This is a genomic window from Kitasatospora sp. NPDC056181, assembly GCF_042266225.1.
Classification (GTDB): Bacteria; Actinomycetota; Actinomycetes; order Streptomycetales; family Streptomycetaceae; genus Kitasatospora.
This window is the reverse complement of sequence record NZ_JBHJUK010000004.1, coordinates 1-54065: the sequence shown is the minus strand read 5'-3', so window position 1 is coordinate 54065 and position 54065 is coordinate 1. Positions and strand designations below refer to the sequence as shown.

The following is a 54065-nucleotide window of genomic DNA, read 5'->3' as shown; positions in this document are numbered from 1 at the left end:
ACAACCAGGCCCGGCCGTCACCGCGCGATGCCGTCGGGCGACGCCATCACCTGCCAGTCGTCACCTGCCGGTCGTCACCAGCCGGTCGTCTCCGGCCGGAGGGTGGCGGTCAGCAGGCGGCCGCCAGCTCGGCGGCCGGGCCGGGCGGGGGAGCCTCGCCGCGCTCGGCCGCCCGGAGCCGGGCTATCAGCTCCTCGCGGGCCCGTGCCACCCGGGAACGGACGGTGCCGACCGGGCAGCCGGCCACCTCGGCGGCCTCGGCGTAGCTGAGCCCGACCACCTGGGTGAGCACGAACGCCTCCCGGCGCTGCGCGGGCACCCGGTCGAGCAGGTCCCCGAGCGCGACCCCGTCCTCGAACCCGGAGGCGGGCGCGGTGCCCTGCCGCTCGGCGGCCTCCTGCCAGTCCGGCAGGGCGGCGCAGCGCGGCCGGGCGGCGGCCGTCCGGTAGCGGTCGATGACGGTCCGCCGGGCGATCGACAGCAGCCAGGTCCGGGCCGAGGAGCGGCCGGCGAACCCGGGCAGGCTGCGCAGGGCGCGCAGGAACGTCTCCTGTGCGAGGTCGTCGGCCGACTGCACGTCGGTGAGGTGGGCGACGAACCGCCACACGTCCCGCTGGGTGGCCCGGACGAAGGCCTCGACATCGGCCGCCCGGCCTTCCCGGGCGGACAGGGCCAGCGCCGTCAGCTGTTCGTCATCCACGTCGGCCTCCCCGGGCGGCGGCTGCGGTCGCGCCCACCCGGCCGGTCCGCCGCGCCGGGCGATGCGGGACGATGGTCGGATGAGATGCGTCCAGTTCCGCACCGCTCTTTCCGCCCGCATCGACGGTGAGCCGGCCGGTCTGCCGGACCGGCGGCTGGACAAGCACGTGGCCCGGTGCGGGGCCTGCCGGGAGTGGCTGGACCGCGCTGAACGGTTGCGCGGTGCGGTGACGGGAGCCGGGGCCGGAGGCCCGTCGGCGGACTGGTCGGCGAAGCTCCTCGCGAGCCTCGGCGGGCAGGGCCTCGGCGGGCAGGGCGTCGGAGCGGACGGGTCCGCGGCGGCCGGCCGTCCCGGGCAGGGGAGCGGCGGGCCGGTGCGGTAGGACGGTGGCGCCGGAGCAGGCCGGTGCGCCGTCGTGGTCAGGCATGGAAGGTCCTGAGGGGAGGGCTGGGAGCGGTGCCGCTGCGGGCGACACGCTCGGCGTCGGTGGGGCCGGCCCGTACGCGGTGGCGCCCCGGCGGGGGCGTCGGCGTACGCGGACCCGGGCCCTGGCGGCGTGGCCGATCGGCCACGGCACGGCGCAGGGCGACCTGCCCACCGCGCAGCGGACGCCGGTGTCGGCATCGGGTGTCGGACGGCGGGCGCGTCAGCAGACGGGGGCGGCGTACGGCGGGCCGCGGCGGATCAGGGCGTGCGAGAGCAGCACCAGCCGTGGCGGGCGCACCCGGTGGGCTGCGGGTCCGGGCGGGACCGGCGGCCGGTAGCCGTGCGGCCGGGACCAGAGGGCGAGCAGGGGAGCGAGGAGCACTCCCGCCAGCACGGCGCCGAGCGCGCCGAGCAGCTCGAACAGCCGGGCCAGCGCCGTCTCGCCGCGCCAGAGCAGCAGGGCGCAGGCGAGCGCGGCGAGCAGATGGGCGGCGATCATCCCGGCGGACATGCCGTGTGCCGCCATGTCGTGACCGGACATCCCCGAACCACCGGGCATCCCCGCCCCGCCCGACAGCCCCGTGCCGCCGGACCCGCCCGGCATCCCGGGCATGCCGGCCATCCCGGGGTCGGCGGCCCCGGCGGGACCGGCGGACGCGGTGCCACCGTGCGCGGCCAGGTGGTGCGCCCCGGCCGACGGCCGGAGGTCCCCGGTCGGCGGGACGTCGGGATCGATGCCGGCCATCCGGGCCAGGTCGGCCGGCGAGAGCCCGGCGGGCGCCCGGTCCGGGTTGCAGAGCAGGAGCGCCGCCCAGTCCGTCGGAGCGAGTCGCACGAGTCCGTTGCCGGAGGCGAGCGCCCCGGCCTGCTCGAACGTCAGGTGCAGCGCGGTCTGCGCCGCCACCATCCAGGCGCTGATCAGCCCCGGGCCGCGCCGCCGTCCGGCGAGCAGCCAGGTGAAGCCGAGGGTGACCGCGAACGCGCCCGCGAGCACCGGCGCGGAGACCCCGGAGCCGGCCATGGCGACGTGCGCCGTGGCGGCCAGCGCCACGCAGAGCGCGGCGAAGACCACGGCGCGCAGCGAGCGGATCCGGTCGGTCATCACGATGACACTCATCGTCGCACCCGCCTCGCCCGGTCCGTACCGCCCCCTCGGGTATTGGCCGGTTCCGCCCCGTGAGAGCATGCCCGGCCCCGAACGCGCCGGATGCCCCGCACACCCCTGACGTCCCGTCCGTTCCGCTCGCCCGCCCCTGCCGGACCGCGGACCGCGCCTTCACACCCTCCGGCGCCGGGCGGCCGGCCCGGTACCCCGCCCCGGTACCGCCCCGGCTCCTCCCCCCGGGCGGTGCTCTTCACGGTCCCCGGCGGTAGAGGCGGTTCGTACGGTTGCCGGGGCCCGGGTTGTCCGTTCCGGCACGGGACCGGCGTCCGGACCCGCCCGTACCGTTCGGGCACCGTGCGGCGCAGCGCCGCCGGTCGGGCGGCCGGCCCGGAGCCGGCGGGGAACGGAGAGGCGGGCCGGCCGGTGCACTGGCTCATTCACGACTACCGCGAGGACGACCTCGCGGCGGTGGTCCACTTGATCGACACCACGGCCGGGCTGGGCCAGGAGTCGGTGTTCTCCCTCGCGGAGTGCATCGGCGCGCTGACCTCCCGCCAGCCCGCCGTGGTCGCCGTCCACCAGGGCGAGCCGATCGGCGCCGCGCTCGCCACCGTGGCGGGCGAGCGCGCCTGGGTGATGCGCATCGCGATCGCCCCGGGCTGGCGAGGCCGCGGCCTGGCCAGCGCGCTGCTGCGCGAGCTGGAGCGCCGGCTGGTGGCCTGCCGGGTGCGCCGCATCGCGTACGTGCTGCCGGAGGAGGAGCTGCTCGGCGAGGGCCTGCACAACGCCGGCTACACCCGCCGCCCGGCGGCCGCCTACTTCGAGAAGGACGAGCCGCCGGCCGGCGCGGCCGGCGGGCTGCTGGAGGAGCTGGGCGGCCGGCTGCTGCCCGGCGACCTCTGGGCCAAGGTGGCCGGCATGGAGACCGAGAAGAACCTGATCGAGCGCCGGGTGGTCCTCCCGCTCGCCGAGCCGGAGCGGGCGGCCCGGCACGGCGTGCGCCCGCCGCGGGCGATCGCGCTGTTCGGGCCGCCCGGGACCGGCAAGACCACCTTCGCCCGGGCGATCGCCTCCCGGCTGGGCTGGCCGTTCGTCGAGCTGCTGCCGTCCCGGCTGGCCGACGAGGGCAACCTGGCGGCCGCGCTGCGCGACGCCTTCGCCCGGATCGGGCGACTGGAGCGGGCGCTGGTCTTCATCGACGAGGTGGAGGAGATCGCCCCGGTCCGCACCGAGGGTGCCCAGGGCGGCATGCACGGCGTCACCAACGAGTTGCTGAAGCTCATCCCCGGCTTCCGCGAGGGTGAGGAGCGGCTGCTGGTCTGCGCCACGAACTCGATCCGCTCGCTGGACCCGGCCTTCCTGCGCCCCGGCCGCTTCGACTACCTGATCCCGATCGGCACCCCCGACGCGGCCGCCCGGGCCGCGATCTGGTCCCGGTACGCCGCGGGCCGGGCGGACGTGGACCTCGATGCGCTGGTCGGCGCGAGCGAACTCTTCACTCCGGCCGACATCGAGCACGCCGCCCGGGTGGCCGCCCAGTCCGCGTTCGAGCGGGACCTCGTCGCACCGGACGGCGCCCCGGCGGGCGGCAGCGATTCGTACGGCGCCCCGGCGGGCGGTACGGACGGCGGCGCCTCCGGGGACGACGGCGCGAGCACCGCCGACTACCTGGCGGCCATCGCCCAGGCCCGGCCGACCGTCACCCCGGCGATGATCGAGGAGTTCGGCGCGGACATCACCTCGCACGCCAGGGTCTGAAAGTCCTTCCGTATGACGATAGTTGCGGTTTGACACGATCCCTGTCGGTGCTGACTAAATGTGGGAACCGACAGGACAGGAGGCCCCGGCATGGGCACAACGACCGCATCCGACGCCCCCGCCGCCGACCTCGCCGACCCCCGCTTCTGGCAACTGCCGGCCCCCGACCGTGCCGCCGCCTTCGCCGAACTGCGCCGGCTGCCCGGCCCGGTGTACTTCGGCGAGCGGGCGGCGGGCGGCCGGTCCGGCGGCCGGGGCTTCCACGCCCTCGTCCGCCACGCCGACGTGGTCGAGGCCAGCCGCACCCCCGCCGTCTTCCTTAGCGGTCCCGGCGTCACCACCCCCGAACCCGCCCGCTGGGTCCGGTTCCTGTTCGGCGACTCGATGGTCAACCTGGACGACCCACGCCACGCCCAGCTGCGCCGGATCGTCTCCCGCGCCTTCACCCCGCGCCTGATCGCCCGGGTCGAGGACGACATCCGCGAGGTGGCCGCCCGCCTGGTCGACCGGGTGGAGCGGGAGCGGCCCGAGGACTTCGTCACCTCGGTCGCCGCCGAGCTCCCGTTCCAGGTGATCTGCAACATGATGGGCATTCCCGAGGAGCCGCGGCGCGCCATCCTCGACCAGGTCAACCACGCCTCCGAGCACACCGGCGTGGCCCGCCCGCTGCGCAGCCGGCTCCGGATGCCCGGACGCGGGCTGCGGGCGCTCGCCCGGATGCAGGGCATGGTCGCCGACCTCGGCCGCGAACGCCGCCGCCGCCCCACCGACGATCTGGTGTCCGCCCTGGTCACCGCCGACGTCGACGGCCGTCGGCTGACCGGGCGGGAGCTCGGCGCCTTCTTCTCCCTGCTGCTGGTGGCCGGCGTCGAGACCACCCGCAACGCGCTCGCCCACGGTCTGCACCTGCTCACCGCCCACCCCGCGCAGCGCGCCCTGCTGGTCGGCGACCTCGACCGCCACCTCGGCGGCGCGGTGGACGAGATCGTCCGCCACGCCACCCCGATCATCCAGTTCCGCCGCACCCTGGCCGTCGACCACCGGCTCGGCGGCCCCGACGGGCCCCTGCTGCGCGCGGGGGAGAAGGTGGTGCTCTACTTCGGCTCCGCCAACCGCGACGAGGCCGTCTTCGCCGAACCGGACGCCTTCGACATCACCCGCAGCCCCAACCCGCACCTCGGCTTCGGCGGCGGCGGCCCGCACTACTGCCTCGGCGCGCACCTCGCCCGGCAGGAGATGAAGGTGCTCTACCGCGAGCTGTTCACCCGCCTGCCCGAGGCCCGCTCGGTCGGCGAACCGGAGCTGGTCCCGTCCAGCTTCGACAACCGCGTCCGCGCCCTGCGGTTCGCGTTCTGACACCGCGCCGGGATTCCTTCGATCCCGGGCCGGGGCCTCTCCGATCCCGGGCCGGGGTCCTTCGTCCCGGTGCAGGGAGGGGCAGAGCCACGAGCGCCCGCCGACACCGTCCCCCGGGCCTTCGCGCCGGTTCGCCGCGCCGGCGCGCTCACGGCTACTCGGCGGGCTCCCAGACCGCGTTGTCGTGCGCGAACAGCACCCGGCGCGGCGTGAACTGCGCCAGCCGGTCGACCCACGCCCGGTAGCCGGGCAGCGGCGGCGCGACGCCCTCGCGGGCCGCCCGCCGGGCCAGCACCGCCGAGCCGTACTCGGAGGCGAAGTCGTAGGCCTGGCCGGCCAGGACCACCGCGCCGCCGTCCGGTTGCTCGACCACCAGCGACTGGTGCCCGGCGGTGTGCCCGGGGGTCGGCACCACCCGTACGCCCGGCCAGACCTCCGCCTCGCCGTCCAGCTCGCGGTAGACCGCGCCCGGGAAGTCCACCAACGCGTCGAAGGTGTAGTCGCCGCGCCGGGCCGTCGCCAGCTCCACCGCCTGCACCAGCACCGGCGTGCCCGCCAGCAGCGGGTTGCCGCCGCAGTGGTCGAAATGGAGGTGGCAGTTGACGACCAGGTCGATGTCGGCGAGCGCGACCCCGGCAGCCGCGAGCGCCTCCGGCAGCGGCCGCCGGACCGGCCGGTAGTGGGCCTCCGTCTCCGGGTCGGCGGTCTCCGGGTCGCCACCGCCCATCCCGGTGTCGAAGAGCAGCAGCCCCTCCGGCCGCCGCACCAGGTAGGCGAGGACCGGCTCGACGCGCGGCTCGGGCCCGCCGGCGGTGGGTCCGCCCGCGTTCGGACAGCCCGTCTCGGACGCGGGACGGACGAAGTGGCCGAGGTCGAGACGGCGGACGGTGCTCTGCATGGCGTGGCCTCCCTGTGCCGGTCCGGGGGCTGCGGCCGGCCCCCGCCGTTCGCACCCTATCCGCCGCCCGGGAGGCCGCGGCCGGAAAGGCGTGCGCCCCCGGCCCGCCCGACGCACAGGCCCGCCCGACGCACAGGCCCGCCCGACGCACAGGCCCGCCGGACGCGCAGGCCCGCCGGACGCGCAGGCCCGCCCGACGCACGGGCCCGCGCCGCCCTGCACGGCCCGCGCCGTGGTGTACGGCCGGGCCGGGCCGGACCGCCCGCCGGCTGCGGCCTCGGCGGCCGTTCCGCCCCGACCCCGCGGGCCGTCCGGCGGATGACCGTCGCCGCCGCGACGCTGCCGGTTGCAGGTGGCGGGCGTCACGGCGAACTCCTGAGAAGCGGAGCAGAATGCGGACATGACAGAGCGTCCGATGCCCCCGTCCGACCAGCCCGCCCCGTCCGACCAGCCCGCTCCGGACGACGGGCCTGGCCCGCACGACGGGCCGACCGCGCACGCCTGGGCCGCCCTCGGCGGGTCGGCCGGGCTGCTGGAGCGGGTCTCCTTCCACGGGCCCGACGGCGTCCTGCCCGCCCGGCTCCCCGTCCGGCAGCTGGCCCGGGCCACCGTCGCGGCCTGCTCGCTGGCCGCCGCGGAGCTGTCCGCGCTGCGGGGCACCGGCGCCGTCCCCGAGGTGTCGATCGACCAGGGTGCCGTCGCCACCGCCTTCGTCAGCGAACGCCATCTCCGGATCGACGGTCGCACGCCGGTCAGCTTCGCGCCGCTCTCCGGTTTCTGGCCGGCCGCCGACGGGTGGGTGCGCACCCACGCCAACTACCCGCACCACCGGGCCCGCCTGCTCGGCGCCCTCGGGCTGCCCGCCGACACCGGACCCGAGCAGCTCGCCGGGACGCTGCGCGACCACCCGGCCTCCTGGATCCAGGAGCGCGCGTACGAGGCGGGGGCGCTTGCCGTCGCCGTCGTGCCGCCGGGTGACACCACCCACCCCCTGGTGGAGGTCCGGGTGGTCGGCGAGACGGCCGCCCGTCCGCTGGCCGCCGCACCGCTGCCCGCCGCCGGCGTCCGCGTCCTCGACCTCACCCGCGTGATCGCCGGCCCCGTCGCCACCCGCACCCTCGCGCTGCTCGGGGCCGACGTCCTGCGCATCGACCCGACCCGGCTGCCGGAGGCCGAGGACGCCCACGCCGACACCGGCTTCGGCAAGCGCTCCACCCGCCTCGACCTCGCCGACCCGGCCGGCCGCGCCGCCTTCGAGGAGCTGCTCGCCACCGCCGACGTCGTCGTCACCGGCTACCGTCCCGGTGCCCTCGACGCCCACGGCCTCGCCCCCGAGGCCCTGCTCGAACGCCGGCCCGGCCTGATCGTCGCCCAGCTCAACGCCTGGGGCTGGTCCGGGCCCTGGGTCGGGCGCCGCGGCTTCGACAGCCTGGTCCAGGCGGGCGTCGGCATCGCGGTCACCGAGGCCGGTGACGGTGACGACGCCGCTGACGGCGGTGCCGGCGTGCCAGGCGGCCGACCCCCCGGAGTGCTGCCCGCGCAGGCCCTCGACCACGGCACCGGCTACCTGATCGCCGCCGGCGTCCTGCGCGCGCTCACCGAGCAGCGCACCGGCCGCCCCGGCGGCCGCCACCTGCGCTACTCCCTGGCCGGCACCGCCTCCTGGCTCCAGCACGGCATCACGCCCGCCGCACCGCTGGACGACCGGCCGTACGAGCCCGAGCGGTGGATCACCGAGACCGGCTCGCCGTACGGCGTGCTGCGCCACGCCCTGTCCCCGGTCGCGTACGCGGGCGGCCCCACCGACTGGGCCCGCCCGCCGGGCCGCTGGGGGACGGACGCGCCGGCCTGGCTGTGACAGGCGGTGCAGCACCGGTGGCCAGGCGGACCAGCTCCGGTGGCCAGGCGCTGCAGCACCGGTGACCGGGCGGTGCAGCACCGAGGGACCGCCCGGCGCCGGCGCTGTCGGTGTGATCTGGCAGCATCCCTGACATGCCTGCACACGCCACCGACTTCACCTGGTTCGACGAGCGCTACCCCGAGCTCGCCGAGGCCTACTGCCTGACGCACGTCCAGGGGATCTCCGCCGACGAGCTGCTGCGCCGGTTCGACGCCGCCCCGGGCCGTTCGGTCACCGGCCTGGCGGCGGTGGTCCAGGCCTGGGAGACGTTCGACGACGGCGAGGACGAGCACGCCCCGGACGGCGACGAGGACCTGATGCTCGTCGCCGTCACCGAGTTCGACGGCTGGGCCGTCGCGGTCGAGGTCAACGGCTACCTGGGCTCGCTGTGGGACGCGCTGCCGCGGCTCGCCGAGGGCACCCGACTGGTCTCGCACTTCCGCAACTGCAACGCGGTGGACAGCTTCCACTGGCAGGAGGGGGCGGCGAACCGGCTGCACTTCGAGCCGCTCTTCCCCACCCAGCGCGACGGCGAGGACGCCGAGGCCCCGGGGATCGCTGAGCTGCTCGCGCACTGCGGCTTCGACCTCACCGACGACGAGCACGCGGACGCGGCGCCGGACCCGGCCCCGGATGCCGTCGGCGCCGGGCCCCGGCTGCACACCGAGGCGGCGTTCGCGCTCGCCGAGCGGCTGACCGACGTCCGCCTCACCCCGGAGCGCCTGGACGCGGCCGGCTTCCGGCTCGGCTACGCCCCCGTGCCGTAGTCCCCGGCTCCCCGGCTTCCCGACCCGGGCCCGGCGGTTCCCGGTGTCAGACGCCGGACGGGATCCGCTTGGCCTGGGAGTGGATCCGGAAGGCCGTGATGATCTCGATCAGGCCCAGGAACAGCAGCCAGCACCCGGCCAGTACGGTCAGCGCGGTGATCGACCCGACCGGCCAGACGATCAGCAGCACGCCCGCCAGGGTGTTGGCCGCGCCGGCGAAGGCCTGCCAGCCGCGGGCGGGCATGGCCTCGTCGGAGATCGCGGCGACGAGCTGGGTGATGCCCCGGAACAGCCAGCCGATGCCGATCCAGATCGCCAGCAGCAGCACCGACCGGGCGGCGTCGCGGAAGCAGAGCAGACCGAGCAGGACGCAGATCGCGCCGCTGATGAAGGCCAGCACCCGCATCGCGGTGGTGGCGTGCGTGCCGAAGGCGGCGACCAGCTGCACGATCCCGATGATCAGCAGGTAGAGGCCGAACAGCACGCCCACCACGAGGAGGGTCTGCTTGGGCCAGACGAAGACGACGATCCCGAGGGCGAGCGAGGCGAGCCCGGCGAACAGCAGCACCTGCCAGGCGGCCTTGGCGAGCTGTGCGAGCGGGCCCTGGACCGGGGAACCGTTGGGGGTGATGATCGGGGAGACCACGGTGGCGTACTCCTGACGGGTGACGGACGTGGGCCCGGGCGGGGGGCGGCCCTGGCCGGGCGTCGGCCTGAAGGGGCGTCGGCCCGCGGCGGGCGTGGGCCTCGGACAGGTGGCGCTCTCATGATCGTCACGGAAGGGTCGGGCCGCCCGCCGGGTACGCCCGTTCGAGTGGCGGGGTCGCAGGGGGAACTGATCTCCCCTCAGTCGCTCCGCGGACACCCTCTGCTCATGCGCTGTCGATATCATCCGGCGATATGACTTCTGAAGGGTGGGGGACCCCTCCGGTCGAGCCCATCGGCCAGCACTACATCGTCTGCGGCGGCAACGCGCTCGCCCACCGCCTGATCGTCGAACTCGTGGAGCACTACGAGGTCCCGGTGGTGGCGCTGGTACCGGACCGCACGCGCGAACACGCGCCGCAGATCGAACGGCTGCCCGGGGTGGCGGCCGTGGTCGAGTCCGGCAGCATCACGGAGGAGGCGCTGCGCGCCGTCCGGGTGGAGACCGCCCGCGGGATCGCCCTGGTCGACGGCAGCGACCAGGAGAACATCCACGCCGCGCTGACCGCCCAGGACCGCAACCCCGACATCCGCATCGTGCTGCGGATGTTCAACCAGCGGCTCGGCGAGAACATCGAACGGCTGCTGAGGAACGGCGCCGCGCTCTCCGGCTCCGCCACCGCCGCACCCGCCTTCGCCGCGGCCGCGCTCTCCCGCCCCAACTCCGTCCAGGTCGGGGACCGCTTCCTGCACATCGCCTACGACGACGACATCGACCCGGGCCGGATCTGCATCGTCGCCGACCAGATCGACCGGCAGGACGTCAGCCGGATCCGGCTGCTGCCCGAGCAGGAGGGCGACTCGGCCCCCTTCGTCCGGCTGGCCTCCGAGTTCGGCGACGACGGCCCGGTCCGGAGGGCCGACGGGGGAGTGCCCGCGCAGCGGGGGCAGGGGGCGGAGCCGGATCAGGGGGCGGGGCCCGGGCCGGAGCCGGATCCCGAGGAGGCCGGCGGGGTGGCCGCACTGCAGACCCTGCCCAGCGAACCACCGGTCCGGATCTCCTGGGCGCGCCGACTGCGCTGGCGGTTACTCGACACCCTGCGCTTCTTCACCAGCGCCCGGCTCCGGCTGGTGCTGATCACCGCGCTCGCGGCGGTGCTGATGGCCTTCGGAGTGCTCTGGTACCTCAACCGGGACTTCGGCTGGTCGCTCTACGTCGCGCTGCTCGACCTGGCGGGCGCGGCCCAGCCCGACCAGCCCTCCGACGCGGCCTCGGGCGCTGGCACCGGCGGCCTCTGGCAACGGGTCGCCCAGGTGGTGATCACCTTCTGCGGCATCACCTTCGCGCCGGTCGCCACCGCCATCATGGTCGAGGTGCTCGGCTCCGGCCGGCGCGGCCAGCCCCGCAACCCCGGGGCGGGCACCCGGGACCACGTCATCGTGGCCGGCCTGGGCAACGTCGGCACTCGCGTCGTCGCCCAGCTCCACGGCCTGGGCGTGCCGGTGGTGGGCCTGGAGCGGGACCCGCAGGCCCGCGGCATCTCCGCGGTCCGCGCACTCGGCGTGCCGGTGGTCGTCGACGACGGCCCGCTGGCGGAACAGCTGCGCCGGGCCCGGCTGAAGCACAGCCGGGCGGTGGTCGCGGTCAGCGGGGACGACGCCACCAACCTGGAGGCCGCGCTGGAGGCCCGCGCCGGCCGGCCCGACGTGCGGGTGGTGGTCCGCCTGTTCGACGACAACTTCGCCCGCCACGTGTACGCGACGCTGGACAACGCCGCCTCCCGGTCGACGTCCTACCTGGCCGCGCCGGCCTTCGCCGCCGCCCTGATGGGGCGCGAGGTGCTGGGCACGCTGTCGGTGTTCCGGCACGTGCTGCTGATCGCCGAACTGCGTGCCGACGAGGGAGGCGGCCTGGTCGGGATGAACCGGCACGACCTGGAGGACCCGGGCGGCGTCCGCGTGGTCGCCGTCCGCCTGGCCGCCAGCCCGCAGACCTACCGGTGGAGCTACCCCGACCGCACCCGTGCCCTCGCGCCCGGCGACCGGATCGTGGTGGCCGCGACCCGCAGCGGTCTGGCCCGGCTCAACACGGCGCTGGTGAGCGAGGAGTGACGGGCGGGGCCGGGGCGCGGCGGACCGAGGCGCGGCGGACCGGGAGCGGCCCCGGCCGTGGGACGGCCGGCGCCCGGTGGCTCCGGCTGCTCCGGGGAGCGGGCAGTCCGGGCGGGCGGCTCGCGGTCGTGAAGGCGCCCGGCGAACGGACGGCGCCCGGCGGACGGCAGCCGAGAAGCCTGCCGGCCGCCGTCCGCTACCCGTGACCGGTCAGCGGTGGGTGAAGGAGGCCGGCCGCTTCTCGGCGAAGGCGGCCATGCCCTCCTTCTGGTCGGCCGTCGCGAACGCCGCGTGGAACAGGCGGCGTTCGAAGCGGACGCCCTCGGCGAGGGTGGTCTCGAAGGAGCGGTTCACGCTCTCCTTCATCATGATGGCGGCCGGGGCCGACATCGCGGCGACCTTCTCGGCGACGGCCAGCGCCTCGGCGAGCAGCTGGTCGGCCGGGACGATCCGGGAGACCAGGCCGGCCCGCTCGGCCTCCTCGGCGCCCATCATCCGGCCGGTCAGGCAGAGCTCCATCGCCTTCGCCTTGCCGACCGCGCGGGTCAGTCGCTGCGAGCCGCCGATGCCCGGGATGACGCCGAGCTTGATCTCCGGCTGCCCGAACTTCGCGGTGTCCGCGGCGAGCAGGATGTCGCAGAGCATCGCCAGCTCGCAGCCGCCGCCCAGCGCGAAGCCGGCCACCGCCGCCACCACCGGCTTGCGCAGCTCGCCGAGCCGGTCCCACGGGCCCAGCCAGTCGTCCAGGTAGACGTCGGGGAAGCGGTTGCCCTGCATCTCCTTGATGTCGGCGCCGGCCGCGAAGGCCTTCTCCGAGCCGGTGATCACGAGACAGCCGATCTCCGGGTCGCGGTCGAAGGCGGTGGCGGCCGCGACGACCTCGTTCATCAGCCGGGTGTTCAGCGCGTTGAGCGCCTCCGGCCGGTTGAGGGTGATCAGCCCGACCCGGCCCTTGCGCTCGACCAGGATCGTCTCGTAGGTCTCGGTGGTCTCGGTCATCGCCGTTGACTCCCATTTCCGCTGCTCGGCACCGTGCACGGTGCGCCCTGACCGCCCAACAATCTCCGAAGCACCCCCGCTCGCGCCAGTCTTGCCATGCGAGACGGTCGTCACGGGCGGCACCGCCGCCGCGGTCCGGCACCGCCGCCGCGGTCCGGCGCCGCCGTGCGGGGCCGGACCGCCGGGCCCGGTCAGGCCAGGCCCAGCTCGTCGTCCCCGCGCGGCGCGAAGTGACGGGCGACCTCCGCCTCCGACACCCCGGCGAGGTCGGCGGGCGACCAGCGCGGGTTGCGGTCCTTGTCCACCACCTGGGCGCGGATCCCCTCGACCAGGTCGTGCCCGGCCAGGGCCGCGCAGGAGATGCGGTACTCCTGGTCCAGCACCGCCTCCAGCGACGGCAGCGTGCGGGCCCGGCGCAGCGCGGCGAGCGTGACCTTGACGGCCGTCGGCGAGTTCCCGAGCACCTGCTCGGCGGCCTCCTTGGCCTCCGGGAGCCCGGTGTCCAGCAGCCGCGCGACGATCTCCTCGGCGGTGTCGGCGCCGTAGCAGGCGTCGATCCACGCCCGCTGCGCGGCGAGCGCGGCGGGCGGCGCGGCCTCGGCGTGGGCGGTGACGGCGGCGGTGACCGCGGCCGCGGCCCCGACGGCCGGCCCGGCGAGCCGCGCGGTCAGGTCCGCGAGCAGCGCGGGGATCCGCGCCGAGTGGACGAAGTGGTCCGCGAAGCCGCAGAGCAGCGCGTCCCCGGGGCCCATCGAGGCGGACGTGAGGCCGAGGTGCGTGCCCAGCCCGCCCGGGGCGCGGGCCAGGAGCCGGCTGCCGCCGACGTCCGGCACCAGGCCGATCCGGGTCTCCGGCATCGCCACGGTGGAGCGCTCGGTGACGATCCGCACGGCGCCGTGGGCGGAGAGGCCGACGCCGCCGCCCATGGTGATGCCGTCCATCACCGCGACGTACGGCTTCGGGTAGCGGGCGATCAGCGCGTTGAGCCGGTACTCGTCGCGGAAGAACGCCCGCGAACCGGCCCCGCCGGCCTTGGCGTCCTCGTGGATCGCCCGGATGTCCGCGCCGGCGCAGAGCCCGCGCTCGCCGGCGCCGGTCAGCACCACGGCCCGCACGGTGTCGTCCGCCGCCCACTCCTCCAGCGCCGCGTGGACGGCCGTGATCATGCCGTGCGTCAGCGAGTTGAGCGCCCGCGGCCGGTCGAGCACGATCCGCCCGACGCCGCCGTCCTGGTGGACCAGCACCTCTGCACCCATCGGGCCCGCTCCCGTTCCTCGTCGCCGCTCGTTCCGAAGATCCTCGCCGCCCACCGTACTAGGACCCGTCCCGGACGGGCGGACCCGTCCCGGACGGGCGGAGGGGCGGCACCGGCCACCGGTACCGCCCCTGCGCCCAACGGGTTCTCCGTGTCCGGGCCCGCCGCCGCGCCGGCCGCTACGGCGCGACCCGGCCGGTGACCTCGCCGAAGCCGATCACCGCGCCGTCCGGGCCGGGGGCGGTGGCGGTGATGGTGACCTCGTCCCCGTCCTCCAGGAAGGTGCGGGTGGTGCCGTCGGGGAGCTTGACCGGCTCCTCGCCGTTCCAGGTGAGCTCGATCAGTGCGCCGCGGGTCTCCGGGGCGGGGCCGGAGACGGTGCCCGAGGCGAAGAGGTCGCCGGTGCGCAGGGAGGCGCCGTTCACCGTCATGTGGGTGAGCTGCTGCGCCGCCGTCCAGTACATCGAGGCGAACGGCGGGCGGGAGACCGGGTGCCCGTTCAGGCGGACCTCCATTGCCAGGTCCAGGCCCCAGGGTTCGCCGCCCCGGTCGTCCAGGTAGGGGAGCGGCTCGACGTCCCGGGCCGGCGGGGTGACCCGGGCGTGCTCCAGGGCGTCCAGCGGCACGATCCACGGCGAGACCGAGGTGGCGAAGGACTTGCCGAGGAACGGGCCGAGCGGCACGTACTCCCAGGCCTGGATGTCGCGCGCCGACCAGTCGTTGACCAGGCAGACGCCGAACACGTGCTCGCGGAAGTCGTCGAGGGCGACGGGAGTGCCGAGCGTGGACGGGGCGCCGACCACGAAGCCGACCTCCGCCTCGATGTCCAGCCGGCGGGTCGGGCCGAAGGACGGCACCGCGTCGGCGGGCGCCTTGCGCTGTCCGTGCGGTCGGACCACCGGGGTGCCGGAGACCACGACCGTCCCCGCCCGGCCGTGGTAACCGATCGGCAGGTGCTTCCAGTTGGGGGTGAGCGGGTCCGACCCGGGGCGGAAGATCCGGCCCAGGTTGGTGGCGTGGTGCTCGGAGGCGTAGAAGTCGACGTAGTCGGCGACCTCGAACGGCAGGTGCAGCTCCACCTCGGCCACCGGCAGCAGCAGCGGCGAGAGCGCGTCCCGGAACGACTCGTCGGTGAGCCAGTGCGTCAGTGCCGCGCGGGTCCGGGTCCAGACCGGACGGCCCGCGCCCAGCAGCGGGTTGAGGGTGTCGGCGTCCAGCAGGACGGACGGCTCCCCGGCGGCCCGGGCGGCGGCCCCGGCGTCGAGGACGAACTCCCCGATGCGCACGCCGATCCGCCGGTGGCCCGGCCGGTCGGCGGCCGTGAAGACGCCGTACGGCAGGTTGTGCACGCCGAACGGCGAGTCCTGGGCGCTGGCGAGCCAGCTGCGGGGCGTGGTCAACGGTCCTCCTGGGACGTGGGGCTGGGGCCGGTCCCGGGCGACAGCAGGCCGAGCGCGGCCAGGTCGTCCAGGGGCTCGGCGATGCTACAGGTGCCGAAGGCGGTGAACGAGTTGCGGATCACCGTGACCTGATGGTCGGTCAGTTCGCGGACGGCCTTGGCCAGCACCTCGCCCGAGCGCTCCGCCAGCACCTCGGCCGCGGCCCGGCGGTCGGTCTCCAGCGCGGCCAGCAGGACGTTCAGGAAGCCGTGGTGCTCGAAGCCGGTGACCGGGTCGGTGTGCCGGACGGCGTGGTGCAGCCCTGCCGTGCACTTGTACGGCAGGCCGCGCTGCGCGCAGCCGGTGAGGAACCCGGCGAGCTCGTCCTCGTCGGGGAAGGCGCCGGCCACCACCCCGCCGGTGCGGAACTTCGCCCGGTACGCGCTGTCGACCAGCACGTCCAGGACCTCGCCCAGGGCGTCGCCGTGCAGCAGCTCGCGCGGCAGCTCGACGGCGGCCGGGACGTCCGGCGGCAGCAGCAGGTCCAGTGCGGCCACCGCCTCGGCGGCGTCCCGGGTGGCCAGCTCGACGCCGGCCACCTCGAACGGCGCGGCGGCGGCGAGTGCCGGGCCGAGCTCGGCACTGCCCCCCGGCAGGACGAGCCCGACCCGGAGCGGGCCGCCCGCGCCGGCCGGGGCCGCGGCGGCCAGCTCGCCGAGCCGGCCCGCCCCGCACAGGAGCGGGCCGACCGCGGCGGAGTACCACGCGGAGCGGTGCGCGCGGTGCGCCGGTACCGCCTCGGCGACCGGCAGGTTCCCCGGCGGGAACACCGCCGCGTCGTCGAAGAGGCCCTGGAAGAGCGGGGGGATGCCGCCCCCGGCGGGCGCGGAGGTGCCGGTCACCGCTGCGGCCCCCGGCCGGCCCACGTCCAGGCGTAGTTGGCGTCCTCGCTGGCCCGGCCGCCCTCGCCCAGCTCCAGCGGGCGGAAGGTGTCCACCATGACGGCGAGCTCGTCGAAGAACTCCACGCCGATGCTGCGCTCGTAGGCGCCCGGCTGCGGGCCGTGGGTGTGGCCGCCCGGGTGCAGCGAGATCGAGCCCTGGCCGATGCCCGAGCCCTTGCGGGCCGCGTAGTCGCCGCCGCAGTAGAACATGACCTCGTCGCTGTCCACGTTGGCGTGGTAGTACGGGACGGGGATCGAGAGCGGGTGGTAGTCCACCTTGCGGGGCACGAAGTTGCAGATCACGAACCCGTTGCCCTCGAACACCTGGTGCGCGGGCGGCGGCTGGTGGATCCGGCCGGTGATCGGCTCGTAGTCCCGGATGTTGAACGCGTACGGGTAGAGGCAGCCGTCCCAGCCGACCACGTCGAACGGGTGGTGCGGCACCGTGTACCGGGTGCCCGCGATCCCGTTCGGGCCGCGGTGCTTGACCAGTACGTCGACGTCCGTGCCCTCGACCAGCAGCGGGCCGGACGGGCCGCGCAGGTCCCGCTCGCAGTACGGCGCGTGCTCCAGCAGCTGGCCGTACTTGGAGAGGAAGCGCTTCACCGGGGTGATGTGGCTGTTCGCCTCGATGCAGTAGGCGCGCAGCGGCTCGTCGCCGGAGGGCACCCAGCGGTGGGTGGTCGCCCGGGGGATGACCACGTAGTCGCCCTGGCCGACCTCCAGCGTGCCGAAGACCGTCTCGACCGTGCCCGCGCCGGACTCCACGTACACGCACTCGTCGCCGAGCCCGTTGCGGTACAGCTCGCTCGGGGCCCCGGCGGCGACGTACGAGATCCGCACGTCGCCGTTGCCGAGGACGAGACGGCGGCTGCCGACGACGTCCGCGGACTTCCACTCCTGGCCCGCGAACAGCTCGTGCAGCTTGAGGTGCCGGGGGAGCAGGGGATGGTTGGCCACCAGGGACTGGTCGGGCAGCTCCCACGGCACCGCGTCCACGACGGCCGAGGGGATGCCCCGGTGGTAGAGCAGCGAGGAGTCCGAGGAGAACCCCTCCTCGCCCATCAACTCCTCGTAGTACAGCCCGCCTTCGGGCGTGCGGTGCTGGGTGTGCCGCTTGGGCGGGATGCTGCCCAGCTGCCGGTAGTGCGCCATCGTCCTGCTCCTCCTCGGCCGGGCTCAGCCGGCCGTGCTCACCGTTCCCCGACGCTCACAGGTTGCCGCGGGCGTCCTGCTCGCGCTCGATCGCCTCGAACAGCGCCTTGAAGTTGCCCTTGCCGAAGCCCAGCGAACCGTGGCGCTCGATGAACTCGTAGAAGACGGTCGGGCGGTCGCCGATCGGCTTGGTGAAGATCTGCAGCAGGTAGCCGTCCTCGTCGCGGTCGACCAGGATGCCGCGCTTCTTCAGCTCGTCGATGTCGACCCGGACCTTGCCGATCCGGGCCCGCAGCTCCGGGTCGTCGTAGTACGAGTCCGGCGTGTTGAGGAACTCGACGCCGCGCGAACGCAGCACGTCCACGGTGGTGAGGATGTCGTTGGTGGCGAGCGCCATGTGCTGGCAGCCGGGGCCGGTGTAGAACTCCAGGTACTCGTCGATCTGCGAGCGCTTCTTGGCGATGGCCGGCTCGTTGAGCGGGAACTTCACCCGGTGGTTGCCGCTGGCGACGACCTTGGACATCAGCGCGGAGTAGTCGGTGGCGATGTCGTCGCCGACGAACTCGGCCATGTTCACGAAGCCCATGACGCGGTTGTAGAACGAGACCCACTCGTCCATCCTGCCGAGCTCGACGTTGCCGACGGCGTGGTCGAGCGCCTGGAAGAGGCGCTTCGGCGAGCCCTCCGGGTGCTTGACCTTGCTCTCGGCCGCGATGAAGCCGGGCAGGTAGGGGCCGTGGTAGCGGGAGCGGTCGATCAGGGTGTGCCGGGTCTCGCCGTAGGTGGCGATCGCGGCGCGGCGCACGGTGCCGTTCTCGTCCGAGACGTCGTTCGGCTCCTCCAGGACGGTGGCGCCGGTCGCGCGGGCGTGCTCGATGCACTTGTCGACGTCCGGCACCTCCAGGGCCAGGTCGACGACGCCGTCGCCGTGGCGGCGGTGGTGGTCCAGCAGCGGGCTGTCCGGCAGCACACCGCCCTTGATCACGAAGCGGCAGGAGCCGGAGCGGAGCACGAAGGCCTTGCGGTCGCGGCGGCCGGTCTCCGGGCCGGAGTAGGCGACCAGCTCCATGCCGAACACGGCCTGGTAGAACTGCGCCGTCTGGGTGGCGTTGCCGACCACGAAGACGACCGCGTCCTGGGCGGTCACGGGGAACGGGTCGGTGGCCGGGTCGTGCTCGACGAGGCCGACGAGGCGGCGCAGCTGGTCGGCGTCGAGGCCGGCCTCGCGCTCCTCGGGGGTCAGCTCAAGGGCGTGGGACTGCGGGGTCATCGGTCGTTCCTCCACTTTGGGCCTCGGCTCTGAGGCATCCGCTTGAGGCGGCCGCGCCGCGTAGGGTGGGCGCGGTACGGCTGAGCGGAGAGCTTGCTCCTGTCGGGGTGGTTGGGCAACAGGTCGCTTTTTCACTGTTCAATGTGTACAAGCTGATCAGGAAATCCCGGGTTCGGCTGGGCAGAATGTGCTGCCGATCGGGGCTGCTGCGGAAAACCTGCCCGCACCTCCCGTCCGCTCCGTCGGCCGGTCCCGTCAGCCCCGCCGGCCCCGTCAGGCCGGGTCGCCGGGCGGCCCCGGCGGGTCGGCCGGAAGGCGGCCCAGGAACCAGTCACGGGCCAGCTCCGCGGCCTGGTCCAGCGTGCCCGGCTCCTCGAACAGGTGGCCGGCGTGCGGGACCACCGCCAGTACACTCTCGCAGCGCAGCCGGGACTGCGCCTGCCGGTTCAGCTCGATCACCACGGTGTCCCGGCCCCCCACCACCAGCAGCGTCGGCGCGGTGACCGCGGCCAGTCGCTCGGGGCCGGCGAGGTCCGGCCGCCCGCCCCGGGAGACCACGGCGCGCACGCCCTCGCCCATCCGGGCGGCCGTCCAGAGCGCCGCGGCGGCGCCGGTGCTGGCGCCGAAGAGGCCGAGCGGGAGGTCCCGGGTCTCCTCCTGGTCCGCCAGCCGCCCGGCGACGGCCGTCAGCCGGGTGCCGAGCAGGTCGACGTCGAAGACCTTGCGCCGGTCCGGCTCCTCGGCCTCGGTGAGCAGGTCGAACAGCAGCGTCGCCAGGCCCGCGCGGTTCAGGTGGGCGGCCACGTGACGGTTGCGCGGGCTGTGGCGGCTGCTGCCGCTGCCGTGCGCGAACACCACCACGCCCGCCGCCCGCACCGGGACGGTCAGCCGGCCCGCCAGCAGCACGCCGGCGGCCGGCACGGTGAGCTCGCGGTCCACCTCGGCCGGCGCGTGGGGCTGCTCGCCGCGGGCCGCGGCGAGCAGCCGCAGCACCTCGTCGTCACCGGTCTGCGAGAAGTCGCGGTAGAACTCGCCGATCGCGAAGAACGGCGACGGCGTACTCACGCAGACCAGTTCGTCGGCGACGTCGGAGAGCCGGTCGGTCCAGTCCCGGGGCGCCACCGGGACGGCCAGCACGACCCGGGCCGCGCCCCTGGCCTTGACGATCCGGCAGGCCGCCCGGGCCGTGGAGCCGGTCGCGACGCCGTCGTCGACCACGACCACGGTGCGTCCGCGCAGGTCGGCGGGCGGGCGGTCGCCCCGGTAACGGCGGGCCCGACGCTCCAGCTCGGCGCGCTCCGCCCGCTCCACCTCGGCGAGCTGCCCGGCGCCGACCCCGGCGACGCGCATCACCTGGTCGTTCAGCACCCTGACGCCGTCCTCGCCGATCGCGCCCATCCCCAGCTCCGGCTGGTAGGGCACGCCCAGCTTGCGGATCACGCAGATGTCGAGCGGGGCGCCGAGCGCGGCCGCCACCTCGGCTGCCACCGGCACGCCGCCGCGCGGGAGGGCGACGACGACGGTGCCGGGCCCGCGCAGGTGGCCCAGGCGGGCGGCCAGCCGGCGGCCCGCGTCGGTGCGGTCGGTGAAGTTGGTCCCGGTGACGTGCATGGCGCGGCCTCCGAGTTCCACCGTACGTCGGCGGGGCGGGCGTGGGGGGGCGCCCGGCGGGGCCGTCCCGGGACCGACCGGGACGGGAGCGGCGGCTCAGGCGCCCGGGGCGTCGGGCGGCCCATGGTCGAGGCCGGAGACCCGGCTGGAGGAGGACCACGATGGGCCGCACCGGTGAACTCGACCGCCGCATCCAGGCCGGACCCGCGAACTTCGCCCTGCTCGTGCGCCGCGGCGAAGCCTCCTGGGCGGAGTTCGCCGACCGGATCGCCGGATTCGGGGGCGACCGCTTCGTCCTGGTGGCCGACGCCGCCGCTCCCGCCGACGTGCTCGCCCGGGTCCGTGCCGTCGCCGCGGCGATCGCGCCGTGCACCGTGCTCACACGGCCCGGCCCGCCTCCCGCCCGGCCTCCCGCCCGGCCGACCGCCGACGGCCGCACCGTGGTGATCGCGCTCGGCGGCGAACGGGCCTGCGGTGTCCCGGCCGACATCCGTCTGCCGACCACCCTCGCGGCCGCGTGCGGCCCGGCCCTGACCCTGCTGCGCCCGCCCCCGGACGCAGCCCGCGCACCCGCCCGGACCGCACCCGCCCGGACCGCACCCGCCCGGACCGCACTCGCCCGGACCGCACCCGCCCGGACCGCACCCGCCCGGACCGCACCCGCCCGGACCGCGCCCGCGCTGGTCTGGGTCCGCAGCGACCTGCTGGCCGGACGACCCGCCCCCGAGACCCGGGCGGGCATGGTCGAGGTCGTCCGGCACGTCCTCGCCGTCTGCCCGGCACAGTTCGCGGCGCTCGCCAGAACCCTTCGCCCGGACGCCCGTTACACCCCGGAGACCCTCGCCGCCTGCCTCGTCCTCTGTGCGGACGCCAGGGCCGCGCTGGTCTGCTTCGACCCGTTCGAGACCGGACCGGCCCTCGCGCTCGGCTACGGGCGCCGCCTCGGCGAGGCCGTCCGCAGCACCGTGGCCACCGCCTCCGGCGTGGCGCTCGCACCGGGCGACGCCGACGCCCTGGGGCTGATCCTCGCCGCCCGCATCGCGGCCGGCCTCGGACTGCTGGACGGCGCCGGGGCGTGGGCCCACAACGAGCTGCTGGCCCGCAACGGCTCGGCGACCGCTCTGCCCGCGCCTCCCGCCGGGGCCGACGCCCGGGACCTGGCCGCGGCCCTCACCACCGCGGCCGGGCCCGGCCTGCTGCTGCTCGCCGGCCTCGGGCGCCCGCACTGCGCAGGCGGCCGCCTGCTCACCCCGGTCGACGCCGCCGCGCTCCTGGCGGCCGTCGGGGGACCGGGCCGGACCGTCGTTCCGCACAGCCGCGGCCTCGCCCCGGACTGCCTGTCGGCCGCCGGATGACCCGGCGGACGGGGCTCGGGCGGCGGGCGGGAACAGGACGGGACCGGCTCCCCGTGCGGCCGGGACGGCGGGCGCCACACCGTGGACAGCAGAGGCGGACCGGCACGGACCGCCGGACACCAGAAGGGAGTTCACGTCATGACGGGCACCGTCATCACGGACCTCCGCCGCCGCGGCGCCGTCGACCCGGGCCGCGTCCTGACCGGCCCGCTGCGCGTGGTCGGCCTCCAGTGGCTCGACCCGGGCCGCAGGACCGAGGTGGCCGCCGAAGCCGTTGAACACGCCCTCTACATCACCGCCGGCTCGGGCACGGCGACCGTCCCGGACGCCGACGGACAGGCGGGCCCGGATGCCGCCGTCCCGCTCGTCGAGGGCACCGCGTTGACCCTGCCGCTCGGCGCCCGGACGGTCCTGACCGCCGGCACCGCGGGCCTGGAGTACTTCCACGCCGTCCTCGCCGTCGCCGGCCGCCCGCCCGGCCACCGGGCCACCACCGGCTCGGCGGGCCGCGAGGACCCGGCGGGCCCGGACCACCCCCACCACCCGGACCACCCCGAAAGCCCGAAGGGAGGCGAGCCCAGGTGATCGTCACCACCGCCTCGGCCGCCGCCGCCGTCATCCTCGGCCCGCACGGCGAACGGATCCGGCTGCGCTGCCTGGCCCGCCGTTCGATGCTCGCCAGCGCCTGCGAGTCCTTCGACCACCTGCGGCTGAGCCCGGGAGCCCACCACGTGCTGCCGGGACAGACCGAGACCGAGAACGTCCTCTACGTGCTGCGCGGCTCCCTCCTGGTCGGCCGGTCCCCCGACGAGCCGGCCCACTTGGCCGTCGGCGGGGACCTGCTGCTGGCCCGCCGGGGGACCCCGCTGCACCTGGACGCCGGACCGCTCGGCGCCGAGCTGCTCGGCCTCGCCCTCACCGCACCCCGCCGCGCCTCGGCGACCAGGGACGCCCTGGCGCTCCGCCGCGCCGAACGACGGACCAGGCCGTGAACGCCGTCACCGCCCCCGGGCCGGCCCGCACCACGATCGCCCTGCACTTCGAGGCCCGGCGCGGGGTGCTCCCCGGGCGACGGCCGCGGTGCCACCCGCCGCGGCCCCACGCGCAGCGGACCACGCACCACCGGGGACCACCGCAGCGCCACACCACCGCACCCCGGACCACCGGAGTTCACCGCACCACCGGCGGACTCCACACCACCGGCGGACACCGGAGCGCCGGTGAACACCGAACCCCGCAAGGAGGAACGACGTGATCCTCGTCCCCGCGGCCGTCCCCCGGACGGCCCCCGCGTTCCGCCGGCTGATCGACCCGCGCCGCCTGCCGTCCGCCCTCGGCGGGCTGACCGTCGAGACCCTGCCGCCCGGCGTCCGCGTCGGGCAACCGCCCTCCCCGGCCGGCGAGTCGGTGACCGTGGTGCTCTCCGGCCGGGTCCGCTCGGCCGGCCGGGTCCTCGGCCCCGGCGAAGGCCTCTACCACCCGCCGGGCAGCGACTGCGGACTCGTCGTGCTGCCCGGCGCCCCGGCCGTCGTCCTGACCGTCCGGGCAGGCACGTCGGCCGGCCCACCGCCCGCGCCCGCCCCGTCGGCGGTGCCGCTCGCGGCCCCGCCACGACGGACCGGCCCGCTGGAAGGGGAGGACGGCCCGGCCGCCGGAGGTCCGGCCGGGACGGCCGTGCACTGGCTCGCCACCGCGGAGACGGTGGGCGCCCGGCAGGTCGCCGTCGCGGCCTCCGGGTTCGCCCCCGGCGGCAGCCACGAACTGCACCGGCACCCGCACGCGGACCAGTTCTTCCTCGTCCTCGCGGGCGGTGGCCGGCACCTCGCCGCGACCCGCGAGGTCGCGGTCCGCCCGGGTGACCTGGTGTACGTCCCGGCGGGGGAGTGGCACGGCTTCCGGGCCGGCCCGGGGCATCCGACCACCGCCGTGTTCGGCCACCTGGGCGCGGCGAGTCCGGCCCGGGCCGGCTACCAGGTCCGGTCGGCCGCGGAGGAGGCGTTGCGATGAACGCGCCCGGAACCGTCACCGGCCGGAGCGCGCTGCCGGTCGCGGTCGCGGTCGTCACCGGCGCCGACGACGACCGCGACCGGGCCGCGGTCATCGCGCCGGCCCACGCCGGCCGGCGCCGGGGCGGGCGGATCGTCAACGTCACCACGCCCGACGAACGCACCGCCGCCGACCGGCCGTTCACGCCCGGCGGCCCCTGGAACAGCAGTCGCTGATCCCGCCCCGGCCTGCACGGACGCCCGCCGTCCCGGCTTCGGACCCGCACCCTGGGACCGGAACGGGACGGCGGGCCCATGTGCCCGGGGCGGGCCCCCGCGCACAGTGGTGGAAGAGCGGCCGGCCCGCCCGGTCGCGCGGAAGACGAAGAGTCTGGAGCACCACCCATGGCAACGAACACCGCGAGGAAAACGCTCGGCGTCACGTCGGTCGTGGTCGTCGGCTGCGCAGCGGCGACCTTCGTACTCAAGAACTCCGTCGTCAGCGCAACGGCCAGGTCCTGCCGGACGCAGGAGTCGACGGCGAGGAGGCCGGCGCGGCCCGTCGTGAGGAACAGGAAGTGCAAGGCCGGTGAGAAAGACTGCAAGGGCTGAGCCCTCCCGCCGCCCTTCCCCGGAGTTCCTCGCCGGGACCTTCCCCCCGACCTCCGACCCCCGACCCCCACTCCCTACCCCCGATCCCGCCCCCGGCGCCGCGAGCGCCGGGGGCGGTCGTCGCGCGGTGGGCGGTCAGCCGCCGGGGGCCTCCCGCCGGGCCCCGTCCGCCCCGCCCGCCGACGGGAAGCGTGGCAGCACCGCCAGCACCCGCGTCCCGTGCTCCCCCGCCCGGGGCGCCACCGTGCACCTGCCGCCGATCTCCGCCGCGCGGTCGGCCATCGACCGGAGGCCGACCCCGCCGCCCGCCCACCCGGACGTCCCGCCCGTGCTCTCCGCGGCCTCCTCCGGCGGGCGCCCCGCCCCGGTCGCCTCCCCCACCCCCACCCCGTCGTCCTGCACGGTCAGCGTGAGCGTCTCCGCGTCCACCCGGACGGACACCTGGGCGCGCCGGGCGCGGGCGTGGCGCAGGACGTTGTTCAGCGCCTCGGCGGTGATCCGGTAGGCGGCCACCTCGACGGCGGCCGGCAGGTCCGGCAGCGGGTCCGGGGCCATCGAGGCGGTGACGGTGAGCGCGGCGCCGCTGAAGTTGGCGGCGAGCTGCTGGACGGCCCGCGCGAGCCCGAACTCGCCGAGCGGGGCCGGACCGAGCCGGTCGGTGATCCGCCGGACCTCCTTGATCGCCATCGCGAGGTCCCCCGAGATCCCGTGCAGGGTCTCCGCAAGGCCCGCGCCGGGGCCGCTCCCGGGGACGGCGCTCCCGGCGGCTTCCGAGGCGGTCCCCGAGGCCGCTCCCGAGGCGGCGTTGTCCACCCGCAGCCGCAGCCCCGCCAGCGCGGGCCCGAGGCCGTCGTGGATGTCCCGGCGCAGCCAGCGCCGCTCCTCCTCCCGCGCCGCGACGATCTGCTCCCGGCTCGCCTGGAGGTCCTCCCGCAGTTGCAGCGAGGCGACCGCGGGCGAGACCTGGTCGGCAAGCGAGCGCAGGATGTCGATGTCGCCCGGGTCCAGCCGCTCCTCGCCCTCGCGCGGCGCGACCGTCAGCTCCCCGATCACCGTGCCGTGGTGGACCAGCGCGAAGTCCTGCCCGGGCCCGTCCAGCCGGCCGACGGCGGCCAGCCGGCGCCGCCCGGCCCGGGTGGTGACGCTCAGTGCGACCCCGGGCAGCCGCAGCTCCTCGGCGACCGTGGCGCAGAGCGCCGCCGGCAGCCGCTCGGGGTCGACGGTCTGCCGGACCTGCCCGGCCAGGGTGCGCAGCACCTGGTACGGCTGGGCGCGGTCGCCGTAGTAGAGGCGGTCGACCAGTCCGACCGCCCACCGGGCGGCCCGGGGCAGGCAGCCGCCCAGCCCGAACACCAGGGCGATCAGCACCAGCGCCGCCCCGCCCCGGCCCGGTACCAGCCAGCCGGAGAGCACGGCGGCGAACACCACGAACACCGTGGTCAGCCCGGTGGCCAGGAGCAGCCCGGTCAGCACGGACCGGGCCGCCCGGTCGAGCCGCCAGCCGCCGTCCCGGATCACCAGGTACGCCACGGCGACCGCCCAGACCGCCCCGGCGGCGGTGAAGAGCGAGTAGCTGAGCCAGTACTCGTACTGGAAGCGGCGGTTGTAGTAGTCCTGCATGCCCGCCCAGAGCAGGTACGCGCCGAGCATCGCCGCCACGTGCATCCGGTGCGCCGGGTGCGGCGCGGGCCCGTCCGGGGGGCCGTCCGGCGCCGGCCGCAGCAGCCGGAACAGCAGTACGCCGGCCGAGAACCCGACGAGCAGGTAGTTCACCGGGTCGTAGAGGCCGTCCAGGTGGTCCGAGAGCGCCCCGAAGAAGACGGCGGGCGGGCTGTCGGCGAGCGGGTTGGGGTGACCGTAGGAGGTCGCGTGACCGAGGAACGACATGCCGTCCGGGATCTCCCAGAGCGCGACGGCGCCGACGTAGAGCCACCACCGGCGCGTGGTGAGCCGCCCGGAGGGGAGCCAGAGCGGCAGCACGTAGAAGAGCGTCTGGCTGATGGTGTCGCAGACCGAGCGCAGCACCGCGAGCGCGCCCACCAGCCCCGGGTCGGAGACCTCCACCCAGAGCGCCGCGCCGGCCGCGCTGGGCAGCATCGAGGTGAGGGCGTAGACCAGCATGACCCACCCGAGCGGGCTGCCCGGGCGGTGCGCGTGCAGCAGCATGCCGGCGCCGGCGGTGGGCAGTGCGTAGAGCAGGATGGCGAGCTGGTCCCGGGGGCGGTCGACGCCCGGTTCGCCGAGGTGCACCAGGACGTAGCAGATCCAGAGCGTGGCGACGGCGAGACAGAACGCCGTACAGACCGCGGCGGCGGTCAGCTGCCGCTGGGCCGCAGTCCGGCGGGGCGTGGGCCGGGCGGACGCGCGGGGTCGGGCAGAGGTCACCGTGATCATGGCACCGCCTTGCAACGGGCTGGGGTGTGTGGTCCGCCGACGGCCGTTCGCCGGGCATAGACGACAGTCTCGTCGGCCCGCCGTCCCGGGCGCATGAGGCAGCGGTCTCGTCCCGGGGGTCGGTGGTCCGGACGGACCGGGCGACACTCCGAGCATGTCACGGAAAGTCACTCGGTCATCGCTGGTAGTGTCGGCCATGTGGACCAACAGCACCCCGCAGCCCAGCCCGCTCCGCCCCCGGCCCCCGGCCCCTGGGACGCGTCGCAGGGCGCCCCGCGGTACGGCCCCGGTGCCGGGCCCGCCGACTCCCCCGCCGGTTCGGCCGACGCCGGCCGGCGGGACGGGCTGCCCGCGGAGCGCGACGGCCGTCCGGCCGGCGGGACGGACGGGGAGCGGACCGGGGAGGACGCGACGGGCGCCGAACGGGACGCCGACGCGGCACCCGTCCGGGTCCTGATCGTCGACGACCACCCGCTGTTCCGCGAGGGCCTGAAGGCCGCGCTGCAGAGCGCCGAGGGCATCGCCGTGGTCGCCGAGGCCGAGCGGGCCGGGGCGGTGCCGGACGCGGTCGCCCGGTACCGCCCGGACGTGGTGGTCATGGACCTCTCGCTGCCGGACGGCTCCGGGCTGGAGGCCGCCCGCCGGCTGGCCGCCCAGCCGCCGGCCCCGCCGGTGCTGATGCTCACCATGGCCGACGACGACGGGAGCCTGCTGGCCGCCCTCCAGGCCGGTGCGCGCGGCTACCTGGTCAAGGGCGCCGGCCGGGAGGAGGTGCTGCACGCCGTGCGGACGGTCGCGGCGGGCGGCGCGGTGTTCGGTGCGGACGTGGCCGGCCGGATCACCTCGCTGCTGGCCGGCGCCCGGCTGCGCGAAGCCGGACAGCTGTTCCCGTCCCTGACCGCCCGCGAGGCCGAGGTGCTGGACCTGGTCGCGCGGGGGCTCGACAACCGGCGGATCGCCCGCGAGCTGGTGGTGGCGGAGAAGACGGTCCGCAACCACGTGACCCACATCTTCGAGAAGCTGCACGTGGCGACCCGCGCCGAGGCGGTCGCCCGGGCCCGGGACATGGGCCTCGGCGACACCTGACCCGGCCCGGACGCCGCCGCCGACGGAGCCCGGAAGCCCCGCGGGCCCCGCACGGAGGCGCCCACGGGGAGGCCAACAGGGAGGCCCACATGCGTGAACCGGCCGCGGCCACCACCGTCCGGGCCACCGCCCTCCGGCCGGGGCGGACCGGCCTGACCCCGGCCTCCTGGGTGTGCGGGCTGACGCTGGTCTGCGGCCTCGGCTGGGTGCTGCTGGCCCTGACCCACCAGCACGCCGCCTGGGCCGAGCCGTTCTTCCTGCACGACGGCGAGACGGTGCTGCTCGGGTTCGCCTTCGCGCTCTCCGGCCTGCTGATCCTCGCCCACCGTCCGGGCCCCGGGGGCGAACCGGCCCCTGCCACCCAGGCCCCTGCCACCCCAGCCCCTGCCACCCAGGCCCAGCGCCCCACGGCCCGCCGCCCCACGCGCCGCCGCGCCGTCGACGCCGCGGCATCCGACGCGGTGACGTCCGGCGCCGCGACGTCCGCCCCCGGAGCGGCCCGCGCCGCCCCCGAGGGCCCCCGCCCCCGCCCCGCCGGCCGCAGCCTCGGCGTGACGATGCTCGCCGCCGGACTCGGCGGCTGCCTCTCCCGGTTCTACCTGCTGGCCGCCGCATCGGCCGGCGCCGGACCGGTGCCTGAGGCGGTCGGTGCGGCGCTGCTGCTCGTCTCGGTCACCCTGTTCATCTTCCTGGCCCTCGCCCTGCCGCTCTGGCTGCCCGAGGGCCGGCTGCCCGGAGGCCCGGGACGCCTCCTCGTCGCCGCGATCGCGCTCTGGAGCGCCTGCCACGCCTGCGTGGTGCGGCTCGGCGTGCCGCTGCCGTACTTCGGGGACGTGCTGGTCCCCCAGGGCGAGGGGCTGCCGCTGGACGAGTGGCGGGTCACCCTGGTCTCCTGGGCGGTCGTCACGGGCAGTCTGCTGGTGGCCGCCGTGCGGTGGCGGCGCTCGGCCAGCCCGCACCGGACGGTCACCGCGGTGCTCGTCCCCTACCTGGTCTGGCTGGTCACCACCAACCTCGCCCTGCGGATGGGCACTTCGGAGAGCCTCGGCGCGGTCGCCTACTTCACCGGATCGGCGATCTGGATGCTCGGCGCCGTCGGCTACGCCTTCACCCGCGACCGCTCCCACTACCTCGACCGCGCCACCCGCCGGATGCTCAGCGTGCTCGCCCTCACCGCGCTGCTGATCGCCGGCTACCTGGGCATCGCCCTGGTGCTGCGCCGCGTGCTGCCCGAGGCCAGCACCGCCGGTGCCCAGCTGCTGGCGGCCGGCGCGCTCGCCATCGGCGCACTGCTGGGCCCGACCACCCGGTGGGTGCTCCGGGCCGTCGACCGGTTCTACTACGGTGACCGGGCCCGCCCCTACCAGGTGGTGCGCGAGCTCGCGGAACGGCTCAGCCGCGCCGTCAGCCCGGCCGACGCGCCGCCGCTGCTCTGCGACACCGTCGTCAACGCCCTCGGCCTGCCGGGAGCCCGGGTCGTCCTGCACACCCGCAACGGCCCGCACGAACTCGCCTCGGTCGGCACGGTCGGGCCCGGCAGCCAGGTGTTCCCGCTCGGGTTCGAGGGCGCGGTGATCGGCGACCTGTACGCGCCGCCGCGCGCCGGCCAGCCCGCGCTGGACGCTCAGGACCACGAGGTGCTGCGCTTCCTCGCCGACCAGGCCGCGCCCGCCATCGCCTCGCTGCGCCTGTACGAGGAACTCCAGGCCGGGCGGCGGCAGGTCGTGCTCGCCCGGGAGGAGGAGCGCCGACGGCTGCGGCACGACCTGCACGACGGGCTCGGCCCCACCCTCTCCGGGTTGCGGCTCGGCGTCGACACCGCGCGTGCGGGCGTCCCCGCGGACTCCCCGGCGGCCGCGTCGCTGCGCGCCGTGTCGGCCGGGATCGGGCAGGCGATCGTCGAACTGCGGCGGATCACCGAGGGGTTGGCGCCTGCGGCACTGGCCGGCGACGGGCTGGCGGGTGCGCTGCGGAGGCTGGTCGCCGGGCTGGACGGCGACCACGTCCGGCTCGCCCTGGTGCTCGACCCGGACCCGCCGCCCGCGCTGCCGGCCGCCGTCGAGGTGGCGGTGCTGCGGATCAGCGGCGAGGCGCTGAACAACGTGCTGCGCCACTCCGGCGCCACCGAGGCGAGGTTGACGCTGCGGGTGCGGCCGGACGCGGTCGTGGTCGAGGCCAGTGACGACGGCCGTGGCTTCGACGGTGCCGGCGCCGACGCCGTCGCCGACCCCGCAGGGGCCGGGGCGTGGCCCGGCCCGGCGGACGGCCGCCGGGCGGGCTCCGGTCTCGGTCTGCGCTCGATGGCCGAGCGGGCCGAGGAGTTGGGCGGACGGTTCACGGCCGTCAACCACGACGGCGGCGCACTCGTCCGGGCGGTGCTGCCGCGGACGCAGGCCGGGCCCGGGGCGGGTGCGTCGGGCGAGCGGGCGGCCGTGCGAGGCGGTCCGGCCGGCGGCTGACGGCTGTTGACGGCTGTTGCCCCGACCCCTTGACGGAACCCGGGCTTGGCTAAATCATCATGGTCGCGTCAACTTCGCGGGCGCGCCCTCGATCCATGCCCGACCACCGACCGGACCCCTACTCCGGCCGGCCCTCCGACCACCGTCCGCGAGGTTCCACGCTTCCGTTCTGCCCCACCAGAAACCGGAGCCTCCCTTGACCGAGCACGCCTCGCGGCGATCCCGCCTGCGCCGATCCGCCCTGTCGACCGGGGCGGTCGTCACGCTCGCCGCCGCCCTGTTCGCCCCCGCCGCAGTCGCGGCCCCCGCAGCACCCCCCGCCGCGCCCGCCGCCGTCACGGCCGCCACCGCGGCCCCGGACATCCCGGTCGCCAACGTCAAGGCGCACCTGGCCCAGCTCCAGTCGATAGCCACCGCCAACGGCGGCAACCGCGCCCACGGGCGGTCCGGCTACAAGGCCTCGATCGACTACGTGAAGGGCAAGTTGGACGCCGCGGGCTTCACCACCACGCTGCAGACGTTCAGTTACAACGGCTCGACCGGCTACAACCTGGTCGCCGACTGGCCCGGTGGTGACACCTCGCACGTCGTGATGGCCGGCGCCCACCTGGACTCCGTCACCGGCGGCCCCGGCATCAACGACAACGGCTCCGGCTCGGCCGGCATCCTGGAGACCGCCCTCGCCGTCTCCCGCGCCGGTCTCAAGCCCGCCAAGCACCTGCGGTTCGGCTGGTGGGGCGCCGAGGAGTACGGCATGGTCGGCTCGACGAACTACGTCAAGAGCCTTCCCGCCGCCGAGCGTTCGAAGATCGACACCTATCTGAACTTCGACATGATCGGCTCGCCCAACCCGGGCTACTTCACCTACCGCTACGACACCGCGCTGGACGCGCTGTTCCGCGACTACTTCGCGGGCCTCGGCATCAGCACCGAGCAGGACTTCGAGGGCGACGGCCGTTCCGACCACGCCCCGTTCCAGGACGCGGGCATCCGGGTCGGCGGCCTGTTCAGCGGCGCCGACTACACCAAGACCAGTGCCCAGGCGGCGAAGTGGGGCGGGACGGCGGGCCAGCCGTTCGACCGCTGCTACCACTCCTCCTGCGACACCAGCGCCAACATCAACGACACCGCGCTGGACCGGATGAGCGACGCGATCGCCTACGCGGTCTGGACGCTCTCGGCCGGCGACACCACGCCGCCCACCGGCACCGTCTTCGAGAACACCGCCGACGTGCAGATCCCCGACTACGGCGCCGCGGTGACCTCGGACCTGGCCGTGACCGGACGGACCGGCAACGCGCCCGCCGCCCTCCAGGTCGGCGTCGACATCAAGCACACCTGGCGCGGCGACCTGGTGATCGACCTGGTCGCGCCGAACGGCACCACCTTCCGGCTGAAGAACTCCAGCGGCAGCGACTCGGCGCCCAACGTCCAGACCACCTACACGGTCAACGCCTCCGCGGTGCCCGCCAACGGCACCTGGAAGCTGAAGGTCCAGGACGTGGGCCGGCAGGACACCGGCTACATCGACAGCTGGAAGCTCACCTTCTGACGAGCCCTCCGGGGGTCGCAAGAGGCGAAGGGGTGCCGGCCGCCGCCGGCACCCCCGCTCACGGGGCCGTCAGGGCCCCGGTCCGTCACCCGCTGCGGCCGCTACGGCTGCATCTCGTACGCGCCGCTGAGCGCCTCGACCCGGGCCCACACCTTCGCCGCCCGCTCGCCGTCCGCGACCGGGCGGCGGACGTGCGCCAGCGCCCAGGCGGCCTGCGCCTCGGTCGTGGAGGCCTTGCCGTGCAGCTCGGTGGCGTGCGCGGAGAAGTCCCGCACCAGGGCGTCGAAGACCTGGTCCAGGACGTCCGCCTCCAGGCCGGTCAACTCGGCCTGCTCCAGCACCAGCTGGCCGTAGACGACCAGCGCGAACAGCTGGCCGATCTCCAGCAGGAAGTCGAGGTCGGCCTGCTGCTCCGCGCTCGGCGCGTGCTTGACCAGCAGCTCGCAGAACCCGTCGGCCTGCTCGCGGAACCGGGCGACGTTCGGGATGTGCGCGTGGGCGTCGTAGGCGGTGCGCCAGTCGTGGAACCGGATCGCGCCGAGACCGCGCGCCGGGCCCTGCCGGAACAGGAACTCGTCGTCCGCGGCGTCCAGCCGGGTCGGCACCGGCGCGTACTCGGCCGGGTTGAAGAGGTAGTTGGCCATGAACTTGAGGATCAGCGCCAGGTTGACGTGGACGGTGCCCTCCAGCTTCGGCAGGCCGCGGATGTCCTTCGCCGCCTTGTCGAAGTAGGTGTCCGCCTCGAAGCCCTTGGCCGCGATGACGTCCCACATCAGGTCGATGACCTTCTCGCCCTCCGTGGTGACCTTCATCTTGGTCATCGGGTTGAAGAGCAGGTAACGACGGTCCTCGGGCGAGGCGGTGCGGAAGTAGTCGACCGCGCGGTCGGCGAACAGCTTCATCGCCACCAGGCGGGCGTAGGCGTCGGTCAGCTCGCGCCGCACGTGCGGGAAGTCGGTGACCTTCTTGCCGTAGAGCACCCGGTTGTGGGCGTGCGTGACGGCCTCGTACATCGCGTGCTCGCAGATGCCGACGGACGCCGTGCAGAGGTTGAACTTGCCGACGTTGACGGTGTTCAGCGCGGCGTCGAAGGCGGCCTTGCCGGTGTGCAGCACGTCCTCGGCGCGCACCGGGTAGTCCTCCAGCCGGAACTCGCTGACGTACATCTGGGCGTTCACGACGTTCTTGACCAGGTGGTACGCCTCGTGGCGGCTGTCGGCGGCGAAGAAGACGTAGCCCTCCGGGCCCTCGACGTCCGAGCGGCGGCCGAACACCGAGACCAGGCCGGCGACGTTGCCGTTGCCGATGTAGTACTTGGAGCCGGTGGCGGTGAAGCCGCCCTCGCCGTCCGGGGTGAGGATCATGTCCGTCGAGTAGATGTCGGCGCCGTGGCTGCGCTCGGAGAGCCCGAACGCCATCACGTGACCCTCCGACAGCAGCTGGGCGGCACGGGCCCGGACGGCCTCGTTCTCGCTCTGCCAGACCGGGCCGAGGCCGAGGATGGTGACCTGCCAGGTGTACCAGTAGCCGAGGCCGTAGAAGCCGAGGATCTCGTTCAGCTCGGCGATCCGGGCGGTGTCCCAGCGCTTGGCCGGGTCGGCCGAGGACGGGGTCAGGAACTCGGCGAACAGGCCTTCCTTCGCGGCGAACTCGAGGAAGTCGGAGTACCAGGTGCGGTCGACGTAGGTGTCGATCAGCGCCTTCTTGCCGCGGGACTCGAACCAGTCCACGGTCGCGCGCAGCAGTCGGCGGGTGGGCTCGTCGAACTGCGCGGGGTCGTACGTACGCGGGTTGAAGAGCATCACGGGCTCCCGGGGGTCGAGGGTTTCGAGGGTGGCGTGGGGTGCGTGGGGTTCGGGTCGGCGGTGCGGGCGGCGCGGGTGGCGCGGCGCCTACGGCCGGTGGTCGGCCGGGTCGGCGGCGTCGGCCGGGATCGTCCCGCCGCCGGCGAGGCGGTGCAGGGTGGCGAGCACGTCGTCCAGCCAGGCGAGGGTCATCCGCTCGTACTCGATGCCGCCGCGCAGCACCACGTGCTGGAGCTGTTGGCGGGGGTCGAGGGCGTCGGGGGCCGGGAAGTCGCGCTGCTCGCCGTGCAGGTAACGGGCGAGCAGGGCCGCGTGGCCCTCGCGGTGGCGTTCGACCTCGGCGATCAGCGCGGCCGGGTCGTCGAAGGCCGCCGCGCGGATCTTGACCGCGAGTTCGTGCCGGACGGTCTCCGGCTCGACCGGTTCGCGCAGCCAGCCGGCCAGGGCGGTGCGTCCCGGCTCCGCGGCCGAGTACACCTTCTTGTCCGGCCGGCCGTCCTGGGCGACCTCCTCGGCCGAGATCCAGCCGTCCGCCTCCATCCGCCGCAGCACCCGGTAGATCTGCTGGTGGGTGGCGGTCCAGAAGCGGCCGATGGAGCGGTCGAACCGCCGGGCCAGCTCGTAGCCCGAGCCGGGCTGCTCCAGCAGCGAGACGAGGATCGCGTGCTCCAGTGCCATGACCGGCATCCTGCTATGCAACGAGTTGCATACACAAGGGTGCCCCGCCAGGGTGAGACGCAGCTCACCGATCCGCCGCCGCAGGGATGGGGCGGGCAGGGTAGCCGCCCGGGCGAAAAGGTGCAAAACGGCAGATCGGAGCCAGAATGGTACTGGGCTAGCGCCCTCCATGTGCCGGACCTAGGAGGTGGTATCGGTGTCTACCCAGATTCCGATGGGCATGGAGCACCATCCGGACATCGTCCAACTGAGGGAGCAGTACGAGCGGGCCACGCTGACCCCGCAGGCCCAGGGCGTCGAGGCCCTGGCCGTTCTGGCCGGTCTCTTCCTGGCGGCCTCGCCATGGATCGTCGGCTTCACCGCCTTCAGCACACTGACCGTGACGTGCCTCATCGTCGGCCTCGCCTACTGCCTGCTGATGGCGGGGTACGGCTCGGCGTACGAGCGCACCCACGCACGGGCCTGGGCCGCGACCCTGCTCGGCGCGTGGACGATCATCTCGCCCTGGGTGGTGTCCGGTGAGGTGGACCGTGGCAAGAACATCGTCACCTGCATGATCACGGGTGCCGTGATGTTCCTGCTGGGGCTCGCCGCGATCTCGATGGCCACCATGACGGCGAACGGAGCGTCGATGAGGCGCGGCCGGGCAGGCCGTGCGAAGGGCTGACATCCCGGGTAGTCCGAACCGGGGCGCGGAGCGGCGAGGCCGCCGTCCGCGCCCCGGCGCGTGCCCCGGGCACCGTCCGCCACCCGCGGCGCCGGGGGCGGTGTGATCCGCCGGCCCTACGGCCGGGTCATCCGCAGCACGTCCAGCGCCTCGTCCAACTGCTCCTCGGTGAGCAGGCCCTGCGCCAGGTAGCCGCGCTCCAGCACCACCTGGCGGATCGTCTTCCGCTCGGCCAGCGCCTGCTTGGCGACCTTGGCGGCCTCCTCGTAGCCGATGTACCGGTTCAGCGGGGTGACCACCGAGGGCGAGGACTCCGCGTACTCGCGGGCCCGTTCGACGTTGGCGGTGATGCCGTCCACCGTCCGGTCGGCCAGCAACCGGGCGCTGTTGGCGAGCAGTCGGACCGACTCCAGCACGTTGCGGGCGATCACCGGGAGCATCACGTTCAGCTCGAAGTTGCCGCTCGCGCCGGCCACCGTGACCGTCGCGTCGTTGCCGATCACCTGCGCCGAGACCATCAGCACGACCTCGGGCAGCACCGGGTTCACCTTGCCGGGCATGATCGACGAACCCGGCTGGAGGTCCGGCAGGTTGATCTCGCCGAGACCGGTGCGCGGGCCGGAGCCCATCCACCGCAGGTCGTTGGCGATCTTGGTGAAGCCGACCGCCACGGTGCGCAGCTGGCCGCTCAGCTCGACCAGGCCGTCCCGCGCGCCCTGCGCCTCGAAGTGGTCGCGGGCCTCGGTCAGCGGCAGGTCGGTGGCCCGGGCCACCTCCTCGATCACGGCCGCGGCGAACCCGGGCGGGGTGTTGATGCCGGTGCCCACCGCGGTGCCGCCGAGCGGCAGTTCGGCGACCCGTGGCAGCGTCGCCAGGAGCCGCTCCCGCCCGTGCCTGACCTGAGCCGCGTAACCGGCGAACTCCTGGCCGAGGGTGACCGGCGTGGCGTCCATCAGGTGCGTCCGGCCGGACTTCACGACCTTCGCGAACTCCGCCGCCTTGCGCTCCAGCGCCTCCGCGAGGTGTTCCAGCGCGGGGATCAGGTCGTTGGTGACGGCGGCGGTGGCGGCGATGTGGATCGAGGACGGGAACACGTCGTTCGAGGACTGGCTCGCGTTGACGTGGTCGTTCGGGTGGACGGGCCGGCCCAGTCGCTCCGAGGCCAGCGTCGCGATCACCTCGTTGGTGTTCATGTTGGACGAGGTGCCGGAGCCGGTCTGGAACACGTCCACCGGGAACTCGGCGTCCCAGCGTCCCTCGGCGACCTCCTCGGCGGCGGACACGACCGCCCTCGCCGTCTCGTCGTCCAGCACCCCGAGCCGGGCGTTCACCCGGGCGGCGGCCGCCTTGATCCGGGCCAGCGCCGCGATGTGAGCGCGCTCCAGCCGCTGGCCGGACACCGGGAAGTTCTCCACCGCCCGCTGTGTCTGCGCCTGCCACTTCGCCGCGGCCGGCACCCGGACCTCGCCCATCGAGTCGTGCTCGGTCCGGTACTCCTGCTCGTCGCCCATCGCGCGCTGCACCTCCTGGCCGGCCCCGGGGGCGGCCCTGGTCTCGGTCGTGCCGTCGGTACCCGGCGCCGGGTACCGGAACCGGTATCGGCACCGGTGTCCGATCACGACAGCCGCGCGGGGGCCCCGGGTATTTCCGCCCGGGCGCCCGGGACGACTCCACGGCTCACGGCCGCGTGGGTCATGGCTGCGTGGGTCATGGCTCCGGGGCTACGGCACTGCGGGTGCACGGCTCCGGGGCTCTCGGCTCCGCGGGTCCACGGCTCTGCGGGTCCGCGGTAGGCCGGAGCCGTGGCCCGCGGTGCGACGGCGCTACGGGAGCGCGTGGCGGACCACCGCGCCCGGCTCGGCGCCGGCCTGGGCGACGAGCGTGCCGCCCGGCGCCCAGAACCCCGAGCCGCCCGAGGTCCGCGGGTACTCGCCGCTCGCCCCGGCCGACGTCGACAGCACGCCCCACACCCCGTGCGCGGCGGTCCGGTCGCGGACCTGGCTGTCGCGCCGGGCGAGGGCCACCGGGTCGTCGCCGTAGAGGGTGGAGGCGACGTACGCGTCGATGCCGAGTGCGGCCAGCTGCTCGGCGTGCTCCGGGAAGGCGGCGTCCGCACAGATCGCCAGGCCCAGTCGGCGGCCGTCCAGTTCCAGCACCGCCGGCCTGTCGCCGGGGGTGAAGCGGTCCCCCTCGGGTCCGTGCAGCCGGATCTTGCGGCAGACGACCCGGACGCCCTCGCCGGTGACGGCGAGCGTGGCGATGTACTCGCGGCCGTCCGCCTCGCGCACCGGCGCGCCGGCCAGGGCGACCGTGCCGGTCCCGGCGCAGGCCTCGACCAGCGGCGCGAGCCGCGCGTCGGAGGGGTCCAGGGCGGGCGCGGCGAGGTCGTAGCCGGTCAGCGAGAACTCGGGGAAGACCACCAGCCGGGCGCCGGCCTCCCGGACCACGGCGACGTGCCGTGCGACGTTGGCGGCCACGGTCTCCGGCCGGGAGGCCTCGGCGCAGACGGGCTGGGCGACGGCGACGGTCAGGGACGCGGGCACGGCGGGGCCTCCGGAGGTGATCGGGGGAGCGGCCAGGGGGCGATCGGGCGACGGCGATCACGATCAACCTAGGGCCCGGTCGGCGAATCGGGCAACCTTCATTCGAACGGGTGAAGAACGCGGCCCGCGGGCCCGTCGGCGGCCGCTCCGCCGCCCCGGCTTCGTACGCTCGTACGCGGATCGGGGGAACGGTCACGACGGCGATCACGGCGGCGGTCTCGACGACGCCGGCGCCCGGCGCAGGACGCGCGGGCGCGGTCACCACCCAGGGGGCGGGCATGACGGCAGCACGACGACACGGCGGCGGGTCCGGCGGCGGGCACGGCGGTGGGCACGGCGGTGGGAGTGGCAGCGGGAGCGGCGACGGGCTGCGCGACGAACCGGGCGACGGGCCCCGGGAGCGGGGGCACAGCGGTGGTCTGAGCAGGCGTGAGCTGCTCGGCGCCTCGGCCGCGCTCGGCGGAGCCACCTGGCTGCTGCGCGGCACGATCGGACCGGACCACGCGCAGGCCACCACCCCGGCACCGCCCGGACTGCCCGCCGGCACCGAGCTCTACCAGCGGGTCTACCAGAACTGGTCCGGCGAGGTCCGCACCGACCAGCTCTGGACCTGCGCCCCGCGCACGCCCGAGGAGGTGCCGCCGCTCGCCGACTGGGCCCGCGCCAACGGTTGGCGGCTGCGCGCCCAGGGGTACCGGCACACCTGGGCCCCGCTCACCGTCGCCGACGGCACCCCCGAGGCGGCCCGCGTCCTGCTGCTGGACACCACCCGCCACCTCACCGCGGTCACCGCCGACTCGCCGGACACCGTCCGGGTCCAGACCGGCGCCACCATGGAGGACCTGCTCGCCCACCTGGCCGGCCGCGGCCTCGGCGTCGCCAACTGCCCCGCGCCCGGCGAACTGACCGTCGGCGGGGTGCTCGCCATCGGCGGCCACGGCACCGCCGTCCCCGCCGCCGACGAGACCCGCCCGGCCGGCCACGGCTACGGCTCGCTCAGCAACCAGGTCACCCGGCTGACCGCCGTCGTCCACGACCCGGGAACCGGCCGCCACACCCTGCGCACCTTCGAGCGCGCCGAGGCGGACAGCGCCGCCTTCCTGGTCCACCTCGGCCGGGCCTTCGTCACGGAGGTCGTGCTCAGGGCCGGTGCCGACCGGCCACTGCGCTGCGTCAGCCGGCTGGACATCCCGGCGAGTGAACTCTTCGCCCGCCCGGGCAGCACCGGCCTCCTCGGCCGGCGCCCGCGCACCTTCGCCGACTTCGTCGAGCGCGACGGCCGCGCCGAGGCGATCTGGTTCGCCTACACCGACCGCCCCTGGCTGAAGACCTGGACCGTCGCCCCGGACCGCCCGTTCGGCTCCCGGGCCGTCGAGGAGCCGTACAACTACCCCTTCTCCGACATCGTCCCGGAGCCGGTCGCCCGTCTCGCCGGCCAGCTCGTCACCGGCGCCTGGGGATCGGCCCCGCTCTTCGGCCAACTCCAGTACCTGGTGGCCAAGGTGGCGCTCACCGGGGACATCACCGACGTGCTGCTCTCCGGCGGCCTGATCCGCGACCTGCTCACCGGCGAGGTGCTCACCCACCTGCTCGGCGGAGGCCTGCGGTCCGACCTCTGGGGCCCCTCCCGCACCCTGATGCAGTACGTCCGCCCCACCACCCTGCGGGTCACCGCCAACGGCTACGCCGTTCTCGCCCGGCGCGCCGACCTGCAGTGGGTGCTCGCCGAATTCGCCGACCACTACCGGCAGTTGCTCGACGAATACCGGGCGCGCGGCGAGTTCCCGGTGAACGGCGCGGTCGAGATCCGGGTCACCGGCCTGGACGACCCCGCCTCGTGCGGGGTGCCCGGCGCCCGGCCACCGCTGCTCTCCGCGCTGCGCCCGCGCCCCGACCGCCCCGAGTGGGACACCGCCGTCTGGCTCGACGTCCTCGCGTTCCCGGGTACGCCCGGGCTGCACCGCTTCGCCCGCGACCTCGAACAGTTCCTGCTGCGCACCTTCGACGGCACCCGCGCCGGGCTGCGCGTCGAGTGGTCCAAGGGCTGGGCCTACACCGCGGACGCCGCCTGGGCCGACCCCGACGTGCTCGACCGGGTCATCCCGGCCAGCCTCCGTGACGGCGGCGGCCCCGGCTGGGACGAGGCGATCGCCGTACTGGACCGCCACGACCCGTACCGGGTGTTCGGGAACCCGTTCCTGGACCGGCTGTTGACGTAGCGGTACGTCGATCCGGGGCACGTCGGTATCGGCGTACGCCGGCACGCGACGCACCGCCGACGGCGTACGCCGATACGGGCGTACGTCGATACGGGCGTACGTCGATACGGGCGTACGTCGCTCCCGGTGTACGCCGATGCGGGGCACGCCGTGGTGGCGGCGTGCCGGAGGCGTCAGATGTGTTCCATGACGATCACGGCCAGGGTGTCGGGGGCGAGGGCGCGGAAGACGTGCGGGGCGTCGCCCGGGTAGCTGACGTAGTCGCCCGGGCCCAGCTCGACCGGCTCCTCCGTTGGCCCGGCCAGTGCCCGGCCGGCGCCGATCATCACGTGCTCGACGGTGCCGGGCATGTGCGGGTCGGAGGCCCGGGTCTCGCCCGGCTGGGCCTCGATCCGGTAGATGTCGCGCCGGGCGTTCGGCGGGCAGGAGGAGAGCACGGTGGCCGCGTAGTCGGCGCGCTCGGAGTGGGTCACCGGGCCCTCGCCGGCCCTGATCACCCTGACCGCCGGGCGGGGCGGGTCGACCAGCCGGCTGAACGGCACGTTGAGCGCGGCGCCGAGCGCCCAGAGCGTCTCCACGCTGGGGTTGCCCGCGCCCGACTCCAGCTGGGAGAGCGTCGACTTGGCGATGCCCGCGCGCCGGGCCAGCTCGGCCATCGACAGCCCGCTGCGCTCGCGCTCGCGCCGGATCGAGGCGGCGATCAGGCCGATCAGCTCCACGCCCGACGTCGTCGGCCCGCCCGTCCCGCTCCTGCTGCTGTCACTGCCGGTGCCGCTGCTGCCCACACTCATCCGCGTTCGCTCCACAGGTCCACGCGTTCGCCTTGACGAACGACAGCCATCGGGTTCACTCTACTGGACATGCGTTCGCTCCTCCGAACACTCGACCGTTCCACGCTGCGCGACATCGCCCTGGTCTGCCTTGCCGACGCCCTCGTCGGCGCCTCCTTCGGTGCCATCAGTGTGTCCGGCGGCCTGCCGCTCTGGGTGCCGATCGCGATGTCCGTGCTGGTCTTCGCCGGCGGCTCGCAGTTCGCGGCCGTCGGTGTCGTCCTCTCCGGCGGTGGCGCGCTCGCCGCCGTCGCCACCGGCCTCGTCCTCAACGCCCGCCTGCTGCCGTTCGGCTTCACCGTCGCCGACGTGCTCGACGGACCCTGGTGGCGGCGGCTGCTCGGCGCACACGTGCTGACCGACGAGTCCGCCGCGTTCGTCCTGCTCCAGCCCGACCGGCGCGGCCGCCGGGCGGCGTTCTGGGTCTGCGGCGTCGCCCTGTTCGTGGTCTGGAACGTCGCCGCCGTCCTCGGCGCGGCCGCCGGCGGCCTGATCGGCGACACCGACGCGCTCGGGCTCGACGCCGCCTTCCCCGCCGTCCTGCTCGCCCTCGTCCTGCCCTCGCTCACCGACCGCCGCACCCGCGCCGCCGCCCTGGCCGGCGCCGTCGTCGCGGTCGCCGCCACCCCCTACCTGCCGGCCGGGCTGCCCGTCCTGCTCTCCCTCCTCGGCCTGCTGTTCGCCGGCCGGGGCCACGCCCGCCCGGCGGAGGAGCAGGGCGAGGGCGGCGGCCGGCCCGCGGAGGGGTCGTCCGACGACCGCCCGTCCGCCCGCCACCCGGCCTCCTGCCGTCCGTCCGACGACCACCCGGCTGCCCGCCGGCCGTCCGCGCCGATCGCCGAAGAGGTCCGCTGATGCCCCTGCTCGCCGTCCTCCTGCTCGCCGTCGGCACCTACGCGTTCCGGATCGCCGGACCCGCCCTCGGCCACCGCCTCACCCTGTCCGACCGGCTGCGCCACCTGCTCGCGGTCGCTGCCGCCGTGCTGCTGGTCGCCCTGGTCGCCACCGGCGCCCTCACCCAGGGCCACGGCTTCGCCGGCTGGGCCCGGCCGGCCGGCGTGCTGGTCGCCGGGGTGCTCGCGCTGCGTCGCGCGCCGTTCCCGGTCGTGGTGGTGGCCGGTGCCGCGACCACGGCGGTGCTCCGGCTCTGCGGGATCGCCTGACACCGCGCCTGCCGCCACCGCCCTCCCGGCCCTTGACCTCAAGCGGGCTTCAACTCCTAGCGTGATCGACGCCCCACCGCGTCCGTCCGTCCGCTTGGAGGACCGTCATGACCGTTCACCTGCGCGCCTACCCCGAGGCGCGGCTCGCCGCCCAGCCGATCGGGTACTGGAGCGACCTGACCGCCCGGCTCGTCCTCGCCGCCATCCGGGGCGAACTCGCCGAGGAGGGCCTCACCCAGCCCCACTGGTGGACCCTCAACCACGTCGCCGGTGCGCCCGGCGACTGGGAGCGCACCGCCCTCGCCGCCAAACTGGCCCCGTACGCGACCGGGCACCTCCCCGCCGTCGACTTCGACCGGGTCTTCGACGACCTCCGGGACCGTGGCTGGCTCGCCGAGTCCGCGGACGGCGGCGCCCTCGTCCTCACCGAGGCCGGAGAGGCCGGCCGGCAGCGGGCCCGCGAGCGCCTCGCCGCCGCCCACGAGCGGATCCACGACGGCATCCCCGCCGCCGACCGGGCCGCCGCCCTCGACGTGCTGCGCCGCATGGTCGCCAACCTCGGCGGGGACGCCGACCTGCCGTCCTGAGGCGCCGTCCCGGGCCGCATGAGCCCGGCCCGGGCCACCGGGGCCCGGGACTCAGCCGGTGGCGCCGTCGGCCAGGCGCTCCTGCTGGATCTCGGGCCGCTTGCTGTCCCAGAGCAGCTCCCACACCTTGAACACGCAGTGGTAGTCCCGCATGCTGCCCTTGGCGATCAGCATGTAGGTGTCGCCGTCCCGCAGGACGGTGCGCTGGCGGGGGTTGAACGGGTGCTGCGGCGTGTACGTCGGGACGAGCCGCTTCAGCTCGGCGAGCGCCTCCTCGCGGCTGCCCTCGATCTCGGCGAGCACCTTGGTGCCCCAGATCCGGTCGTTGCCGACGCCCTCGGTCTCCTGGACGATCAGTGCCCAGCGCGCCATGGCCCACCCCTCAGTTCAGCTGCCGAAGCCTGCGGAAGCGATCATCCTACCGAGACGGGCGAAGGCACCGCCGGGGCTGGCGCCTTGAAGAAGATGGTGGTCGGGTGCGGGACGCCCGCCGGGTCGGTCGCGTAGTCGGGCACCGTGCCGACCCTGGTCCAGCCCGCGGCCTCGTACATCCGCTCGGCGGGGCTGTCCGTCTCGGTGTCCAGCACCAGCAGCCGGATGCCGCGCCCGGCGGCGGCCGACTCCAGGGCGTCGAGCAGCCGGCCGGCCAGGCCCTGCCCGCGGTCCCTCGGGTCGACCATCAGCTTGGCCACCTCGCCGCGGTGACGGCCGTTCGCGGGCGTCGCGGGGCGCAGCTGCACCGTCCCGGCGATCCGGCCCGCGCCCCCGGCGTCCTCCGTGCCCGCGCCCCCGGCGTCCGTGCCGTTCCCGCCGTCCTCGCCCGCGCGGGCCACCCAGAGCAGCAGCCGTCCGGCCGCGACGTCCGGGACCAGCGAACGCCACCAGGCCGCCGCCGCGTCGTGGTCGAGCGGGGCGAGGAAGCCGAGCGAGGCGCCGCCGTCGACGGTGTCCACCAGCAGCCCGGCAAGCCGCCCCGACGCGTCCGCCAGTTGCTCCGCCGTCAACAGCTCGACTGTGTACATGCTCACTCCCTCGCCTCGGACCGTCCGGAGCCGGGCCCCGTGCGGAATACTCGCCGGTACCCGCGACGGCCGGTACCCCCGCCGGCCCCGGAGCGGCACCCCGACCGGCCCGGACGCCACCGGCCCGGACCGGTGACCGCCGAGACTACAAGCACGACAAGGAGCTTCAATGGCGAAGCCGAACCGGATCGACCCGGCCGACCTGCTCGCCGTCGGTGACCTGCTCACCGACGAGGAGCGGCTGATCCGCGACACCGTCAGGAAGTTCACCGAGGAGCGGATCCGCCCGCACCTCGGCGACTGGTTCGAGCGCGGTGTCTTCCCGGCCCACGAACTCGCCCCCGAACTGGGCGCCCTCGGTGTGCTCGGCATGCACCTCGACGGCTACGGCTGCACCGGCTCCACCGCCGTCGCCTACGGCGTCGCCTGCATGGAACTGGAGGCGGCCGACTCCGGACTGCGCAGCTTCGTCTCCGTCCAGGGCTCGCTGGCGATGCGCTCGATCCACGCCTACGGGTCCGAGGAGCAGAAGCAGCGCTGGCTGCCCGGCATGGCCGCCGGCGAGCTCATCGGCTGCTTCGGCCTCACCGAGCCCGACTTCGGCTCCGACCCGGCCAACATGCGCACCCGCGCCCGCCGCAAGGGCGCCGGCGAAGGCGCCGACTGGGTGCTCTCCGGTTCGAAGATGTGGATCACCAACGGCAGCATCTCCGACGTCGCCGTCGTGTGGGCGCAGACCGAGGACGGCGTCCGCGGCTTCCTCGTGGAGCCCGGCACCCCCGGCTTCACGGCCACCGACGTGCACGGGAAGCTCTCGCTGCGCGCCTCGGTCACCAGCGAGCTGGCCTTCGACGAGGTCGTGCTGCCCGCCGACGCCGTCCTGCCCGGCGTGACCGGCCTGCGCGGACCGCTCTCCTCCCTCAACGAGGCCCGCTACGGCATCCTCTGGGGCACCGTCGGCGCCGCGCGCGACTGCTACACCGCCGCGCTGGACTACGCGAAGAGCCGCGTCCAGTTCGACCGCCCGATCGCCGGGTTCCAGCTCACCCAGCAGAAGCTGGTCGAGATGATGCTGGAGGTGGAGAAGGCCTACCTGGTCGCGCTGCGGATCGGCCGGCTCAAGGACGAGGGCGCGGCCCGCCCGGCCCACATCAGCTTCGGCAAGCTCAACAACGTGCGCGCCGCGCTGGAGATCGCCCGCAGCGCCCGTACCGTACTCGGCGCCAACGGCATCACCACCGAGTACCCGGTGCTGCGGCACGCCAACAACCTGGAGTCGGTGCTCACGTACGAGGGCACCAGCGAGATCCACACCCTCGTCCTCGGCGAGGCCATCACCGGCGAGTCGGCCTACCGCTGACGGCCGGTGCGCCCCGAAAAGCGGTGGCCGGGCCGGCACCGGCCCGGCTACCGTCGCCCCCCATGACCAGCCGGACGCCCACCACCTCCCCGACCACGACCCTCTGGCGGCCCACCGGGCCCGAGGAGTTGGCGCTGGTCGAGGCCGCCGACCGGCGCGCCTGGCCGCCCCGGCTGCCCGACCAGCCGATCTTCTACCCGGTGCTCAACGAGGACTACGCGATCCGGATCGCCCGCGACTGGAACGTCCCCGCGTCCGGCGTCGGCTACGTCACCAGGTTCGAGGTGGACACCGCCTTCCTGGCCCGCTACCCCGTGCAGCAGGCCGGCGGCCGGACCATCCTCGAACTCTGGGTGCCCGCCGAGGAGCTGCCCGAGTTCAACCGGCACATCGTCGGCCGCATCGAGGTCGTCCACGAGTTCCGGCCCGCGCCGTGACGGGCGGGGCGGGGGAGGGCGGTGTGCGGGAGGGCGCGGCGAGGGAGGGTGGTGCGTGGGAGGGCGGTGCGCCCGGGCTGCTCACCTCGGCCCAGGCGACGAGCACCACCGTGCTGCTCGCCGAGGCCGCCGCCGCCCGCGGCCTGGAGACCGCGGTCCTCGCCGGCCCGGCCACCGTCGACCGGCTGGCGGGTCGGGCCGTCCACTGGTACGGCGGCCCGTTCGCCGCCGCCCGGGTCGCCGGTCCGCTCGGCCTCGCCCTGCTCGAACCCGCGGACGACTGGCTGCCCGGGCTGCCTGAGGAGTTCACCGGCCGCCGGATCGAGCTGACCACCCTCTCCGAGGCGTGGACGCTCACCCGGCCGGCCTTCGTGAAGCCGCCCGCCGACAAGTCCCTCCCGCCGGCCGTCTATCCCGACGGCTCCCGCCTGCCGCGCCACGGCGAGCGGATCGGCCCCGACACTCCGGTGCTGGTGAGCGACCCGGCGACCTTCGGCGCCGAGTACCGGCTCTTCGTCCTCGACGGCGAGGTCGTCACCGGCAGCCGCTACGCCCGCTTCGGCCGGCTCGACCCCGGCCCGCTCACCCCCGGGGCCGCCGCCTTCGCCGACCGGCTCCTGGCCGCCGCCGGTGCGAGCCTGCCCAGTGCCGTCGCCCTCGACGTCGGCCGGCTGCTCGACCCCTACGACCCGGTCGCGCGCTGGGCCGTCGTCGAGGCGAACCTCCCGTGGTTCGCCCACTGCTACGCGGCCGATCCGGCCCGCGTCCTGGACGTGGTCCTGCGCGCCGCCGGCCCGGTCGCGGCGCTGCGCCCGGCCGACCACCGGTTCGTCCGCACCTCCGGCTGACGGCCCCGGCCAGCCCTCCCGCCGGCCTGCCGCCGCCCGGGCAGGCCCTTGCCTCCCGCCGTCCGCCCGCAGCTCGTAGGCCCCTGCCACCGGCCGGACACCCGCTGTTCCATCCGGGGACACCAACCGGTACCCCGGGCGGTGCAGCATGTCGCGGTCGGCGGCGCCTGCGGGGCGCGGCCGGGCACCGCGAAAGGAAACCCCCTCACCATGGCCACACCTCCGCCGCCCCGACCCCGTGTCCTCGTCGTCGGGATCGACGGCGTCCGGTACGACCTGCTGGAGCAGGTCCCGATGCCGAGGCTCGCGGAGGTGGCCGAGGCCGGGTTCCTGGCGCCCGTCACCGTGGCGGAGTCCACGCCCACCATGTCCGGCCCCTGCTGGGCCACCATCGTCACCGGTGTCGAGCCCGCCAAGCACGGCGTCTGGGGCAACCACCTGGCCGGCAACCGGCTCGACGTCTTCCCCGACTTCGCCACCCGCCTCGCCCGGCAGGACCGCCGGCGCACCTTCGTCGCCGCGGGCTGGGACCCGCTGGTGATCAACGAGTCCGGCGGCCCGCTGTTCCGCGCCCCCGGCCGCCTCTCCTACGTCGCCCCCGCCGAGGACAGCCCCGAGGCCTGGGAGGCCGTGGACGAGGAGGTCACCCGGGAGGCCGTGCACGTCCTGTCCACCGCCGACCCGGAGGCGTCCTTCGTCTACCTCGGCGCCGTCGACGAGACCGCCCACTTCCTCGGCTGCGGCGAGGAGTACCGGGCCGCCATGCGCGCCGCCGACCAGCGCCTCGGGCGGCTGCTCGACGCCGTCCGGGGCCGGGCCGGCCACGCCGACGAGGCGTGGACGGTCATCGTCGTCACCGACCACGGCCACGTCGACGGGGGCGGCCACGGCGGCCGCACGCCCGAGGAGCGCACCGCCTGGGTGGCCTGCGCCGGACCCGGCATCCCCGCCGCCCCGCCGGCCGGCGAGATCCGCCACCCGGACGTCGCAGCCCAGGTGTACGCGGCCCTCGGACGGCCCATCGACCCGCACTGGACTCTGGACGGCCGCCCGTTCCCGGTCGCCCGGCCCGTCCCGGCAGGCGTCTGAAAGCGCTGGTCACAGGGGTTGTCGGGGGGGCCTCGCCAGGGCCGGTGAACCCTGAGGCGCGGGCGCCGCGTATCCCCCTGTAGGTGGAGACCGTACCCCTGCGGTCGGAGGAACGGCCGCGACCTTCAGGTGACGCCCCGGCAGCCCACGACGGGTCAGGATGGAGTGACCCCGGGAGACCGGGCGGCGCAAACGCGTCAGACGGCGGACACCGGCAGCGGTGGCACCGGACAGGAGAGGGCAGGGCGGGGCATGAACGGCATCGTGAGCAAGGTCGCACTCGGGATCGCGGGCACGGGCATGGTCGTGGCCGTCGCGGCCGTGGCGGTCGGCCCGCGGGTCTCCGAGTGGTACGACGGCCGCCACCAGGAGCAGGCCACCTACGCCACCGGCAGCGCCGCCAAGGCGAGCGCGCACACGATGCCGGGCTGGCTGCCCGACAACGCGTCCTCCGTCCAGTACATGCGGTCCACCACGGGCGACGACCGCCTGCTGCACGCCACCCTGGCCGAGGGCCGGCTGCCCGCGGGCTGCACCACCACCACACCGGGCCGCGGCGTCCACCCGGTGCCGGCCACCCTGAAGGCGGGGTGGTTCCCGGAGGGCGTCGCCTCGAAGATCACCGGCAGCTGCGGGCACTACAACGTCACGCTGACCGGCAACCAGCTGTACGCCTGGCAGGACGGCGCCGCCGTCCAGGCCGCGCAGCGCGCGGGGCAGCAGGCCAAGCACTGACTCCGGCCGGGTGCCGAGGCCGGCACTGCGCCTGGCCCGGCCGGGTGGTGATGTCGGCACCTGGCCCGGCCGGGTCTGATGCCGGCACCGCACGGGGCCCGGCCCGAGGGTCCGGGTGGTCGAGGCCCGGATGGTCGAGGTCCGGGTGGTCGAGGCCCGGGCGACCTGGGCCGGGCGACGTGGGCCGGGCGCGCCACGAAGGCCGGGCGGCGCTGGGCCGCGCGGCCGACGCCGGGTATCGCGGGCCGGTCCCGCTGGGGTAGGACGGAGCGAGCAGCAACCCAGCGACCGTCCCGTGAGGAGCCCCATGCCTGGTCCGACCGCCGGCCCCGCCGGCGAGACGTCGACCGCCTCCACCACCCGCACCGGCTCCGGCCGCACCGGCACCGCCCCCGGCCGCGCCACCGTCGCCGTCCTCGGCGGCCTGGTCGCCCTCGGACCGCTCACCACCGACCTCTACCTGCCCGGCCTGCCCACGATCGCCGGGGACCTCGCCGTCGAGCCGGCGGCCGTCCAGCTGACCCTCACGTTCTCGATGTTCGGCGTGGCGGCCGGGCAGCTGATCCTCGGACCGCTCAGTGACCGCTTCGGCCGCCGTCCGCCGCTGCTCGTCGGCCTCGTCGTCTACACCGTGGCCAGCGTCGTCTGCGTGTTCGCGCCCACCCTGCCCGTCCTGGTCGCCGCCCGGTTCGTCCAGGGCGCCGCCGGGGCGGCGGGCCTGGTCATCGGCCGCGCGGTCGCCCGGGACCGCTTCCAGGGCATCGCGATGCTCCGCTTCCTCGCCTCGGTCAGCCTGATCTCCGGCCTCGCCCCGATCCTCGCCCCGCTCGTCGGCGCGCAGCTGCTCCGCGTGACCTCCTGGCGCGGCACCTTCGGCGCTCTCACCGCCCTCGGCCTGCTGCTCTCGCTGGTCGCCTTCGCCGCCCTGCGCGAGACGCTGCCGCCCGCCGACCGCCACCGCGGCGGGCTCGCCGGCACCCTGCGCACGATGGGAGGCCTGCTGGGCAACCTGCCGTTCCTCGGCCTCGTCCTGACGAGCGCCTTCGCGTTCGGCTCGCTGTTCGGCTACATCAGCGGCTCCTCGGTGGTGCTCCAGCACGTCTACCACGTCTCGCCGCAGACCTACAGCCTGCTCTTCGGCGTCAACTCGCTGGCCATCGTCGCCGTCACCCAGCTGAACGGCCGCGTGCTCGCCCGGCGCTACACCCCCGGCGCGCTGATGCTCGCCGGGCTCGGTGCGGCGATCGCCGCCGGGGTGGCCCTGCTCCTGGTCACCGCCGTCTGGGACTTCGGCCTGCCCGGGGTCTGCCCGGCCCTGTTCGTGCTGATGGGCAGCCTCGGCGTGATCCTCCCGAACACCGCCGCCCAGGCTCTGAGCCTCGTCCCGCCGCAGGCCGCCGGCTCCGCCTCGGCCCTCCTCGGCACCGGCAACTTCGTGTGCGGCGCCGTCGTCGCCCCGCTCAGCAGTCTCGGCGGCTCGCCCTCGGCGGTGCTGCTCGCCACCGTCGTCCTCGTCTGCGCGCTCCTCGCCGCCGTCTGCTACCTCGCGCTCTGCCGCCGCGGGCCGGCGCCGGACGCCGCGGCGGCCGCGTCGGCGGGCTGACGGGGGAGGCCCCTCGGCGGGCCGGCCGGGCCGCTCACCCCCTTTCGGAACGTGCCGCCGGGGGTGCCGCGCGGGGGGGGCGCGGCACCTCCGGCGGGGTGGTCGGCTACTGCGCGCCGGGCGCAGCCTGCCGGGGCAGGCAGGGCAGGCAGGGCAGGCAGGGCAGGTGGGTCAGACGGGTCAGGCGATGGCGAAGTCGTCGCCGTAGACGTTGCCCTGGCCGTACCAGCCGTGCAGGTACACCGTGACGGTGCCGGAGGCGCCGGTGGTGAACGGGACGCTCAGCCTGGTCCAGCCGGAGGCGTTCGTCCAGGTGCTGGCGGTGGCGCCGCCGCTCACGCCGAGGTAGGCGTAGCTGCCCTGGACCCAGCCGCTCAGCGTGTACGAGGTGTTGGGCTGGAGCGTCACGGTCTGCGAGCACTGGCCGGTCTGGCCGGCGCCGGCCGCCGCCTGGAGGGCGTAGGAGCCGGAGTGGGCCGGGGTGGAGACCACCGCGCCGCCGCTCTGGCAGGTCCAGGGGGTGAGGCTGCCGGTCTCCAGGCCGCCGTTGACGAGGCCGCCGGGCGGGGTGACCCCGGTGACCGTCAGGTTGTAGGTGCCGGTGTGAGTGCCGGACGCGCCGCTGCCGGTGACGGTCAGCGGGTAGGTGCCGGGGGCCGCCGAGGCGGTGGTGGTGATGTTGAGGGTGGCCGTGTTGCCGGCGGTGACGCTGCCGGGGGTGACGGTGGCGGTGACGCCGGCGGGGGCGCCGGTGACGGTGAGGTTGAGGCTCTGTGCGGATCCGGCCGTCACGGCGGTGGAGATGGTCGCGTTGGCGGAGGAACCGGCGGTGACCGTACCGGAGTTCGGGGTCACGGCGACCGAGAAGTCGTTGCCGGGCTGGGTGCTCGTCACCTTCAGCGTGTAGCTGCTGGTGTGAGTGCCGGACGCGCCGCTGCCGGTGACGGTCAGCGGGTAGGTGCCGGGGGCCGCCGAGGCGGTGGTGGAGATGTTGAGGGTGGCCGTGTTGCCGGCGGTGACGCTGCCGGGGGTGACGGTGGCGGTGACGCCGGCGGGGGCGCCGGTGACGGTGAGGTTGAGGCTCTGTGCGGATCCGGCCGTCACGGCGGTGGAGATGGTCGCGCTGGTGGAGGAACCGGCGGTGACCGTACCGGAGTTCGGGGTCACGGCGACCGAGAAGTCGTTGCCCACCGGGGTGCTGCTGGTGAAGGGCGCGAAGATGTGGGTGAAGTCCCAGGTGCCCTGGCTGATCCCTGAGCAGTCGTCCCGCCCGCCGGTCCCCGGGCAGCCGCCGTTGTCACGCTGGAGGGCCCAGAAGGAGAGCGTGTTGATGCCCTTCGAGACCGCCCAGTTGTAGACGGTGGTGGCGTTGGCGACGGTGAAGGTCTCGGCCGCGCCGAAGTCGTCGATGCCGACCATCTCGGTGATGCCGATCGAACCCCACAGCTGGGCGGGGGTCTTGGTCGGGTAGAGCTTGGCCAGCTGGTTGTAGAGCCCGGTCGCCGAGGTCTGGGTGTCGGCGGCCATGTCGTGGGCGGCGTTGTCGTAGTAGTCGAAGGTCATCATGTTGACGACGTCGATCCGGGCGTTGTTGCTGACCGCGTTCTTCAGCACCGCCAGGCCGCTGGAGGCCAGACCGCTGGTGGTGGTCGGCAGCGTGTAGGAGAACTGGACCGAACGGCCGTTGGCGGCCGCCCAGTCCTGCACCAGCTTGATCGCCTTGTTGCGGCGGTCGATGCCGGCGGTGTTGGTGAGTGAGTTGTCCTCGATGTCGAGGTCGATCCGGCTGATGTCGTAGGTGGTGATGACGTTCTCGAAGGCGGCCGCGATCTGGTTCACGTCCGTGCAGCTGTCGGCGAGTTCGGTACCGGTGTTGTCGGCGGTGTAGCCGCCGAAGGACGGGATCACGTCGCCGCCGTTCGCCCGGATGGTGGCGATGTCGGCCCCGAACGAGGACGAGGCGACCGGCAGTCCGGTGTCGCCGTTCCAGTACGGCGTGCACGAGCCCTTGGTGGCGGTCTGCAGGAACGCCATCGTCAGGTGCTTGGCGCCGGACTGCGCGGCCAGCGCCGCCGGGCTCTGGCCGGTCCAGGACTCGAAGTAGGGGGCGAACACCCGGCTCGGCAACGGGGTCGCGGCCTCGGCCGGGCCCGTCCCGGCGGCGACCAGCCCGGCCGACGCGACCAGCGTGGCACAGGCGGTCAGGGCGGCCTGGATCGTTCTGCGTAGACGCATGGATTCTCCAACAGACTTGGTGGGGCAGGACGTTGGTGAGGTACTGAGCTGTGCTGCGGGAATGCGGAGGTGTGGTCTTGCTCGGTAACGGCCTTGCTGGATGGGGGCGTTGCGGAGTTGCACCTTGCGGGCTTGCGGGCTTGCGGGCTTGCGGGCTTGCGGGCCTGCGGGGGTGCGGACTTGCGGGGTGGGGGCGTGCGGGAGCCGCGGCGGAACGGGCATGCCGGTGTGCGGGCATGCGGAACGGTGCGGTCGGGGGTGGAGCGGAGCAGGGCATGGCAGTGCCTCAGCCGCCGGTGGTCACACCCCCACAGTGCATCCCGGTCGGATCGACATGCTTATGGTTGGACTAGACCAGTCCTCTGTCAAGAGTCCTAACAGTTCGTCGGCGCACCGGTCCGGCCGTTGTAGGGCGGGCAATCTGCTTGCGGGCGGCGGTGCCGTTCGACATGATCGTTCCCATGTGCGACCTCAACAGGAAGGGCGATCGCCGCCCGGGCAGGTGAGCCCCACCCGCCGCCGCCGGACACCCACGGCCCGGCCCGCGCCACCCGCAGCTCGCAACTCGAAGCCCGCGCCGGAAGCCGGAAGTCCGAGCCCGAAGCCCGAGGCCGGAAACCGGAAGCCGGAAGTCCGAGGAGCGTGGCGGGATTCGCTGTGCGCGCCCGAGTGCTTGCCGTCCGCCGCCGGCCGCCCACGACGGGCCGCCTGCGGTGAGTCGTCCGCGATCCCGATGACCGCGATCCCGATGGCCGCAATGCCGATGTCCGCGATCCCGACGTCAGCCGTACTTCCCGCACGCCTTGCTCCCGTCCGCCCCGCGCCCGTTCGACCCCCTGGAGGAAACCCTGTGATGACGACCCCGCTGGAGACCGCCTGGAGCCTCGTCGAGGCCGGTGACCCGGACGCGGCCCTGCGCGAACTCCGCTCGGCCGCAGCGGAGGTGGCCGCAGCCGAGGTCGCCCCGCTGGTTGGGCGGCTCGCCGTCGACGGCGGCTTCGAGGACCTCGCCGCAGCCGCCCGCGCCCTCGTCGCCGCGCCCGCCGACCCCGTTGCGCTCTACGAGTACGGCTACGCGTGCGTCGGAAGCGGCGCCGCCTTCCTGGCCGTCCCCGCCCTCGCCGAGGCCCTGCGCCTGGCCGCCGCCCCGAAGCGCGGCCTGTTCGCCCGGGGTCACGGCCGTACCGACCAGCGCCTGCCCATCCTCGCCGAACTCGCCGTCGCCCTGGAGGACGAGGAGCGGCACGCCGAGGCCGTCACGGTGCTGCGCGAACACGACGCCCTGCTCCGCGACTGGCCCGAGCGCTACCTGCTCGCCTACAACGCCTTGATGGCCGGCGACGTCGCCGCGGCCCGCGCGGACCTCGACCGCCTGCCCGCCGACGCCGGGCAGTGGCAGCCCGCCGCCGACCGGCTGCGCCGCTCACTGGAGCGCGCCGACGCCGTTGCTGCCACCGCACGGCCGGGCGGTCCCGACCCACTCGGCCACCAGGCTCTGCGCGCCTGGCACTTCACCCTCACCGGTGGCCTGCTGGCCACGCTCTCGCCGTACGGCTGGAGTGCGGGCATGACCGGCCGCTACGCGTTCATCCAGGACGACTACGGCCTCTGCCGTCGCACGCTGGAGCGGCTGCGGCTGGTGCTGGAGGCGACCGGGACCCGCCCGCACTCGGTCTTGCTGCTGCCGGGGCGTGCCGACCGCGCTCTCGGCCTGGCCGCCGCGGAGGTACTCGGCCTGCCCGTGCAGCCCTACCGGCCGGGCGCCGGGAACTCCGTCGTGGTGGCGTACGACCTGGGGGAGGTGGACGACGAACTGGTCGCCCTGCTGCGCGAGCGTGCGCCCGGCGAGGTGCTGTACGAGCACGCGACGTGCTGGACCAGCCCGCCGGGCGCTGCCGCCGACGTCTGCGGCCTGCTCGGCCAGACGGTGCGTGCCCCCTGGGAGCCCTTCGGGGGCGAGCCGGACGGGCGCACCGCCGAGGAGTTGGCGGCGGACGTCCTCGCCGCCGACCCGACGCCCGACGACGGTGACGGAGAGACCCCGGCCGACCCGGACGAGGCGCTGGCCGCCTTCGCCCACGCCGTCGGGCACCGGTGGCTGGCCGGTCCGCGCGACCGTTGCCGCTCCAGCGGCCCGGTCCGCAGCTCGCGCTTCGCGTGATCTGCTTCGTCTGCTGTGCAGCATCCCTGAGGTGACGTCAGGTGCGGCGAATGGGAGGCCCTCCGAGTCCGGGGGTCTCTCACCCGGCGCTGTTCCGGTCGGCCTGCGCCTTGTCAGGCCGTTGGCGGGAGACGGGGCTCCCGCGCGTCGGTGACCGCCCGCGCTGGGGTTCTCGCGGCCCCTGCAAGGGGGTTCGAGCGGCATGGCGGAACGGCGGCACCGCGGCATTGGTGCGCCGTGGGCGCGCGCGGGGGGCGCGCGCGGCCCCCGCGGGCCGGGGGGCCGGGCGCCCGGCCGCGCACCCGGGGGGGGGTGGGGGGGCGCGCGGACCAGCCCCCCCCCCCCGGGGTGGTGAGGGCCG

General features: G+C 75.3%; 47 protein-coding genes. 27 read left to right on the top strand and 20 right to left on the bottom strand.

Translation table 11 applies throughout. From position 1 onward, the window contains the following. Positions 1-109: 109 nt before the first annotated feature. Positions 110-700, bottom strand: coding sequence for a sigma-70 family RNA polymerase sigma factor (locus ACFC1F_RS03235; RefSeq protein WP_241002464.1), 591 nt, complete (start codon positions 698-700; stop codon positions 110-112). Positions 701-779: 79 nt separating this feature from the next. Between ACFC1F_RS03235 and ACFC1F_RS03230 the strand changes: the two genes are divergently transcribed. Continuing rightward, positions 780-1082 (top strand): zf-HC2 domain-containing protein, encoded by a 303-nt coding sequence (locus tag ACFC1F_RS03230; RefSeq protein WP_376155282.1) that lies wholly within the window; start codon positions 780-782, stop codon positions 1080-1082. A gap of 264 nt (positions 1083-1346) precedes the next feature. Here the strand turns inward: ACFC1F_RS03230 and ACFC1F_RS03225 are convergent, their stop codons facing one another. Then, entirely contained in the window at positions 1347-2243 is an 897-nt protein-coding gene (locus ACFC1F_RS03225; protein ID WP_376155280.1) for a hypothetical protein, read from the bottom strand. Between the two features lie 411 nt (positions 2244-2654). On the opposite strand from ACFC1F_RS03225, the gene ACFC1F_RS03220 reads away from it, so the two are divergent. Both ACFC1F_RS03220 and ACFC1F_RS03215 read left to right on the top strand, forming a co-directional pair. Continuing rightward, a complete protein-coding gene (locus tag ACFC1F_RS03220) occupies positions 2655-3989 on the top strand; it encodes an ATP-binding protein (RefSeq protein WP_376155279.1) in 1335 nt (444 codons plus the stop codon). A gap of 90 nt (positions 3990-4079) precedes the next feature. Beyond that, entirely contained in the window at positions 4080-5345 is a 1266-nt protein-coding gene (locus ACFC1F_RS03215; RefSeq protein ID WP_376155278.1) for a cytochrome P450, read from the top strand. 154 nt (positions 5346-5499) lie between these two features. Here the strand turns inward: ACFC1F_RS03215 and ACFC1F_RS03210 are convergent, their stop codons facing one another. Then, a complete protein-coding gene (locus tag ACFC1F_RS03210; protein WP_376155276.1) occupies positions 5500-6243 on the bottom strand; it encodes an N-acyl homoserine lactonase family protein in 744 nt (247 codons plus the stop codon). A 400-nt stretch (positions 6244-6643) separates the two neighbouring features. Here ACFC1F_RS03210 and ACFC1F_RS03205 point away from each other — a divergent pair, with 400 nt between their 5' ends. Together ACFC1F_RS03205 and ACFC1F_RS03200 are read left to right on the top strand one after the other, a co-directional pair. Beyond that, on the top strand, positions 6644-8101 hold the full coding sequence (locus tag ACFC1F_RS03205) for a CoA transferase (protein ID WP_376155274.1): 1458 nt from the start codon (positions 6644-6646) through the stop codon (positions 8099-8101). 134 nt (positions 8102-8235) lie between these two features. Next, positions 8236-8910 carry a DUF6461 domain-containing protein gene (locus tag ACFC1F_RS03200; RefSeq protein ID WP_376155272.1) on the top strand — a complete coding sequence of 225 codons (675 nt, stop codon included), beginning with the start codon at positions 8236-8238 and terminating at the stop codon, positions 8908-8910. A gap of 46 nt (positions 8911-8956) precedes the next feature. On the opposite strand, the gene ACFC1F_RS03195 is transcribed toward ACFC1F_RS03200, so the two are convergent. Further along, positions 8957-9556, bottom strand: coding sequence for an HdeD family acid-resistance protein (locus ACFC1F_RS03195; RefSeq protein ID WP_307852883.1), 600 nt, complete (start codon positions 9554-9556; stop codon positions 8957-8959). A gap of 254 nt (positions 9557-9810) precedes the next feature. Between ACFC1F_RS03195 and ACFC1F_RS03190 the strand changes: the two genes are divergently transcribed. Further along, positions 9811-11667, top strand: coding sequence for an NAD-binding protein (locus tag ACFC1F_RS03190; protein ID WP_376155271.1), 1857 nt, complete (start codon positions 9811-9813; stop codon positions 11665-11667). A 210-nt stretch (positions 11668-11877) separates the two neighbouring features. On the opposite strand, the gene ACFC1F_RS03185 is transcribed toward ACFC1F_RS03190, so the two are convergent. The 7 genes from ACFC1F_RS03185 to ACFC1F_RS03155 form a co-directional block, all read right to left on the bottom strand. Then, positions 11878-12666, bottom strand: a complete 789-nt coding sequence (locus ACFC1F_RS03185; RefSeq protein WP_376155269.1) for an enoyl-CoA hydratase — start codon at positions 12664-12666, stop codon at positions 11878-11880. 191 nt (positions 12667-12857) lie between these two features. Further along, the gene (locus ACFC1F_RS03180; protein WP_376155268.1) at positions 12858-13922 is read right to left on the bottom strand and encodes an enoyl-CoA hydratase/isomerase family protein; all 1065 of its coding nucleotides are present in this window, start codon (positions 13920-13922) and stop codon (positions 12858-12860) included. A gap of 178 nt (positions 13923-14100) precedes the next feature. Next, the gene (fahA, locus tag ACFC1F_RS03175) at positions 14101-15321 is read right to left on the bottom strand and encodes a fumarylacetoacetase (RefSeq protein WP_376155266.1); all 1221 of its coding nucleotides are present in this window, start codon (positions 15319-15321) and stop codon (positions 14101-14103) included. Continuing rightward, on the bottom strand, positions 15318-16202 hold the full coding sequence (locus tag ACFC1F_RS03170; RefSeq protein WP_209409540.1) for a hypothetical protein: 885 nt from the start codon (positions 16200-16202) through the stop codon (positions 15318-15320). The genes fahA and ACFC1F_RS03170 overlap by 4 nt, the downstream gene beginning before the upstream one ends. Then, positions 16199-17398 carry a homogentisate 1,2-dioxygenase gene (locus ACFC1F_RS03165; RefSeq protein WP_209409538.1) on the bottom strand — a complete coding sequence of 400 codons (1200 nt, stop codon included), beginning with the start codon at positions 17396-17398 and terminating at the stop codon, positions 16199-16201. The genes ACFC1F_RS03170 and ACFC1F_RS03165 overlap by 4 nt, the downstream gene beginning before the upstream one ends. Positions 17399-17453: 55 nt before the next feature. Continuing rightward, the gene (hppD, locus tag ACFC1F_RS03160) at positions 17454-18668 is read right to left on the bottom strand and encodes a 4-hydroxyphenylpyruvate dioxygenase (protein WP_209409535.1); all 1215 of its coding nucleotides are present in this window, start codon (positions 18666-18668) and stop codon (positions 17454-17456) included. Between the two features lie 273 nt (positions 18669-18941). Next, on the bottom strand, positions 18942-20279 hold the full coding sequence (locus ACFC1F_RS03155) for an alpha/beta family hydrolase (protein ID WP_376155263.1): 1338 nt from the start codon (positions 20277-20279) through the stop codon (positions 18942-18944). 161 nt (positions 20280-20440) lie between these two features. On the opposite strand from ACFC1F_RS03155, the gene ACFC1F_RS03150 reads away from it, so the two are divergent. From ACFC1F_RS03150 to ACFC1F_RS03125, 6 genes are all read left to right on the top strand, one after another. Beyond that, positions 20441-21634: a hypothetical protein gene (locus ACFC1F_RS03150; protein ID WP_376155261.1), complete on the top strand. Its 1194-nt coding sequence runs from the start codon at positions 20441-20443 to the stop codon at positions 21632-21634. A gap of 138 nt (positions 21635-21772) precedes the next feature. Next, positions 21773-22219: a hypothetical protein gene (locus tag ACFC1F_RS03145; protein ID WP_376155260.1), complete on the top strand. Its 447-nt coding sequence runs from the start codon at positions 21773-21775 to the stop codon at positions 22217-22219. Then, positions 22216-22626 (top strand): hypothetical protein, encoded by a 411-nt coding sequence (locus ACFC1F_RS03140; RefSeq protein ID WP_376155258.1) that lies wholly within the window; start codon positions 22216-22218, stop codon positions 22624-22626. Before ACFC1F_RS03145 ends, ACFC1F_RS03140 begins: the two co-directional genes overlap by 4 nt. Positions 22627-22885: 259 nt before the next feature. Beyond that, positions 22886-23641 carry a cupin domain-containing protein gene (locus tag ACFC1F_RS03135; RefSeq protein ID WP_376155256.1) on the top strand — a complete coding sequence of 252 codons (756 nt, stop codon included), beginning with the start codon at positions 22886-22888 and terminating at the stop codon, positions 23639-23641. Further along, positions 23638-23856: a hypothetical protein gene (locus tag ACFC1F_RS03130; protein ID WP_376155255.1), complete on the top strand. Its 219-nt coding sequence runs from the start codon at positions 23638-23640 to the stop codon at positions 23854-23856. The genes ACFC1F_RS03135 and ACFC1F_RS03130 overlap by 4 nt, the downstream gene beginning before the upstream one ends. A gap of 168 nt (positions 23857-24024) precedes the next feature. After that, entirely contained in the window at positions 24025-24231 is a 207-nt protein-coding gene (locus ACFC1F_RS03125; RefSeq protein ID WP_209409520.1) for a hypothetical protein, read from the top strand. Between the two features lie 135 nt (positions 24232-24366). Here the strand turns inward: ACFC1F_RS03125 and ACFC1F_RS03120 are convergent, their stop codons facing one another. Next, on the bottom strand, positions 24367-26616 hold the full coding sequence (locus tag ACFC1F_RS03120; protein ID WP_376155253.1) for an ATP-binding protein: 2250 nt from the start codon (positions 26614-26616) through the stop codon (positions 24367-24369). Between the two features lie 462 nt (positions 26617-27078). On the opposite strand from ACFC1F_RS03120, the gene ACFC1F_RS03115 reads away from it, so the two are divergent. The 3 genes from ACFC1F_RS03115 to ACFC1F_RS03105 all read left to right on the top strand — a co-directional run bounded on the left by ACFC1F_RS03115 (position 27079) and on the right by ACFC1F_RS03105 (position 31722). Then, a complete protein-coding gene (locus tag ACFC1F_RS03115; RefSeq protein ID WP_209410031.1) occupies positions 27079-27711 on the top strand; it encodes a response regulator transcription factor in 633 nt (210 codons plus the stop codon). Between the two features lie 89 nt (positions 27712-27800). Further along, a complete protein-coding gene (locus tag ACFC1F_RS03110) occupies positions 27801-30170 on the top strand; it encodes a histidine kinase (protein ID WP_376155251.1) in 2370 nt (789 codons plus the stop codon). 226 nt (positions 30171-30396) lie between these two features. Beyond that, positions 30397-31722 (top strand): M28 family metallopeptidase, encoded by a 1326-nt coding sequence (locus tag ACFC1F_RS03105; protein WP_376155400.1) that lies wholly within the window; start codon positions 30397-30399, stop codon positions 31720-31722. A 101-nt stretch (positions 31723-31823) separates the two neighbouring features. Here ACFC1F_RS03105 and ACFC1F_RS03100 read toward each other — a convergent pair whose 3' ends face one another. Next, the gene (locus tag ACFC1F_RS03100) at positions 31824-33524 is read right to left on the bottom strand and encodes an acyl-CoA dehydrogenase family protein (RefSeq protein ID WP_376155250.1); all 1701 of its coding nucleotides are present in this window, start codon (positions 33522-33524) and stop codon (positions 31824-31826) included. Between the two features lie 90 nt (positions 33525-33614). Further along, positions 33615-34205, bottom strand: coding sequence for a PadR family transcriptional regulator (locus ACFC1F_RS03095; protein WP_376155248.1), 591 nt, complete (start codon positions 34203-34205; stop codon positions 33615-33617). Between the two features lie 196 nt (positions 34206-34401). On the opposite strand from ACFC1F_RS03095, the gene ACFC1F_RS03090 reads away from it, so the two are divergent. Beyond that, positions 34402-34872, top strand: a complete 471-nt coding sequence (locus ACFC1F_RS03090) for an SPW repeat protein (RefSeq protein ID WP_241002461.1) — start codon at positions 34402-34404, stop codon at positions 34870-34872. Positions 34873-34988: 116 nt separating this feature from the next. On the opposite strand, the gene ACFC1F_RS03085 is transcribed toward ACFC1F_RS03090, so the two are convergent. Next, on the bottom strand, positions 34989-36383 hold the full coding sequence (locus tag ACFC1F_RS03085) for a class II fumarate hydratase (protein ID WP_376155246.1): 1395 nt from the start codon (positions 36381-36383) through the stop codon (positions 34989-34991). A 312-nt stretch (positions 36384-36695) separates the two neighbouring features. Then, positions 36696-37415: a carbon-nitrogen hydrolase family protein gene (locus ACFC1F_RS03080; protein WP_376155245.1), complete on the bottom strand. Its 720-nt coding sequence runs from the start codon at positions 37413-37415 to the stop codon at positions 36696-36698. Positions 37416-37693: 278 nt separating this feature from the next. Here ACFC1F_RS03080 and ACFC1F_RS03075 point away from each other — a divergent pair, with 278 nt between their 5' ends. After that, positions 37694-39634 (top strand): cholesterol oxidase substrate-binding domain-containing protein, encoded by a 1941-nt coding sequence (locus ACFC1F_RS03075; protein WP_376155243.1) that lies wholly within the window; start codon positions 37694-37696, stop codon positions 39632-39634. A gap of 173 nt (positions 39635-39807) precedes the next feature. Here the strand turns inward: ACFC1F_RS03075 and ACFC1F_RS03070 are convergent, their stop codons facing one another. Continuing rightward, positions 39808-40425 carry a helix-turn-helix domain-containing protein gene (locus tag ACFC1F_RS03070; RefSeq protein ID WP_209409499.1) on the bottom strand — a complete coding sequence of 206 codons (618 nt, stop codon included), beginning with the start codon at positions 40423-40425 and terminating at the stop codon, positions 39808-39810. Between the two features lie 69 nt (positions 40426-40494). Here ACFC1F_RS03070 and ACFC1F_RS03065 point away from each other — a divergent pair, with 69 nt between their 5' ends. From ACFC1F_RS03065 to ACFC1F_RS03055, 3 genes are all read left to right on the top strand, one after another. After that, positions 40495-41319: an AzlC family ABC transporter permease gene (locus ACFC1F_RS03065; protein WP_376155241.1), complete on the top strand. Its 825-nt coding sequence runs from the start codon at positions 40495-40497 to the stop codon at positions 41317-41319. Then, positions 41319-41627, top strand: a complete 309-nt coding sequence (locus ACFC1F_RS03060) for an AzlD domain-containing protein (protein ID WP_174315600.1) — start codon at positions 41319-41321, stop codon at positions 41625-41627. The genes ACFC1F_RS03065 and ACFC1F_RS03060 overlap by 1 nt, the downstream gene beginning before the upstream one ends. A 107-nt stretch (positions 41628-41734) precedes the next feature. Next, positions 41735-42214, top strand: a complete 480-nt coding sequence (locus ACFC1F_RS03055) for a MarR family winged helix-turn-helix transcriptional regulator (protein ID WP_376155239.1) — start codon at positions 41735-41737, stop codon at positions 42212-42214. Positions 42215-42265: 51 nt separating this feature from the next. On the opposite strand, the gene ACFC1F_RS03050 is transcribed toward ACFC1F_RS03055, so the two are convergent. Together ACFC1F_RS03050 and ACFC1F_RS03045 are read right to left on the bottom strand one after the other, a co-directional pair. Beyond that, complete coding sequence (locus ACFC1F_RS03050) at positions 42266-42586, bottom strand: hypothetical protein (RefSeq protein ID WP_209409492.1); 321 nt, start codon at positions 42584-42586, stop codon at positions 42266-42268. A gap of 41 nt (positions 42587-42627) precedes the next feature. Then, positions 42628-43236, bottom strand: a complete 609-nt coding sequence (locus tag ACFC1F_RS03045) for a GNAT family N-acetyltransferase (RefSeq protein ID WP_376155236.1) — start codon at positions 43234-43236, stop codon at positions 42628-42630. A gap of 169 nt (positions 43237-43405) precedes the next feature. Between ACFC1F_RS03045 and ACFC1F_RS03040 the strand changes: the two genes are divergently transcribed. The 6 genes from ACFC1F_RS03040 (at position 43406) to ACFC1F_RS03015 (ending at position 49308) form a co-directional block, all read left to right on the top strand. After that, a complete protein-coding gene (locus tag ACFC1F_RS03040) occupies positions 43406-44596 on the top strand; it encodes an acyl-CoA dehydrogenase family protein (RefSeq protein WP_376155234.1) in 1191 nt (396 codons plus the stop codon). Positions 44597-44658: 62 nt separating this feature from the next. Next, positions 44659-45033, top strand: a complete 375-nt coding sequence (locus ACFC1F_RS03035) for an ADP-ribosylation/crystallin J1 (protein WP_209409483.1) — start codon at positions 44659-44661, stop codon at positions 45031-45033. Between the two features lie 77 nt (positions 45034-45110). Further along, positions 45111-45881: an ATP-grasp domain-containing protein gene (locus ACFC1F_RS03030; protein ID WP_376155398.1), complete on the top strand. Its 771-nt coding sequence runs from the start codon at positions 45111-45113 to the stop codon at positions 45879-45881. Positions 45882-46091: 210 nt separating this feature from the next. Beyond that, positions 46092-46970, top strand: coding sequence for an alkaline phosphatase family protein (locus ACFC1F_RS03025; protein ID WP_209409477.1), 879 nt, complete (start codon positions 46092-46094; stop codon positions 46968-46970). A gap of 264 nt (positions 46971-47234) precedes the next feature. Beyond that, on the top strand, positions 47235-47705 hold the full coding sequence (locus ACFC1F_RS03020; RefSeq protein WP_376155232.1) for a hypothetical protein: 471 nt from the start codon (positions 47235-47237) through the stop codon (positions 47703-47705). Positions 47706-48012: 307 nt separating this feature from the next. Next, positions 48013-49308: a multidrug effflux MFS transporter gene (locus ACFC1F_RS03015; protein ID WP_376155230.1), complete on the top strand. Its 1296-nt coding sequence runs from the start codon at positions 48013-48015 to the stop codon at positions 49306-49308. Positions 49309-49488: 180 nt separating this feature from the next. Here the strand turns inward: ACFC1F_RS03015 and ACFC1F_RS03010 are convergent, their stop codons facing one another. Next, complete coding sequence (locus tag ACFC1F_RS03010; RefSeq protein WP_376155229.1) at positions 49489-51543, bottom strand: glycosyl hydrolase family 18 protein; 2055 nt, start codon at positions 51541-51543, stop codon at positions 49489-49491. Positions 51544-52396: 853 nt separating this feature from the next. Here ACFC1F_RS03010 and ACFC1F_RS03005 point away from each other — a divergent pair. Continuing rightward, positions 52397-53704, top strand: coding sequence for a hypothetical protein (locus tag ACFC1F_RS03005; protein ID WP_376155227.1), 1308 nt, complete (start codon positions 52397-52399; stop codon positions 53702-53704). Positions 53705-54065: the final 361 nt, after the last annotated feature.

Excerpts from the sequence above, each read along its gene's own strand:
- ACFC1F_RS03200 (WP_376155272.1), top strand. The coding sequence starts at position 8,236 with ATGCCTGCACACGCCACCGACTTCACCTGGTTCGACGAGCGCTACCCC.
- ACFC1F_RS03045 (WP_376155236.1), bottom strand. The coding sequence starts at position 43,236 with ATGTACACAGTCGAGCTGTTGACGGCGGAGCAACTGGCGGACGCGTCG.
- ACFC1F_RS03190 (WP_376155271.1), top strand. The coding sequence starts at position 9,811 with ATGACTTCTGAAGGGTGGGGGACCCCTCCGGTCGAGCCCATCGGCCAG.
- ACFC1F_RS03040 (WP_376155234.1), top strand. The coding sequence starts at position 43,406 with ATGGCGAAGCCGAACCGGATCGACCCGGCCGACCTGCTCGCCGTCGGT.
- ACFC1F_RS03070 (WP_209409499.1), bottom strand. The coding sequence starts at position 40,425 with ATGAGTGTGGGCAGCAGCGGCACCGGCAGTGACAGCAGCAGGAGCGGG.
- ACFC1F_RS03005 (WP_376155227.1), top strand. The coding sequence starts at position 52,397 with ATGACGACCCCGCTGGAGACCGCCTGGAGCCTCGTCGAGGCCGGTGAC.
- ACFC1F_RS03035 (WP_209409483.1), top strand. The coding sequence starts at position 44,659 with ATGACCAGCCGGACGCCCACCACCTCCCCGACCACGACCCTCTGGCGG.
- ACFC1F_RS03150 (WP_376155261.1), top strand. The coding sequence starts at position 20,441 with ATGGGCCGCACCGGTGAACTCGACCGCCGCATCCAGGCCGGACCCGCG.
- ACFC1F_RS03225 (WP_376155280.1), bottom strand. The coding sequence starts at position 2,243 with ATGAGTGTCATCGTGATGACCGACCGGATCCGCTCGCTGCGCGCCGTG.
- ACFC1F_RS03110 (WP_376155251.1), top strand. The coding sequence starts at position 27,801 with ATGCGTGAACCGGCCGCGGCCACCACCGTCCGGGCCACCGCCCTCCGG.
- ACFC1F_RS03075 (WP_376155243.1), top strand. The coding sequence starts at position 37,694 with ATGACGGCAGCACGACGACACGGCGGCGGGTCCGGCGGCGGGCACGGC.
- ACFC1F_RS03145 (WP_376155260.1), top strand. The coding sequence starts at position 21,773 with ATGACGGGCACCGTCATCACGGACCTCCGCCGCCGCGGCGCCGTCGAC.
- ACFC1F_RS03025 (WP_209409477.1), top strand. The coding sequence starts at position 46,092 with ATGGCCACACCTCCGCCGCCCCGACCCCGTGTCCTCGTCGTCGGGATC.
- hppD (WP_209409535.1), bottom strand. The coding sequence starts at position 18,668 with ATGACCCCGCAGTCCCACGCCCTTGAGCTGACCCCCGAGGAGCGCGAG.
- ACFC1F_RS03230 (WP_376155282.1), top strand. The coding sequence starts at position 780 with ATGAGATGCGTCCAGTTCCGCACCGCTCTTTCCGCCCGCATCGACGGT.
- ACFC1F_RS03125 (WP_209409520.1), top strand. The coding sequence starts at position 24,025 with ATGGCAACGAACACCGCGAGGAAAACGCTCGGCGTCACGTCGGTCGTG.
- ACFC1F_RS03180 (WP_376155268.1), bottom strand. The coding sequence starts at position 13,922 with ATGGGTGCAGAGGTGCTGGTCCACCAGGACGGCGGCGTCGGGCGGATC.
- ACFC1F_RS03055 (WP_376155239.1), top strand. The coding sequence starts at position 41,735 with ATGACCGTTCACCTGCGCGCCTACCCCGAGGCGCGGCTCGCCGCCCAG.
- ACFC1F_RS03050 (WP_209409492.1), bottom strand. The coding sequence starts at position 42,586 with ATGGCGCGCTGGGCACTGATCGTCCAGGAGACCGAGGGCGTCGGCAAC.
- ACFC1F_RS03155 (WP_376155263.1), bottom strand. The coding sequence starts at position 20,279 with ATGCACGTCACCGGGACCAACTTCACCGACCGCACCGACGCGGGCCGC.
- ACFC1F_RS03010 (WP_376155229.1), bottom strand. The coding sequence starts at position 51,543 with ATGCGTCTACGCAGAACGATCCAGGCCGCCCTGACCGCCTGTGCCACG.
- ACFC1F_RS03165 (WP_209409538.1), bottom strand. The coding sequence starts at position 17,398 with ATGGCGCACTACCGGCAGCTGGGCAGCATCCCGCCCAAGCGGCACACC.
- ACFC1F_RS03185 (WP_376155269.1), bottom strand. The coding sequence starts at position 12,666 with ATGACCGAGACCACCGAGACCTACGAGACGATCCTGGTCGAGCGCAAG.
- ACFC1F_RS03100 (WP_376155250.1), bottom strand. The coding sequence starts at position 33,524 with ATGCTCTTCAACCCGCGTACGTACGACCCCGCGCAGTTCGACGAGCCC.
- ACFC1F_RS03210 (WP_376155276.1), bottom strand. The coding sequence starts at position 6,243 with ATGCAGAGCACCGTCCGCCGTCTCGACCTCGGCCACTTCGTCCGTCCC.
- ACFC1F_RS03085 (WP_376155246.1), bottom strand. The coding sequence starts at position 36,383 with ATGGGCGACGAGCAGGAGTACCGGACCGAGCACGACTCGATGGGCGAG.
- ACFC1F_RS03060 (WP_174315600.1), top strand. The coding sequence starts at position 41,319 with ATGCCCCTGCTCGCCGTCCTCCTGCTCGCCGTCGGCACCTACGCGTTC.
- ACFC1F_RS03205 (WP_376155274.1), top strand. The coding sequence starts at position 6,644 with ATGACAGAGCGTCCGATGCCCCCGTCCGACCAGCCCGCCCCGTCCGAC.
- ACFC1F_RS03215 (WP_376155278.1), top strand. The coding sequence starts at position 4,080 with ATGGGCACAACGACCGCATCCGACGCCCCCGCCGCCGACCTCGCCGAC.
- ACFC1F_RS03015 (WP_376155230.1), top strand. The coding sequence starts at position 48,013 with ATGCCTGGTCCGACCGCCGGCCCCGCCGGCGAGACGTCGACCGCCTCC.
- ACFC1F_RS03095 (WP_376155248.1), bottom strand. The coding sequence starts at position 34,205 with ATGGCACTGGAGCACGCGATCCTCGTCTCGCTGCTGGAGCAGCCCGGC.
- ACFC1F_RS03130 (WP_376155255.1), top strand. The coding sequence starts at position 23,638 with ATGAACGCGCCCGGAACCGTCACCGGCCGGAGCGCGCTGCCGGTCGCG.
- ACFC1F_RS03065 (WP_376155241.1), top strand. The coding sequence starts at position 40,495 with ATGCGTTCGCTCCTCCGAACACTCGACCGTTCCACGCTGCGCGACATC.